This window comes from Parabacteroides faecis (genome assembly GCF_014647375.1).
GTDB lineage: Bacteria > Bacteroidota > Bacteroidia > Bacteroidales > Tannerellaceae > Parabacteroides > Parabacteroides faecis.
On record NZ_BMPB01000006.1, the window covers coordinates 1 to 57,671 of the forward strand.

Sequence of the window (57,671 nt, forward strand, 5' to 3'; positions counted from 1 at the left end):
AGGGCAGTAATGTCGAAGCCGAGTAGTACTAATAGCCCGAGACTTTCTTTTTCCGGGGAAAGGGTTGATATATCAGCAGGTGGTAGGTATAAATGCCTGTCATAAGCTCAAAGAAAATGAGTTACGTTAGAGTAACGTTGTCCAAAGTCAAACATCTTAAAAGGTATTAAGGTGGTTATAGCGTTGGGGATCCACCTCTTCCCATTCCGAACAGAGAAGTTAAGCCCAACCACGTCGATGGTACTGCGTAAAAGTGGGAGAGTAGATAGCCGCCGTTTTAGTAAGCGAGAGCTGAAAGGTAGAAAGGAGTTCATTCGAAAGAGTGGACTCCTTTTTGCATTTATTATGGTTTCACTTTTCTTTATTGGCATAATGGAACCGACTCCTTTTTTGTTTTATACAAATCCTTTATCTTTGTCCAAAAATCAATGCTTTATGATCAAGTCTTATATTTTATTTGTATTCCTTCTCGTATCCTCTGTTCTTTCTGCTCAGAAAGATATAAGTTATATCGTAGAAAAAGATGTTCCATATCGTACGACAGGCGATCCTTATGGCCTGGAACGTTGCAAAGTGGATATTTATTATCCGGAAAACCTGGAGGATTTCGGAACAGTCGTTTGGTTTCATGGCGGGGGACTGTCCGGTGGAAGTAAATTTATTCCGGATGAGTTGAAAAATTGCGGACTGGCAGTTGTTGCCGTCAATTATCGTTTATTACCCAAATGTTCTATTAAAGATTGTATCGATGATGCGGCCGCTGCGGTTGCATGGACTTTTAAGACAATCGAGAAATATGGAGGTAGCCGACAACGTATTTTTGTCTCAGGACATTCTGCAGGCGGCTATCTGACAAATATGATCGGATTGGATAAAAAATGGCTCCAGGTATATTCGATAGATGCCGATTCTATTGCTGCGTTAATACCTTTTAGCGGGCATGCTATCAGTCATTTTGCGTACCGGGAATCTTTAGGGATGAAAGAGACACAGCCCAGTATTGATGAATATGCCCCTCTTTATTATGTCCGTCCGGATGCTCCTCCTTTAATAATTGTGTCCGGAGACCGTGAAATGGAGATGCTGGGACGCTATGAGGAAAATGCATACTTCTGGCGTATGATGAAGGTGGCAGGACATAAAGAAACTTATTTGTATGAACTGGATGGCTATGATCACGGCTCGATGGCGGCTCCGGCTTTTCATATACTGAAGAATCATGTGAAAAAGATTTTGGAAACGCGTTGAAAGGGAGAAGAAAACCTGTTCCCGTGATTGACACGGGAACGGATTATATCATTCGTAGCGTACTGCTGTTCCGGCTGCTGTGACCATCAGCATACTTCCGCTCCCTCCTACAGTTTCATAGTCCAGGTCCACCGCAATGACAGCATTGGCGCCTAGGCGGGCAGCATGCTCGCTCATTTCCTGCAAAGCCGTATCTTTTGCTTCGCGTAACACACTTTCGTATGAGCCGGCCCGACCGCCTACGATATCGCGTATTCCAGCAAAAAAATCTTTGAATACATTTGCCCCGATGATTGTCTCGCCGGAAACTATTCCATAATATTGGGTGATCTTTTTCCCTTCGATGTTGTTTGTCGTTGTTAATAACATAGCTTTTTTATTTTATAGTCTGCAACAAATATATCCATTATATTGAATAGATGATTGGATTTGGAACAAATAAAAACGGGCAGAGGTTCATTTGTATGGAATCTCTGCCCGTCGTTTATCGGATGCCTATCCGTTTGTCATTGGATGCTTATCCGCTTGTGAACGGATAAGCATCGGATTTTTACGGATGTGTGTTCGTCATTTCAAATACAAGTTTACCACCTTTAACGATATCCTTATGCGAGATAAACGGAGTATCCAGTACTTTGCCGTTCAGTAAAACTCTTTCTATATATTTGTTCTCCGGACTGTTGTTTTCCACCCGGATCTCAAAAGCTCCCCCTTTCACGCGTATTAAAGCACGATCTATCATCGGACGTCCCAATGTGTAAACCGGAATACCCGGAGCAACCTGGTAGAAGCCTAATGCACTCATAACATACCATGCCGACATCTGTCCGCAATCTTCATTACCGATGATGCCATCCGGTTTATTCGTATAGAATTCACGCATAATATAGTCCAGGCGTTCTTGTCCTTTCCAGGGTGAATCCGTCCAGTTATATAAGTAAGCCATATGATGGCTCGGCTCGTTACCGTGAGCATACTGGCCGATCAGACCGGTGATATCGCCTGATGCATGTTCACCATCGACCTGTGAAGATGTTGTAAACAAAGTATCCAGACGTGTTTCCAATTCTTTCTTGCCACCGATCGTAGCAATGAAGTTATCCATATCATGCGGTGCGAAAAAACTCCACTGGAAAGCATTTCCTTCCGTATAATCACTTCTCATGTGTGCGGAGTAACGCGGATTGAACGGAGTGCGGAAAGTTCCGTCACCCATAATGGGACGCATCATCTTTGTTTCCGGGTCCAGATAACGTTTATAGTATTCCCCTTTGGCAGCATAAGCCTGTGCCAACGAATCCAATCCTGCTTTAGCAGCGATTTGTGAGATACACCAATCTTCATAAGCCATTTCCAATCCCCAGGATACGGATTCGGGAACGGAGTCAGCCGGAACGAAACCATATTTTTCTTTATAATAAGGATGGCGGGTGATCAGATCGAGTTCGCGTGTCCCCTTGAACTTTTCAGCCAGGTCTTCACGGTAAACAGAAGAACGTGCACCGGCTTCCGCCCATGTTTTCAGGTCACCGTCAGTCAGGTCTTTACAAACCAGGTCAGCCAGAACGGATACGGCAGGATAACCTACCATACAACCTGTGTAGCTGGAAGCTAACGGCCATTTCGGCAGGATACCGCCTTCTTTATATCCCTGTACCAATACTTTACCCCAGTCGGCAGCCAGATCCGGATTGATGATCGTCATCAACGGATGCAAGGCACGGAATGTATCCCACAAAGAGAATACGGAATAGTTCGTATAACCGGGTTCTGCCTTATGTACTTTTTTATCCATACCCAGATAGCGCCCATCTACGTCCTGATAAGCGAACGGAGCGATCATCGTATGGTATAGAGCTGTGTAGAAATTCACCATTACAGTAGGATCTGCCTGAATTTCGATTGCATTCAGCGCGTCGTTCCATATCTCAGCCGATTTGATGCGGGTGGCTTCGAAATCCCAGCCTGGAAGCTCTGCTTCGAGATTCTTTTCTGCTCCTTCCGTATCTACCATGGAAAGTGCCACCTTTACGTACAGAGGTTCTGCCTTTTCCGGGAATTTATAATGGAATTTCAGATCTTCGGCAGTATTGATACGCAGGAACAATGAATCCTGGCGTAATTTACCGTCGATATATTGGTATATTGTTTCGATAGGTTCAGAGAAGGTGATCCGGTAAGAAACCGAGTGGAAATGTGCCCACCCTTGTGTACGGACAGTACCTTCAACTGTCGAATCATTCACGAACAGGTAGCTGTTATCTACCAGTTTATGTCCCCAGTTCGGTTGGAGGATATGCCCCAGGTCGAGCATTACGCGGCGATCTTTAGGATTGTCGTAGGTGTATTTGTGGAAACCGACTTTATCAGTACTTGTCAATTCCACGTTTACGCCGAAGTTATCCAGGCGTACGGCGTAATAACCCGGAGTCGCTTTTTCGGTGTCCTTATTGAAAAGACCGACAGGTTTGATTGAGTCGGCACCGGAGAAAGGCAGTAATGCTACGTCCCCCAGGTCGCCGATACCGGTACCTGAAAGGTGTGTATGACTGAATCCGTAGATTTCCCGGTCGTCATAATGATAACCGCTACTGGCATCCCACCCCATGATATGAGTGTCGGGGCTAACCTGTACCATGGCGAACGGACGGGTGGCACCGGGAAAGGTATGTCCGTGGAATCCGGTTCCGATGAACGGATCGACATACTTGATTTCATCGCTTAATAAGCCGCTGCCGGGGGCTGACTGGCATCCTGCCAGCAGGCAAAGTACAGCAGCCTGGAGGAATAAGATCGTCTTTTTCACTTTTTATTTATTGATTTAGTTTGATATTATGCGTATCAATTATTTGTTAGAACTGCTACAAATATAATGAAAAAGAACTATATAGCGGTGTTTTTCTATCATCTGGTAAAAAAAAGTGACAGAAAACTGCAACCTTTTATCTGGGTTACTCGTCTAATATAACAGAGATGAGAACAGACGAATTCATAACAAGGATACTGCCGCTAAAAGACAACCTGTTACGGGTTGCTTTCAGGATCACCGGTAATGCAGATCGTTCGGAACAGATCGTTCAGGACGTTATGTTGAAGGTTTGGAATGAACGGGCCGCATGGATCGTAATAGAAGACCTTCCCTCTTATTGCCTGATGGTCACACGGAATATGGCGTTGGAAACAGTCAACTTAAAGAAGAAGCGAACAGAAAGTTTCGTAGTCAGATAATATTGTTTAAACAGCGAATATGGATTGTAACCGTATTACATTATTGTTGGACAAATACTGGGAGTGTGCTACCACTATTGAAGAAGAACGGGAATTGCGTCACTTTTTCTCGGCTGAAACATTGCCGCCGGAGTTACGCCCTTACCGTGCCTGGTTCATGTCTCCCGAAGCTGAGATCCTGCCACCGTTAGGGAAGGAGTTTGACTTGAAAGTTCTCCAGCGGATCAGCAGGGAGAAGAAACGGCGGCATCTTCGTCTTTTCTATTCATTTACCACCTTGGTAAGTGTCATTATTATCCTTTTGTTAGTCCTGTTGCTGACATCTTCTTTTATGATAGAGAAGAATTGCTGTGTTTGATATATTCTTACCTTTGCAGGAAATTTGAAAGATCATGTTCACGGTAATTGGAATCATGTTTGGTGGCATCGCTGCCGGATATCTTTTGCGGAAGGTGGAACTGCTGCAAAAGATCGGTAAGCCTATTTCTTATACAATCCTACTCTTGCTGTTTCTGCTGGGTATCTCGGTAGGGGCGAATGATGCGATTGTCAATAATCTGACAACATTGGGCGGACAGGCTTTTCTGATCGCTTTGGCCGGAACTGCCGGAAGTGTGCTGGCTGCCTGGGGCGTTTACCATTTCTTCTTTAAGGAAAGGAGGGGGGAATGAGGGGGAGTCTGATCGTTGTCGCTTTCTTTGCATTCGGCTGTATCCTGGGATGGAGCGGGTATCTGCCGGATGTAATCGTTGAAAATAATATGACTATGTATGTGCTTTACCTGCTGATGTTTCAGGTAGGGCTGAGTATCGGTAGCGATAAGAAGTTGAAAGAGATCTTGTGTAGTATCCGACCAAAACTATTGCTGGTCCCTTTGGCTACTATTATCGGGACACTGACAGCTTCGGCTCTGATCAGTCTGGTGATAACCAAATGGAGTGTGTTCGACTGTCTGGCGGTGGGTAGCGGATTTGCTTATTATTCATTGTCATCTATCTTAATAACGGAATTGAAGGAGGCCTCTTTGGGTGTCCAGATGGCTACGGAGTTGGGAACGATCGCATTGATAGCCAATATAATCCGTGAGATTATAGCTCTGCTGGGCGCTCCTTTATTTGTCAGGTATTTCGGCCGTTTGGCTCCTATCTGTGCCGGAGGAGCGACGACGATGGATACAACATTACCGATTATTACCCGTTATTCAGGAAAAGATCTGGTATTCGTTTCTATCTTCCACGGTATTCTGGTCGATTTTACGGTACCGTTCTTTGTCTCTTTTTTCTGTTCAATGTGAATAAGATAGTCAATAAAGATAGCATAATGACCTGTATGAGAAACTTACTGATTGCTATATTGCTGCTCATTTCGTTCTGCGCAGCCGGACAGCCGGGGCGAAGATTGGATAAATTGGGAGATAACGATGCGATCCCGGCCGGACAAGCCGCATTTTACGGTGATTTCATCCAACGCCTGAAAAAGTTTAAGAGCGGAGGTTATCCCCAGGATATCCGGATAATCAATATTGAGACGAACGAAGTATTTATCTTCAGGGTAAAGTCTACCTTTAAGACCTCCAAGGAAAATCCGTTCTGTTACCTGATCGAACCGGGAACGTATGCGATCCTGAATTATTGGTGGACGGAAAGTAAATGGTATGGCGGTAAATCCTATATGGAACCCATTTATAAAGGAGAAGACTCTATCCTGGAGACGGAACGGAAGATAAAGAACAAGGAACAACGCCCGGACGAACTGGTCCTGTTTAAATTTACCGTTGCCCCGAATACGCTGAACTATGCCGGCACCTGGCATTTCGAGCAATCCCCCGTTTATTTTACCGACGATAAGGAACAAGCCGACGATCGAATGAAAGATAAATATAAAAAGCTGGACTTTTCATCTTCCCGCATGGCGATACCCGATTAAAACAGTCTTTTTATCCGATATTAAATCACTACCTTTGTGGAAAGTATCCGTTAAAAAGGTTATTCCGTCATGATAAAGTATATAAAAGTTCCGACAGCCCTTGTTTCGGGTGATTGTACGCAAAGTTCGCTCCGGTTGGAAGGGGGAACTGTTATTGAGTCCTGCATTCATAGCATGGGATCTTCCGGTACGATGTTCCTTGAAGAACATATGCTGATGATGGTACTCGATGGTACGGTAACCCTCCATTACGGCAAACAAACCTATGTTGTCGGAAAGCATGAGATGATCTTGTTGCGAAAGGCGACGGTAGTCAGTTATGAAAAAGAGGGAAACCCCGATAATGCCGACATATTCGACAGCCAGATGTTTTGCCTGAAAGACGAGTTGCTGAAAGAGTTCCTTACGATGCAGCATGTCAATATTCCCCGTATGACGGAAGAGATCAGGAACACGGTCAATCCTATGAGCGACTGTCTGGTTGCCTTTGCCCATTCCCTGAAACCTTACTTCAATGCCCCGGCTTCCGTCAATCCTGGACTGTTGAAACTAAAGATCATGGAGATGCTGTATGACGTCTCGGAATGCAGCAAGAATATATTCCGCCAGATATTACAACTGCGTCAGCCTGTGCGGACAGATATCCGGCAGGTGGTGGAGCAACATTATGCCTCACCGATCACCCTCCCCGAACTGGCTTATCTTTCCGGTCGCAGCTTGTCGAGCTTCAAACGTGACTTCCAAAGTACTTATAATATGCCGCCTGCCCAATGGATACGTGAACATCGTCTGAGCCGGGCGAAAGAGATGCTGCAAAATACGGCGATGTCTGTTTCCGATGTCTGCTATTCGTTAGGCTTTGAGAATCCTACGCATTTCTCCCGTATCTTCAAAGATCACTACGGGATGCCCCCTTCCGAATTGCTGAATAAGAAAAGTATATTGAACTAAACAGTCATATTCTTTGAGCCGGATGGAAACTTCCGAAGACTTGTCTATCGTTAACTTTGTATGCAACTAATAGTAAAAGTAGCGATTATGAACAAGAAAATCATTATTCTGAACGGCAGTCCCCGTCTGAAAGGAAACACGGCAGGACTTATCGACGCATTTGTGCAGGGAGCGGAACAAACTGGGCATACGGTGAAAACCTTTAACCTGCAAAAGATGAATATCCATCCTTGCCTGGGATGTCTGGGAGGAGGTAAAAATCCGGACAGCCCTTGTACCCAGAAAGACGACATGGACCAGATCTATCCTGTTTATGAGGAAGCTGATATCGTAGTACTGGCATCACCGATGTATTACTGGAGCATTACCGCCCAGTTGAAAGCCGCTTTCGACCGTCTGTTTGCCGTAGCCGAAAAAGACGGAGATTACAGAAACCAGAAGAAAGAATGTATCATGTTGATGGCGGCTGAAGGAGATACCAGAGACAATTTTGAGCCGGTAGAACATTATTATCATGCTTTATTGAAACATCTGGAATGGAAGAATGCCGGTGAGGTATATGCCGGAGGTGTTATGAAGATCGGAGATATTAAAGGACATCCGGCTTTAGATGAGGCACGGCAGCTAGGTTTGTCAATCCAGTAATCCGATTATTTAACTGATATAAAAGAGCGGATCAAATCAGAACCATAAAACAGGCTACTGATTTAATCCGCTTTTTATATTTGCCAGGTATTTACTTTTTTACCGTCTGTAACATCACTTTCACCGCTTCTTCCAGTTGATGGTCTTCGCCTTTCAACTGTGATTCCGGGGTGTTGTAGATTTCAATATCCGGTTCCAGTTCATGGTTCTCCAGGTAGTTGCCTTGCATATCCTGGACACCAACCTGCGGAATACCGAATATAATAGATGGATCGATCTGAGCTTCCCACCAAACGGCTGTCATAGTTCCCGGTACGGGGGTACCGATCAGCTTACCGATACCCAATGTCTTGTATACCCAGGGGAAGCCGTGGGCGTTCGAATAGTTATCTTCGCAAACCAGTACACACGACGGTTTCAGCCATTTGTTGAACGGATCGCTACCGATATACTGTCCGCGTGGCATGAAACGCTGATATTCTTTACCGCTCAATAACGTAGCCAGGTCGTCATGCAACCAGCCGCCACCGTTGTGGCGGGTATCGACGATCACCGCTTCCTTGTTGCGGCAACGGCCCAGTAATTCGGAGTAGACTTCGCGGAAACTTTCGCTGTTCATGCCTTTGACATGTACATAGCCGATTTTTCCACCAGAAAGTTCGTCTACTCTCTTGCGGCAGTTTTCTACCCAACGTTTGTACAGCAGGTTCGACTGTTCACCGTAAGAGATCGGCTTAACCTGTTCCTCAAAACGTTCTTTCGTTGCCGGATTGTAAACGGACAATAGCACTTTTTTTCCGGTTTTTCCGCTTAACAACGGATAATAATCTTCCCCATTCTTAATCGGTTTCTCATTGATCTTTTCGATGATGCAACCCGGTTTGATCTTGGTATCTGCCAGGGTCAACGGGCCTTTTGCGATGATCTCGGCAATCTTCAAACCGTCGCCGTTGTAGCTGTTATCATAGAATGCCCCCAGGCAAGCCGTTGCCGGAGTAGAGGAGCTCCCATAGTAACGGGCACCTGTATGTGAACCGTTTAATTCGCCTAACAATTCCGATAACATTTCCTGGAAATCGTAATTGTTGTTGATGTGCGGCAAATAGCGGGCATATGCTTTCTTATAGCCTTCCCAATCGATGCCATGGATAGTCGGATCATAGAATTTGTCTTCCACCTGACGCCATACATGACTGAAAATATATTCACGTTCCTGTGGAGGACGGTAAGAAAATTCAGCTTTGAACGGGATGTTTTCAGTCTTGCTGTCCTTGACTGCTACCTTTTTCAATTGACCGCCCGATACAAGGAAGAGGTTTTCACCCTTTTTGTCGGTAAACATTGTTCCGCCCCCAACACCTTTTATCAATAGTTTGGTCGTATTTTCTTTAAAGTTGCGTTCCCACAGATCGTAACCGCTTTCAAAAGCGGCGCAGTAATAAAGTTTATCGCCTTTTGGTGTCAATACGGCATCTCCCATGTTGGAAGAATTGATTGTCAGTCGGATAACACGGTCTTTTCGATTCTCCAGGTCAAACTTCAACGGATCGACAGGTTTATCCTTGTCGTCTTTTTTATCTTTATCGTCTTTCTTTTTATCCGCTTTTTTCTCTTTGGAATCCTTTTTATCATCCTTTTTGTCCTTGTCCTTCTCTTTGTCTTTATCTTCATCTTCGATCAGGGCGAGTTCTTCTTTGCTCAGACGGAATTTATCGTAAGCTTCGGCGTCAAAGAACATGATATAGGTGTCGTCCTGTGAACCCCAGCTACCATGGCTACGGTAACCAGCCCGGTCGGACGACCAGATCATTGCTTTCCCATCGAGTACCCATTTGGGATTACTGTCCGAATAACCGCTTTCCGTCAGATTGGTAATATCTCCGCTGCCATCCGCTTTTACCAGTGCGATGTCTTTGTTATTCCATCCGCCGATAGCTATATATTGTACCAGGAACCATTTGCTGTCGGGTGACCATTGATAAGTCTGATCTCCGTCGCTGTAGGAGTAATTGTATTTACCGTCCAAGACTGTACGTACCTGTTTACTTTTCAGATTGATCACACGCAATGTCGTACGATCTTCCAAGAAAGCAACCTCTTTTCCGTCAGGTGAATAAGCCGGTTGGAAAGATGTTTTTTCCGTTACAACCAGCGGTTCCTCTTTTATTTCCTGGGCATAGGTAAAATACTTATCGTCTTTACGAACCAGGCTGCTCTGGTAGATACCCCATGTATCTCCTCGTTCTGCAGAATAAACCAGAGAACGACCGTCAGGGCTGAAATCAATATTACGCTCCTGTTGTGGTGTATCAGTGATCTGGCGGGTTGTCTCAAATTCAACGGAAGTAACATATACATCACCTCTTACGATAAAAGCCACCTCTTTCCCATTCGGAGATACGGCAATGCTGGTTGCTCCGTTCGACATCAGACGGTGGACCAGATCGTTCTCTGTCTGGTCAGAGATAATACTTACTTTAACTTTTGACGGTTGGCCGCCTTCTTTGACTGTATATATTTCACCGTCATATCCGTAGCAAAGCATTCCGTTATTGTCGGAAGTCAGGAAGCGGACGGGGTGTGTCGTATGATTGGTTATCTGTTTGCCATTTTTGCCGGTCAGGTCGTTTTTGAAAATGTTAAAACTACCTTTTTCTTCGCTCAGGTAATAAAAAGCTTTTCCGTCGGCTGTCCAGACCGGGTTACGGTCTTCACCGCGAAAAGTGGTGATCTTCTTGAAAGACCGCCCGTTATCCAATGAACATAGCCAGATATCACGTGTGATGGAAGACTGGTGATGTTTACGCCAGGGATCTTCATATCCTTTGAAGTCATTATACAACAGCTGGTTTCCGTCTTTGCTGAACGCTATATTTTCCATTGCCAGTGAAGAGTATAGCGTCGGTCGTCCTCCGGTCGTGCTGACCTGGTAGACCTGTGAAAACAGTGACGAAGGGAACTGGCTGTCTTTTACGTCCTGTTGGATAGAGGCTGTATAAAGAACATGGTCGTTGTCGCTGAATGTTTGAGGATATTCGCTGGCCGAATGGGTCGTCAGTTGAGTCGGTGCGCCTCCTTCTTTATTCATAATGAAGACGTCGAAATTTCCGTTACGGTCGGAAGCGAAAGCGATCCGTTTTCCGTCGGGCGACCAGACCGGACGTGTGTCATGAGCCTGATGGGTTGTCAACTGGGTGGCTTTACCACCGGTAGCCGGTACGGTATAGATATCACCTTTGTAGGTGAAAGCTATTGTTCCTCCGTCCGGAGAAATTGCCGGATAGCGCATCCATAACGGATCGTTGTCGGCAAAAACGGACCCTGTTAACAAAAGGGCCGATGTTAAGATTAGTAATTTTTTCATGCGTTTATGAATTTCTACAAAAGTACAGGATTATTTTCACACATGAAAAAAATTAGGAAGATCTCTCTATCTGATGTTCCTGGTATTCACTAGGACTTTCTCCAAAATGTCTTTTAAAACATTCACGAAAATATTTGGGTGAATTGAATCCGCACCGGTAAGCAATTTCACTGACAGTCAGATCACTGTCGGACAGGAGTTTTTTGGCCTGCTCCAATCGGATGTTCTTTAGAAAATCGTTGGGAGTCTGATTGGTCAGCTGCTTTATTTTTTTGTAGAAAGGAGTATGGCTCATACCCAGTTCTTTCCCCAGGTCGTCTATTTTCAAATCGGAATTGCTCAGGTTCTCCTTTATTATTCCGATCAGGTGAAGAAGGAATTGATTGTCTTTATCTTCAACAATAACTTTTTCGGGCTGAAGGGCCTGCAAGGTATTATTCCGTCGGGAGATAAGTATGCGGCTTTGCAGAATGTTTACAATTTTTGATTGCAGGATCGAGGGATTGAACGGCTTAGTGAGGTAATCGTCTGCACCGGCATCCAATCCCTCCACCTGATTCATGTCGGAAGCCAGGGCTGTCAACATGATGAAAGGAATGTGACAGGTATTGACATTCTGTTTTATATGTTTACAGAATTCTCTTCCGTCCATCTCCTGCATTAATATATCGGAAAGAATAACATCGGGTTGTTCCTTTTGAGCGATCTCCAATGCTTCCTTACCGTTTTCTGCAGTTAATATGTTGTAGGCATTTGACAAAAGGCTTGCGATATATATACGAAGCTCTTTGTTATCTTCCGCGATCAGAATAGTATGATGTTTAACCGCAGCTTCTTCATCCTGTTTTTTTTCGTTTATTTCGTTTGAAGGAACCGATAATGATTCCTTTTCCACTAAAGTCTTAATTTGCTGTTTGTCTGATTCTACGGACTCGATATAAGGAATTTCGACAATGAAAAGACTCCCTTTTCCTATCTCACTTTCTACTTTGATATTGCCTTGATGCAGACTCACTAATTTTTTTACAAGGGCTAATCCTATTCCGGTACCGGCCGTAATATCTTGTTTTATCTGGTAGAAACGTTCGAAGATAAACTCCTGCTGATCTTTCGGTATTCCTTTTCCTGAATCTTTGATGCAGATGTATATTTTTGAATTTGTTTCTTCCTTGTCTTTTCGTAAGGAAAGGATTATTTGTCCGTTTTCAGGTGTATGTTTAATCGCATTCGACAATAAATTGGAGATGATTTTCTGAATTATGACAGAATCTGCCTGACATATTAGAGCCTCCTCGTCATAATCGAACTGTAGGTTGATCCGTTTTTCTTTTGCTAAAGGGTAGAAGGGCTGGATCTCGTTTTTTAAAATGGCCGAGAGGTCGGAACAGACTGGCGAAAAGGAGAAAAATCCGGCTTCGGATTTCGAGAAATCAAGAAGTTCGTTTACTAATCCTAATAGTTTCAACCCATTATTTTGAATGATTTTCAGATATTCGTGTTGCATAGCCTTACCGACATTCTTGTTCAGTATACTGTTCACAGGACTGAGTATTAGTGTTAAAGGCGTTCGGAATTCATGGGTGATATTTGAAAAGAACTGTATTTTTAGTGAGTTTAATTTTTCCAGTTGCTTTCGTTCGAACTGCTCATTGGCCAATAAATTTCTCATTTTTATACGGTTGGTGTAAAAGCGGGTAATCAGGTAAAAGGTATAGATGATAATAATAATGTATATGGCATAGGCCCAAATGGTTCTCCACCAAGGAGGAAGGATAACGATTTTCAGCGTACTGCCATATTCATCCCATATTCCGTCGTTGTTGGAAGCGATAACCTGAAAGTGATAAGTTCCCGGATCCAGGTTGGTGAACATGACATTTCGTTGTTGACCAACGAATCTCCATTGGCTATCATAATTTTTTAACCGGTAGGCATATTGATTTTTTTCCGTGTTAGTATAGTTCAATGCTACGTAATGGAGGCTGAATACTGAATTTTCGGGAGAAATCCGAATCTCATTTTTTCCGGTGACCGGTAGATAATGTGTTTTTTCTATCTTTTCTTCCTGATCGTTATTATAGAACTGACAATCGGTAATAATCACTTTAGGCAGGTTGGGATTGACAGAAATTTGTTTGGGGTCGAAATGATAAATGCCATTGACGCAGCCAAAGAAAAATTTACCGTCCTGGTCATGTAAAAAGCTCATATTATTAAATTCCCGGTTCAGAATACCGTCCTCGGGACCGAAATTGGTAAATCTTTCATCATCTAAATTCAGACAACTTAAACCTTTGTCGGTAGAGATCCATAGGTGATTGTTATCCTGATCATACAATAAACCTTTTATCAGGTTGCCCGGCAGTCCGTCGTTAGTTGTATAATGTTGGATTTCTCCGGATTGGAGGGTATATTTTATAATACCGTTATACGTCCCCAGCCATAATATTTCGTTTATGAACCGGATGGGGGCGATTTTGTTTTTGTCTGCATACGGATTTTCTTGATCGGGTTGACAGATTAACTGAAATTCATTGCTAAATTCCTCATAGCAGAATAGTCCGCAGATGCTTCCTGCCCAAATCCTCCCTTCGCAATCTTCGTAAAGGGACAGGATATTGTTGGGGTTAAGTTGATTGTTGAATGTCCGGTAGAACTCTTCGAGTATTTGTTTTCCGGGGTTGTAACGGAATATTTTCCCTTGTGAGGTAGCAATCCAGATGTGATGCTTTTTATCTTCGATGATAAATTTGATAGTTGTGGAAGAGGACAGCTTTTGCCGGATAAGCCGCTCTATATGGCTTCTTTCCGGTTCCGGTCCAAGTATTTTCAATGATTTATCGTATGTTCCGATCCAGGTGAAACCTCTGGAGTCATATAGGGAACTATTGATAGGTGTGTCTTTTAATCCTGTAAACCTCTCATTTGCTTCGTGTGGAGCAATTTTATTGGTTGTTTTGTCATATATATAAAGACCTTTATTGTCTATGCCTACCAATAGCTTTTGTTCGCCTTGTTTACTAAGAGTCAAAACAGACTGGATACTGTTGTGCGAAAGGTCTTTTGACAAGATAGGGATATATTTGAATAGATTACGGTTGGGGTCGAATTTATTGATGCCTCCGTTGGTGGTACCGACCCATAAAATGTTGGTACGATCTTTATAAAGGCAAGTAACTGCGTCGGAGTTCAGGTTTTTATTATTGACAGTGCCAATGGTGGTACTATTTCCGGTTTGTGTATTATATTCGAGTAGACCGCTGTTTTCTGTCGCAATCATGATACGGGTATCGGAGATAGCACAGAGGCTCTGTATGTCTTTGATAGTTATAACCGGGGATGCCTCTCCGTATTTTAATAGTCCCTTTTCTTTACTTCCGATCCATAGTTCGCCGTTGGAAGCATTCAAAAAAGAAATAATGGAGACATGCGTATGGAGTGAGTCGAGTGATGTCTGATACATTTGTTTGCTTTTTGTATCTAAGTGCATAAGTCCGAGCTTTGAACAACCGATCAATAAAGAATCACGGTAAGAGGTAACCGTGCGGATAGGATCCTGGCGGATGGTAATATACGACTCCAGTTGTTTTTCTTTCGGTAAATAAGCGTATAGCATACCTCCGGCCGTACCGATCCAGAGTGTCTGATTTTGATCTTCGAACAGCGCCGTGACATGACGATTAGCAGGAGAATAGCCTGATAATTGTTCTAAATCGACATGTTCGAAATTATCTGTTTGAGGTTGGTAGTAACAGACTCCGTTGTTTGTTCCGATCCATAATCGCTCCGATGAATCATTATAAATAGTAGAGATATAATTTCCTTTTAATGAATGAATGTCATTAGGAATACTATAATATTCTCTCATTCGGTAACCGTCGTATTTATTTACTCCGTTGGTGGTGCCGATCCATATAAATCCCTGCGAATCCTGTTGGATACAGGTGATGTAGTTTTGTGATAGCCCATGTGTGGTTGTTATTTGCTCAAAATAATAGTCATATAAGGTTTGTGCATTTGTTACACCATGCAAGATCACGCAAAAAAATAACAAGTGTATTCTTTTTAGCGTTCGTATCCGGGGATTATCTAAAATTTGTAATGTATTCATTTCATTAAAACTGTGGTTGCTTAATAATAAATAGTACAAACGAACCTCTTACTTTGGTAAGCTCTGTTTGCTAATGGTAGAGGTATGATTTTCTTTGAAAAAATTAATGGTATTTTTGTTTTTACTCCTTTCTCTCTTTCCAGCTTCCAATTGTCATAAGCTAGCCGTTTTTCCTACAGTAAATCTCCTTTTATACGCTCTCCTATTTCTCAAATTTAGATTATCTGGTGAGATATATCCTCTTATTTTTAAAAAAAGTAGGATTTTTCTCCTTTTTGGTAGGATTTTTTCTTTTGACTGAGAATATACGACCTGTTTAAAACATATTTCAGAAACCTGTCTTGGGAGGGAAAATTACATTTGCCAATGTCTTTCGGATGAAATTCAAGCATGTAAATTTTCAATTATTAACTTTTAAAGAATGTTCCTGATGACACAAAAGGTATGGAAATATCTGGTACTCTTTCTGACTGGAAGTTTGTTTCTGTTTGTGGGTTGTTCGGAAAAGGAGAACAACAAAAAAGACGATAATGGCTCCATCGAAGAAATCTCTGCAGAACGGTTCCGCAGTAACCGTATATTCATTAAGCATGGGTTGCAGATACAATGTTGGTTGGCTACCGATAATTTCAAGTTAGCAGGTGAGGCAGGTCAACCGGCCTATGTGATGCAGCCGTCGGATTGGGCATTGACGGGATTTACCGGTCCGACTTTTTATGGTCCTCCTCTGGTCAACACCTCTTTTTTTAAACATTTCCCGGGAAATCAATGGGCTATTGCGAAAGCACCACATGGCGACCAGATAAAGGTTGGTCCCACCGATCATGAAAAGCAAAGCGGTTTCCTGTCAGACGATCAGAAAACTTATCTCGATAAACTGGTTACGATTTGTTTTGGCGATGAAGAGGTTTACTCCGATACGAATCTTTATTTCCTGAAAGATTGGTATTTGACGGCAAGAAAACATTATCCGGATGCCCTGTTACACAATAACCAATATCCGGGATTGTGGTCTACTTCCAATCTGCGCAAATATGTGAAGGTGGCCCTGCCGGATCTGATAACCTACGACAGGTACTATTTCCATACTTCTGACAACGACGATTATATCGGTGCGAGAGACATGTCCCAGCATCTGAAAACTTATCGTGATGTTGCTTTGGAAGGGTGGGATGGAAATAAAAAGGAGTATATCGCTTTCGGACAATACATTCAGGGATTTGTGAATCAAGGTACCTATAAACTGACCGAATCTCAGCTTCGCCTGTATTATTTTATGACTCTGACATTCGGCGGAAAATGGTTGAATTGGTTCCGTTATCTGCAAGGTGACGGCTATGGCGGAGCTACGGCACCGACTCCCTGGTCGCTCTTGTTTGAAAACGGTATACCGGGACGTCCTTCCATTTACATGACCTGGGCTAACCAGTGTAATAAGGAATGTTTGAATCTGGGTGATTACCTGGTTCGCCTGAAAACATCCGATGTACGTTATGTCGCCGGAACTTCCCGTTATTCGGAAGGGCAACCGGATAATGTCGATGTTTTCAATCCGGCAGGTAGTTGTATCAAGCAAATCTGCGGACGTTTTTTTATTGACGGACTTGAGGCGGATGACGGTGCCGACCTCTATCTGGGTTATTTCGATATTATACCGAAAGAAGAACAGGGCGATCCCTCTTTTTTCAGGAAACAGAATGCCGATTTCTTTATGGTGACTAACGGTATGGCATCGAAATTGGAACAAGAGGCAACAGCCCTTAGCCAGATGGTGACACTCACGCTCGATTTATCTGATTTTGACAATCAAAAACTCTATTGGGTCAACACGGAAACCGGTGAAAAAGAGGAGCTGGAAGCCGTGAACAGAACAGAAGAAGGTTCGACCTACAAATTCTTGTTGAAAGGTGGAACCGGAACTTTATTTATTGTGGAATAATCTTATTTTAAACGTGTTATTATGAGAAAAACAAAAACTAATTGTGCAAATGTGATCTTTCCGTTGCGGCATTATTCGCTGTTTTGGGGGATTACCGGTATTTCTTTGCTGGGGGCAGCAAATGCTTCTGCGGAAAATGTATCAGAACAATCGTCAGAGAAGGTCTCTTCCGTGTTACAATCCGTTCAGTCGAAGTTGAGAATCCGCGGGCAGGTATATGAAAAACTGGCCAATCCGATGCCGATGGTGGGCGTGAATATTACAGTGAAGGGCAAGCCGGTAGGTGTGACCACCGATATGGACGGTATTTTCGATATAGAGGTCGATAAGGGAGATGTACTGGTTTTCTCGTTTATTGGCTTTAAGACGGCGGAATACAGGGTGGAACGGCGTGAAGCTAATCTGGTTATTTCTTTGGAGGAAGATGTTAATACGTTGAACGAGGTAGTGGTAACGGGTATCTCGGAAGAACGTAAACTGAATTCTATTTCCGCCATATCGCAGGTTAAGATTGAAGCGAATGTGGTCAATAAACCGATTACTTCTTTATCGCAGGCATTACAAGGTGGGATTACAGGTATTTCCGTATCGCAGGGAAGCGGTCTTCCCGGTGGCGATGCTGCCACGATCAAAATCCGTGGTATATCGACGATTGGCAACAGCGACCCGCTGGTTCTGGTAGATGGTATTCCTATGGATATGAATCAGCTGGATCCGAACACCATCGAGAGTGTGACTGTACTGAAAGATGCTGCCGCCGCGGCTGTTTACGGTTCACGTGCAGCCAATGGTGTGATTGTCGTAAAAACCAGACGAGGGGATGTGGGGAAAGTAACCGTGAATTACAGCGGATACGGAGGTGTGCAGAAGGCTACCTATATGCCCGAATTTGTAAATGCTCCTACTTACATGCGAATGGTAAATGAAGCCTATGGTAATATCGGAGGAGATCCGGTGTATTCAAGCTCGGCTATTGCAACAACAGAGGCTGGGACCGATCCGTTACATTACCCGAACACGGATTGGATGGATTTACTTTGGAAAAACCAGGTGTTGCAAAATCATTCGCTCTCCATTTCCGGAGGTAATAATGTTGCCCGTTTCGCAATTACCGGTAATTATCTGAAACAGGATGGATTTATGGATAATTATGATTATAACCGGTTGAATTTGCGTGCCAATACAACAGTTAATCTGAGGGAGAACATCAGTGTCGATGTCGACCTGAATATGATACGTTCCAGCCAGCGTACACCCTCGGTGGCTGATTCGGGAGGTTTGGATATGTTGTACTTATTGTATGGTATCCCGCCGACAATTGTAAGTAAATATCCGGAACGTGAGAACGACCCGAATACGTATTATGGCAATTATGGTTCCAACATGCAAAACCCTTTGGCGCAGTTGGAGCAAGGGGGATACACACAGAACGTAACCGATAATATCAGTGTGAATTTACAGCCTCGCTGGACTATCATCCCTTCCCTCACCTGGCGTGGTCAATTCAGCTACCGCGTAAATAGCAGTACCAAAAAAGAAGAACGTCATGCATTTAATTTCTTCGACTACGACAACGGACAGCTTCTGGCAACCTGGGGAAACCGTTTTGCTGCCGGCCTGACCCGCTCCAGCTATTATTACCTGGGTACGACATTGGAATATACCCTTGAAAGAGATAAGCATCGTTTGTTTGCTATCGGAGGTACAAATGTTGAGTTGAATAATTCGGATGCTTGGAACGAGTATTCTATGCATTCTGCATTCATAAAGGCAAATTATACATTCAACGACCGCTATCTGCTGGAAGGAACCCTGCGTGTAGACGGATCTTCCCGCTTCGGTAAGAAACATAAATATGGATACTTCCCTTCTGTCGGTTTGGGATGGAATATATCGGAAGAGTCTTTTATGAAAGATATTAAGGAGATTAATAACTTAAAACTGAGAGCTTCTTACGGGCAGCTGGGCAACGAGAACATCGGTCTATATAAATACCAGACCTTGATCGATCCGGGTAACGGTAATGAAACGACATTCGGTAATCCGGACATCAGTTGGGAAAAAGTGAATATGTTCGATATCGGTGCCGATATCAGCCTGTTCAACGGAATGATTGACATCGTATTCGATTATTACGACAAACGAACCTCGGATATTTTGCTGACACCCCCTAACTCAATGGTCGGAGGTATGGGAACAACGACGATCAACGCAGGGCGTGTAAATAACAAAGGATGGGAGCTAAGTGTAAATGTTGCAAAGAAGTTCGGGGATTGGGATTTCTCTGTTTACGGTGGTGTCTCACAGAATAAGAACAAGATAACTGATCTGCTCGGTGGTCCTTATGATAATGGGAATTCGATCCATACCGAAGGGCATGCCTTGAATAGTTTCTATATGTATAAATCAAAAGGGTTGTTGCAGGAAGACGATTTCACAACCGGTGCCGACGGAACACTGGTTCCCAAAGAAGGTGTCGTCATTATCGATGGACAGAAACCTGGTGATATCCATTATGTAGACGTAAACGGTGATAAAGCCATTACTGCCGACGACCGTGTGATTATGGGTAACAGCGAGCCTAAGTTTAACTATTTTGCTAATATCACTGCCAGATGGAAAGGTATCGACCTGGAAATTTTATTTCAGGGGGTAAGAGGTGTCGAAGCCTATTATGGCGGTAATTTCGCAGTGCCTTTGCGTTTGGACGGAAACTCGACGACTCCGCAGGAATTCCATTTGGATTATTGGACTCCGGAAAATCCGGGTGCCTTTTTCCCGCGATTGACTCCGACACCGGGAAATAACTCTCTGTCTTCCGATTATTGGAAGTTTGATGCTAGTTATTGCCGTGTGAAATATATTCAATTGGGATATACCTTCAAGCAGGACTGGACGCGTAAATTCTTTGTAAATAACCTTCGTCTGTTTGTGAACTTTCAAAATCCGTTCACTTTGTCTGCCGAAAGTCGTGTAGATCCTGAAGGACGTGGAGGTCATACGACTTATCCGATGGTTAAGACTTATTCAGCCGGTTTAAATATTACATTTTAATAGATTACAAATATGAAAAAATATATTTATATATTGGGTTTGGCTCTGGCTATGAGCAGTTGTGAGGATTTTTTGACACGTGACGATCCTCAGGGTATTACGGATGAAGAATTCTGGAAAACCAGCGGACAGGTTGAATCCGTTTTAGGACAGTGTTATAATTTACCGCACGGATTTCACCACTATACAGCACCGTATGTCTCGATGGTTCATGCGGAAGGATTAACGGATAATTCTTATCATGGAGCCGATTACGAAGGATGGATTGTTTCGGTAGCGAACGGCACCGTCACAGCTGAAGAGGGTAAAATGAAAGATTTATGGTCTGAGCGTTATAAAATTATCCGGAAATGTTGCCGTCTGCTTGAGAATATGGACAGAGCTTACTTTGTCGATGAACCGGAACGTGAGAAGATACGGGGAGAAGCGATCATCCTGCGTGTCTATTACCATTGGGAGTTAATGCGTTGGTATGGTTTGGTAGAGGGCATTCCTATCGTTGATCATTCACTTACCCCAGTCGAGAATTTTATGCCCCGTTCTTCGGCCAGCGAGGTATACGACTGGATGCTGAATGAGCTTGACAGGGCAATCGCTGTTGCCGATTTGCCTTTCAAATATGACGATAGTCGTAAAACCAAAGTAGACCGTTCGGTAGCCTATGCATTGAAGTCGATCATAGCCTTGAATGCAAAACGATATGAAATTGCCAGGGATGCAGCCAAAAGGATCATCGATTCCGGAGAATATGAATTGTATTATACTTCTCAGGCTGACAATGATCCGGGTAAGAATTTCCGCGATTTATTCCGCTCGGTAGGTCAGAATAATAAAGAACGTATTCTCTATACATCTGCAGGATTGCGGGAAGCCTTTTTCCGTAGTGCAGGTCCCGGGTTAGGGCAACAATGTACAGTGCATCCATTGCAAGGGTTTGTCAATGCCTTTGAAACGAAGCAAGGAAAGACATTGGACGAGTTGGGAACCGATTCCTTAGATATCTATTCCCGTAACCCGTTATACCATAATAACAGAGATCCGCGTTTAGGTTTATCGGTTATTATGCCGGGCGACAGTACAACTTTTACAGGTTATACTTATAATCCTTTTAGTGACGGACCGGAAGCTATCGGACGGCCAAATGCAACACGTTCCGGTTTTATGCTGAAGAAATTCATAGACCCGCTGGACCGAAACAAGCCGTATAACGGATCGAATGCATTCTATATTATTCGTTATCCGGAAATTTTGCTGAATTATGTAGAGGCTCTGATCGAACTGGGCGATTGGCAGAATGCCGATGTCCTGAGATACATCAATGACATTCGCCGTCGTGCTGATATGATAGAAGCGACTGCCGGTGTTTACAATGCGCAAGACAAAGTTCGTCAGTTGATGCGCCGCGAACGGAGAGTTGAGTTAGCCTTTGAAGGAACGCGTTATCTGGATATCCGTCGGTGGGGAATAGTGAAAGAAGTAATGGAAGGTCCTATCTTCGGAGCTATTCATCCTGATACAGGTAAGCCGATCCAAATTGAAGAACGAATCTTTATTTCCGGCAAAAATGAAGTATATCCTATCCCGCAGTCGGAAATTCTGGCGAATAAAAATATGACTCAAAACAAGGGTTATTTTGGTAACGAATAAAAGTCTGTAAATCAATATTGGGAGAAAAAGAGTAAGGCTGTTCAACAAATCTTGAACAGCCTCTCTTACTTCCGGCTTGATATTTATAGAGAAAATGATGTATATTAATAGTTAAAGATATGATTATAAGATTTTTGACCTTTTGTTCCTTTTGTTGTGCACTTCTTCTGTCCGGATGTATACAGGAACAAAAAAGTTTTACCTTCGATAATGCTTGCATTGTGATCAGTTCTGATCCGACCAGTTCTGTCCGGTTGGCAGCAACAGAGTTACAGTATTTCATTCATAAAACAACAGGTTTTTGTCCGGAGATTATTTCCGAATTACCCTCTGAAAAGACCAGAGCCATTTTTGTTGGAAAAAGTGCGTACACAGAAAAAATGAAATATCCGGATAGACCCTTTGAAGAACAGGAATATTTGATCGACATCACTTCCGGACATATCGTTTTGATCGGTCAGGATGAAGACTATCAGTCGGATGCCGAACGTAATAAAGGACGGGACAATAACGGTCTTTCTCCGGAAAAAGACCGGCTTGTACTGAACTATGCAGCTGCAACCGGTGATTCTTCCGTAAAAGACGTTATGTTTGCTCTTCCTTCTATCTATGATGCACAAGGCACCTGCTATGCTGTTTACGACTTCATCGAACGTTTCCTGGGGGTACGTTTTTTCGGTCCCCATCCGGAGAATGTCTTTATTCCCGCCGCAAAGAAAATAAAAATCGATCGACAACAAATTCGCCGGACTCCGGCAATCAAACATCGCCATACAACATATACTTTCGATTGGCCGCTTATTAAAGACCAATATATAGGAGCCAGTGTAGAAATGCAGCAACTTTTTCTCCGCCGCTTGCGGATAGGAGGGCGTAAATGGGCCTCTAACCATGCTTTTACCGGCTATCAGGCCCGTTTTTTGCAAACACATCCCGAATACTTTGCCAAAGGTCGTGGCGGAGGAGCTTCTGAACGGCAATTCTGCTATACCAATACTGGATTTATCAGGCAAGTAGCCCAGGATGCCATTAATTATTTTAAAGGAGGAGGAACTATTGCCGAACAGGTTGCCCTGGGTGATTATTTTGCAGTTGTCCCATTGGATAATGCCAGCTGGTGTACCTGCAATGCCTGTCAACAGGAATTGGCTTTGGATAAAGAGAATATTGTTGGAGAGCATTTTAATTGCGGAACGGCCACACATTATATGTGGAACTTTATTAATAATGTAGCCCGGGAAGTCAAAAAGGAAGTGCCGGATAAAAAGATTGCAGCTTTGGCTTATCATGTTTATGCTTATCTGCCAAAAGATGTGGAGTTGGAAGATAATATATCGGTTGCTCCCTGCCTGCATCCACGAAACTATTGGGCTCCGGGGATGGAAAGAAATGAGATGAGTTTTTATAAAGCCTGGATAGAGGAAAGTAAGAAGTCAGGGCGGGATATTTACCTGTGGAATTATTTATGTTTTCCAACGGAACGTGGGTTGGTCACGGACTTTCACGTATTCCCGGGTTTCAATATCCATAAAACAAGTGAACAACTTCGTATGTATGCTTCCGATCAGGTAAAAGGTATTTTCTTATGTGGTACCGGCGAGCAACTGGATTTTTATATTACAATGAAATTGATGGATGATCCCAGTCTCGATACCGATGTCTTGCTGGATGATTTTTTTACCAACTATTTTGGTTCTGCCGCATCCGCCATGAAACAGTTTTATCTGAAGATAGAGTCGGTGTATAGCGATCCGAAGAATTATCCTGAAGAAATTCAAACCAAAGATGCCCAGTACCACCAGACTGAAGAGCTTGCCTGGAAATATCTGGGGACAAAGGAGGTGATGGACGAATTGGGTGAATACATAGCTGATGCCCGAAAGACCGCTTCGAATGAGATTGAAAAATCTCGTGTGGAAAGCTGGGTAAAAGGTATTTGGGAGTATATGATGGAAGGCTATCATGCTTACAATCAAAAATAGAGACATTTATTTTTTACCTGATAGCACTCAATGTCTCCGATAAATGCGGGTTGAAGTTGTTCTGTAATATTCGAAAATAGAAACTAAAAAACCAAAACAAAGTAATATAAGTATATGTTTAATAAATATGAAGTATAGTCAATAAGGCGAGATAGTTAACAATTTATTCCTATACAAATACTATTTAAAAACAAATTTTGATCACTAATGAAAAAGTATGTTGCAGAGATGATCGGGACAATGGTGCTTGTCCTGATGGGCTGCGGTAGCGCAGTGTTCGCAGGGACGGTTCAGCCGTTTGCATCGGTGGGTACGTTAGGTGTTGCTTTTGCTTTCGGGCTGGCTGTTCTGACGATGGTTTACACGATTGGAAAAATTTCCGGTTGTCATATTAATCCGGCTATTACGCTGGGTATGTTGCTCTCTAAAAGGATTTCGGGAAAAGATGCGGGAATGTATATGGTATTCCAGGTGATCGGTGCGATCATCGGCTCGTCCATCCTGTTTATCTTAGCGAAAGATTCAGGTTCGACTACGACATTAACGGGGGCGAACGGTTATCACGATCTCGTCCAGGCTTTTGTCGCCGAAACGGTATTTACATTCATCTTCCTGCTGGTGGTTCTGGGTTCTACATCCAAAGGAGCCAATAACAAGTTTGCCGGTATTGCTATCGGTTTGGCTCTGGTATTGATCCATATTGTTTGTATTCCTATCACCGGGACATCCGTGAATCCGGCACGTAGTATCGGTCCGGCTTTGTTCCAGGGTGGTGAAGCTCTCTCTCAATTATGGTTGTTTATCGTAGCTCCGTTCCTGGGTGCAGCTATTGCTGCCTTTGTATGGAAAGGCATTGATACGGAAGAGGTATAATCCTTTGTTACTACATTTATATTCCAATCCCCGGAGGACAGTTGTTTTCCGGGGATTTTTTGTTTGACAAATTGATACTACTATGCCATGTAAATTGGGTTACTATACCGGATAAATGAAAATACCTCCGCGACTAATATTTTTTAACGTATCAATAAGTTTGTGGAAGTATGGATATTGATGCAAATTGTCAGTCTCTTTTTCTACCTTTGCCCGTAGACTAAACTAATATAACATGAACAAGAAACTTATTCTTTCCTTGCTAGCCTTAGCTGGTGTTCCCGCTTTCCTGATGGCGGCGGATGATGCGCGCTTATTGCGTTTTCCGGCTACCAATGGTAATGAGATCGTTTTCTCGTATGCCGGCGACCTGTACAAAGTTCCGGTTACAGGTGGAGAAGCACAACGGCTGACTTCACATGTAGGGTATGAAATGTTCCCCCGTTTCTCTCCGGATGGCAAGACAATAGCCTTTACCGGGCAGTATGACGGCAACACGGAAGTGTACACGATCCCTTCTACGGGAGGAGAACCTTTGCGTGTTACCTATACGGCAACCAACCAGCGTGATGACCTGGGCGACCGCATGGGACCTAACAATATCGTAATGAACTGGACTCCTGACGGAAGCCGTATCGTTTACCGTAACCGTATCAGTAGTGGGTTCGACGGGAAATTATATACGGTGGATAAGGAAGGCGGCCTTTCTGAAGTGATTCCTTTGCCGGAAGGTGGTTTCTGTAGCTATTCTCCGGACGGAAAACAGTTGGCTTATAACCGCGTGATGCGTGAATTCCGTACCTGGAAATATTATAAGGGCGGTATGGCCGATGATATCTGGATATATAATCCGGAAAAGAAATCGGTAGAAAACATTACGGACAATGTCGCACAGGATATTATCCCGATGTGGATCGGAGATGAGATATTCTTCCTCTCGGATCGTGATCGTACGATGAATCTCTTTGTTTACAACACAAAGACCCAACAAACTTCTAAAGTGACTAATTTCACGGAATACGATGTGAAGTTCCCGAGCGCAAACGGCAATACGATCGTTTTTGAGAATGGAGGTTATCTTTATAAAATGGATGCGACTGCCAAGAAGCCGGAAAAGGTAGAGATCAAGTTGACGTCTGATAATATTTATGCGCGTAGTGAGATAAAAGACGGTTCTCAGTATCTGACTGAAGCCAGTATCTCTCCTGACGGCAAACGGGTTGTGGTGACTGCCCGTGGCGAAGTGTTCAACTTGCCGGTAGAGAAAGGCGTAACGAAGAATATCACTCGTTCTCCGGGCCAACATGACCGGGAAGCACAATGGTCTCCCGATGGTAAAATGATCGTTTATATTTCTGACGGTACCGGTGAAACTGAACTTTATATGCAGGACGCAACAGGCGGTGAACCTGTTCAGTTGACAAAGGACAACGATACTTATATCCGTTCGTTTGTATGGAGTCCGGATTCAAAAACGATCGTCTATACAGATCGTAAGAATCGTGTTAACCTGCTGGATATAACGACCAGGCAGGTAACGACTTTGTTGCAGGATCCGATGGCTGAGATCCGGGATGTAACCTATTCTCCCGACAGTAAATGGCTGACTTATTCCCGCCCGGGAACGAATGAGCACAATATTGTTTATGTCTACAATATCGCGGAGAAGAAAGAATATCCTGTAACGGATAAGTGGTATAATTCGGATTCACCTGTTTTCAGTCGTGACGGAAAATATCTGGTGTTCTCTTCTGCCCGTGATTTTAATCCGACTTACGGCTCCTTGGAATGGAATCATGTATATAATAATATGGAAGGTGTTTATCTGGTATTGTTATCGAAAGATACACCTTCTCCTTTCCTGGAAAAAGATGCGGAAGTGGCTGTAGCGAAGGATGATAAGGCGAAGAAAGAAGAACCGAAAATAGATGGAAAGAAGGAAACGGCTCCTGAAAGTCCGGTTGTGAAGATAGATATGGATGGCATTTCCGACCGTATCATCCAGCTTCCGCTGGCTGGTTCCCGTTATGGAAATTTCTATGCAGACGGTAATAAAGTTTATTATTGGGGCCGTGGTGGTGTGAAAGTATACGATCTGGAAAAACAAAAAGAAGAAAGTGTTGCCGACGGTGCTTCCATGTCTGTAGCTCCCGGTAGCAAAAAAGCGTTGTTCTATAAAGGCGGACAGATATATGTGACCGATATTCCTTCGGGTAAGGTCGATTTGAGTGAGGCCGTGAATCTTTCCAACATGAAGATCACAACCGATTATCCGAAAGAATGGGCGCAGATCTTCGATGAGGCATGGCGTGCTTATCGTGACGGTTTCTATGTGGAGAATATGCATGGAGTGGACTGGAAAGCTATCAAGAAAAAATATGAAGTCCTTCTGCCTTATGTAAAAACTCGTTTGGACCTGAATTACGTAATCGGCGAAATGATCGGTGAGCTGAACTGCGGTCACGCTTATGTGAACCCGGGTGAACTGGATCGTCCGGACCGTGTGCAGACTGGTTTATTGGGGGCGGAGATCTCACGCGATAAGAGTGGTTTCTTCCGTTTGGAAAAGATCTTACCGGGTGCTTCCTGGAGCAAGGACCTGCGTTCTCCGTTGACGGAACCGGGTATCGAGGTCAAAGCCGGTGAGTTCATCGTGGCTATAGACGGTGTTCCTACTAACAGCGTGAAGGATATGTTCTCTTTGTTGGTCGGTAAAGCCGGTGTGCCTACCGAACTTTCATTGAACAGCAAGCCCCAGTTGGCAGGTGCACGTAAGATCGTAATAAGCCCGCTTGCCGAAGAATATTCTTTGTATCACTATAATTGGGTGCAGGACAATATTAAGAAGGTAGATAAGGCTACGAATGGTCGCGTCGGATATATCTATATCCCGGATATGGGTGTGGAAGGCCTGAATGAATTTTCTCGTTATTTCTATCCGCAACTGGATAAGGAAGGTTTGATCATCGACGACCGTGCGAACGGTGGTGGTAATGTCTCCCCGATGATCCTGGAACGTCTTTCCCGTGAACCGTATCGCCTGACGATGCGCCGGGGCTCGAATCATGTCGGAACAGTGCCTGATGCCGTACAGGTTGGTCCGAAAGTTTGTTTGATCAATAAGTATTCGGCTTCCGACGGTGATTTATTTCCGTGGGGATTCCGCGCACTTGGTCTGGGCAAGCTGATCGGTATGCGTACCTGGGGTGGTATCGTCGGTATCAGTGGCTCATTGCCTTATATGGATGGTACCGATATCCGCGTTCCGTTCTTCACCAGCTACGATCCGAAGACTGGCCAGTGGATCATCGAAAACCATGGCGTTGACCCGGATATCCTGATTGATAACGATCCGATTAAAGAATGGAACGGTGAAGACCAGCAGCTGAATAAAGCGATCGAAGAGGTAATGAAAGAACTTCAGAACCGTAAACCGTTAGCTCCGATACCGGCTCCGAGAGATTTCAGTAAATAAGAAATCAGTCCGAAAGTATATATGCTTTTCGGCAAAAGGTTACATGCTTTTAATCAAAAGCATGTAACCTTTTTTCTTTTATCATGTAATAATTCTTTTACCTTTGCAAAGGCAACTATGTACATTATGAACGAAGAATCACTGTATATTCATCAGCTTAGAAGTGGAGATTCCCGGTCTTTTGAATACCTGTACAATATTTGGAGCGGTAAGCTCTATAATTTTGTTATGCGTATTTCAAAGGGGGATAGCTACCTGGCGGAAGATATCGTGCAGTCGACCTTTGTCAAAGTCTGGGAAAACCGCCAGTTGCTCGATCCCGACAAATCTTTCGGGTCCTATCTGTGTACCGTCGCTAAAAATCAATTAGTGAATATTTATCAGCATAGGATGCTGGAGTATCTTTATCAGGAAAAAGTTAAAACTTCTGAGCCGACTGAAAATACCACCGAAAAGGAAGTTGATTACCATCTGCTGGAAGAATACATCGACTCATTGATAGACCAGTTACCACCTGCCCGTAGAGAAATATTCGTATTAAGTCGCCGCAATATGTTAACCAACAAAGAAATAGCGGAGAAGCTCAATCTTTCGGAAAACACGGTAGAATCTCAGTTGACCAAAGCTATCTCTTTCATGCGTAGTAAGATAAATAAGCATTACAGTTTATCTGTGTCTTTACTCCTTTATTTATTAATAGATTAATAAAAGTTAAATAAGAAAAGTCGGGTAACGGATTTTTTCCGGTTGCCTGTATACCTAATAGAACAAAATAATGGAAAAGCAAGATTACATACAATTATTCGATAAGTTTCTGCTGAAGCAAGCTTCGCCAGAAGAGGTGCAGATATTGATCCAATGGCTGAAAAGCGAAGGTTCGTTTCAGGATTGGATGGATGAGGAATGGGATGTTGCTTCTTCCGGAATGGATACTGATTTACAACAAAAATTACTGGGGCAGATAAAGCAGAAAATCAGCTTGGAAATGCAACAGGCACCGCTGAAAAGGAATAAATATCGTACAATTTATCTATGGACTGCCCGCATAGCTTCTGTTATAATACTTTTATTATTGACCGGAATCTCAGTCTATCGTTATGCTATGGAACAGCAGAAGATGCAAGATATGATTGTCTCGGTCGAAAAAGGGCAAAAAGCAAATGTTGTACTTCCTGACGGTTCTAAAGTATGGGTTAATTCCGATTCAAGATTGATTTATGGAAGCCGTTTTACATCTAAAGAGAGAATCCTGGAACTGGAAGGTGAAGCCTATTTTGAAGTGGCTCCCGATAAGGATCGCCCTTTTATTGTGGAGACGAATGATTTGGCAGTCCGGGCATTGGGCACTAGCTTCAATGTGAAATCTTATGAAGAAGAAAAGGATATATCCACTGTTTTAATGACTGGAAAAGTTGAAGTATCAAGCAGTTATGATCGCCTGATATTAAATCCGAATGAAAGAATAGTCTTTGATAAGCAGACCGGGCATATGGAAAAGAGTAGTGTGGAAAACGCTAAAGAGTATATTAATTGGAAATTCAATGAACTGACATTTAAAGGGGAAACTTTTGAAAATATCGTTCACACTCTGGAACGCTATTACAATACCCGCATTGTTTTTGAATCGGAATCATTAAAAAAATATCGTTTTACAGGAACACCCGGAAATACCAGTTTGGAAAGTATTTTACAGATACTGTCCCTGACTTCTCCTTTGTCGTATGAAGTGAAGGATAGCTTGATTATCTTATGGGAGAATGTGAAGCAGAAAGCATATTATGAAAAAGCATTGAAATAGATATATTGTTGTTTAACTTTTAAATTATAGGATATGAAAAACACAGAATGAGAGGAGTAATAAAGGGACAGTGCCTGGCACCATCCCCTATCGTGATTTATAACCGCACTTAGGTATCTCGCAAATAGTAAGTGCAATTAGTAAATACCTTTAATCTCTACAAATTTATGAATTATTTAATTAGCAGGACTATTTACGTCCTTAAAAAACGGCAATTTAGCTGGGTTAAATTAGTATTATTTATATTGTTGATATCGCCTTCCCTCTTAGGTCAGATATCGGTAAGTATTCAAAAGCAGACTTTACGACAAGCCTTGAAGGCAATAGAACGTTCGGGGAATTATCAGTTTTTTTATAATGAAGATTTATCCAGCCTGGATAAGATCGTATCTCTGACGGTAAAAGATGCTCCGGTGGAAGAAGTGCTGGATAAGTTATTGTACGGTACGGATATCACTTACAAGAAAGAGAAAGAAAACTTGATCGTGCTGACGTTGAAAGCGACATCAGTTGCTCCGCAACAGGAGAATCGAACGGTGAAAGGTACGGTTGTCGATGCAACGGGTGAACCGGTTATCGGGGCGAATGTAGTGGAAAAAGGAACTACGAACGGTACGGTTACTGATATGGATGGTAAGTTTGCATTGGAAGTATCTGCCGGTGCTACATTGAGTATTTCTTATATCGGTTATACAGAGCAATTGGTTCCGGTTAAAAATCAATCTACTTTCGATATTAAGTTGATGGAGGATACACAGAAACTGGAAGAGATCGTTGTGGTAGGATACGGAGCTCAGAAGAAAGTGAATCTGACAGGGTCTGTCGCTTCTATTTCCAGCCAGGAATTGGTACAACGTCCTATTACTTCTGTAGCTTCCGGTATTCAGGGGATTGTGCCGGGTTTGACGATTACTGCAGGCCAGGGACGTCCTGGTTCCAGCGACAATACCAGTATACGTGTGCGTGGTACGGGAACCCTCAATAATTCAGATCCTTATATTTTGATCGACGGAATAGAATCAGGATCTATGAATCAGATCGATCCGAATGATATTGAGTCTATTTCCGTTCTGAAAGATGCTGCATCAGCTGCTATTTATGGTTCGAAGGCAGCCAATGGTGTCATCTTGATTACTACTAAACGCGGTAGTTCCGGTCGTCCTGTCGTTGCTTATAATGCCACTTTCGGTTGGCAGACTGCTACTGGTTTTGTAGAAAGAATGAACTCTGCTGATGCTGCGACTTACTATAACAAAGCGTTGGAATCGAGTGGTAAAGCTCCCCGCTTTACAGAAGATGACATCCGCTTGTTCCGTGACGGAACTGATCCTTACGGCCATCCGGATACAGACTGGAATGATTTGGGCTTTGCCGGAAATGGATTTATGCACCAACATAATATAAATTTATCCGGTGGGTCTGAGAACATAAAATACATGGCTTCGGTAGGCTACTTGAACCAGAATGGTATTATGAAGCATAGCAACCGTGAACAGTTCAACATGCGAACGAATCTGGATGCCAAATTATCGGATCATGTCAATGTCCGTGCAAATATGTCGTTCATTCATAATGATTATGCAGATCCGACGAACTCTTACGTAGGAGGAGGATCCGATCAGATTATCCGTCAGTTGAACCGTATCGCTCCCTGGATACCGTATAAAAATGAAGACGGAACCTATGGAACTATCGGTGATGGTAACCCTGTTGCCTGGTTGGATCTGGATCAGACATTGAATCGTAACAATCAGAACTTTTCAGGTATTCTGGCCGTTGATTATAATGTGATGAAAGGTCTGAAATTTACTGCACAGGGGGCATATGTATCCGATGTTCAGGACAGGAAAGAATTTGTTAAGGATATTCAATATAATTCGATTAAATATCATGGTCCTAATTCTCTGGATGAACGGACTTATTTATGGAACCGTACATCTTTGGATTTGTTGATGAATTATGACAAGAGTTTTGGTAACCATAATCTGAAAGCAATGGTCGGTTATCGTATTGAAAAGTATAATTATAAATATACTAAGGCTTATCGTAAGGGTTTCCCGAATAATGATATGACGGATATTAATGCCGGTACACAGTCGACACAAACCAATGAGGGATATTCCCGCGAACTGGCTATGATGTCTTATTTTGGACGTGTGAATTATGATTATGCCGGAAAATACTTGTTTGAAGCGAACTTTAGAGCGGATGCTTCTTCCCGTTTCAGCCCCGATAACCGTTGGGGATATTTCCCTTCTCTTTCTGCCGGATGGCGTATGTCTGAAGAAGGTTTTATGGAAGGAGCACGTGATTGGATGCAATCTCTGAAACTGCGTGCATCCTGGGGACAGCTGGGAAACCAGGAGGCTTTAGACGATTATTATCCCTGGTTGATCACTTATGCGATCGGTTCAAGCAGTGGCGGTAATTATCCTTTTGACGGAAATGTAAATACAGGTATAATGCAGAAAGCACAGAAATTGTCTTCTATCTCCTGGGAAAAATCATCGAATTGGGGTATTGGTTTTGATTTAAGTGTACTTTCCTGTCTGGACTTGACTTTGGATTATTACAATCGTAAAACAACCGGTATCATTATGGATGTTCCTGTTCCCGGTAGTTTCGGACTCGATCCATATAAGGATAATGTAGGTGCCATGCGTAACTCGGGTTTTGAAGTAACAGCTTCTTTCCATAAACGGTGGAATGATTGGACATTTGGAGCGACCGGAAATATGGCAGTGAATAAGAATGAGATACTGAATCTGGGCGGTGTAAATGAAATGGTAGATAAAGACAATGCCTATTTTATCAATCGGGTAGGTGCAGCCTATAAGTCTTTTTACGGATATGTCGCTGACGGACTGTTCAGAAGCCAGGAAGAAGCCGATGCTTATACGGAAAAATACGGAAATCCTTTCGGTAATGCATTTAAAGCAGGCGATATTAAATATAAAGATGTGAATGGGGATGGAAAGCTGACTTCGGCCGACCGTGATGTTGCCGGATCCGAACAGCCGAATGTGACTTTTGGTTTGAACCTGTCTGCTTCCTGGAAAAATTTCGATCTGTCTGTCTTTATGCAGGGAGCCTGTGGTGTATCGCGTTATTTCAATAATGAGGTATTCGGTGAATTTACCGGAGATAGTTCTCACCCTTCCACTGCCTGGTTTGATGCCTGGTCTCCGGAAAATCCGGATGGGACATTTCCTCGTGTTGCAGAGTCTGACCGTACTAACAGTACTCCTTCGAATTATTCGACCTTCTGGATATTCAAAACGAACTATCTGCGGATCAAAAATATCCAGTTCGGATATAATTTACCTGACAGTTGGTTGAAGGGAATAGGCATTTCACGTGCCAAGATTTATTATTCAGGAGAAAACCTGTTCAAGTTTGATAACCTGCCGGTTAATATCGATCCGGAAGCACCCTCGGGTCGTGGTTCTCATTATCCGCAGGTATGTACAAATTCAATCGGAGTTAATATAACCTTCTAATATTCACGAATTATGAAATCATTAAAATATTTATCTCTCTCTTTAGTTGTGTGCGGAGCGGCATTAAGCTCCTGTGATGACTTTTTCGATACGAAACCATACGATCAGTTATCTCCGTCTACTTTCTGGCAGACAGAGGAAGATGTACAGAGTGCCGTTACTGCCTGCTATGATAAATGGAATGAGGCAAAAAATGGTTCGACAGATATTCTTTATGCCGACTGCCTTTCGGATATTGGTTTTAATTATAGTAATACAAGTTCATTAAAAGTAACCGGTAACGGTTCGATGACACAGGCGGCAACGGTGAATTATTATAGTTATGTAACCATCCGCCGTTGTAACACATTCCTGGAAAATGCAGAAAGTGTAACTTTTGCAGATGAGGCTGAAAAGAAAGATTTATTTGCTCAGGTGCGTACTATCAGAGCATATCGTTATTTTCATATGAATTTCTGGTATGGTGGTGTTCCTCTGATAACCGATCAACCGGAAACGTCTGCAGAAGCACAGGTTGAACGGGCTTCGGAAGAGACGGTGAAAAAGTTTGTTTATGACGAACTGGATGCCGCTATTCCTGACCTGAATGATAAACCGTCACAACGTGGTCGCATTGCCAAGGGTACGGCTTTGGCTATTAAGATGCGTGCTGCTCTGTATTGGGGGGATCTCGACCTGGCGATGAGTGCTGCCCGTGCTATTCAGAATCTGAACCAGTATGAATTGGATCCGAATTTTCAGGAGATGTTCAGCATAAAAGGACAAGGATCGAAAGAGATCATATACGCTATGCAGCATGTAAGCAATACGTATGAATTTTCTAATATGATTCGTATGTTCAATAATCAGGATGGAGGCTGGGCTTCCATGGTACCAACGCAGAATCTGGTGGATATGTATGAAATGAAGTCCGGATTACGTCCGGAAGAGGAGGGATCAGGCTATGACCCAGTACATCCTTTTGCAAACAGAGATCCTCGGTTGGCTCTGACAATCCTCTATCCGGGAATGGATTGGGTTGGTTCTGATGGAAAACAGCGTGTGATAAATACATTGGATAAATCGATCGACGGTAGCTCGAATGCCGATTATATGGATGCTGCCGATAATTCTTCCCGGACCGGTATGATCTGGGCTAAATACACGGTTCCTTTATCCCAGTATTCAGCCTCGCTGGATAATGAAAATACCTGTCCGATTTTGTTCCGTTATGCAGAAGTATTACTGACGATTGCTGAAATCGATATTGAAAAGAATGAAAATCTGGAGGAGGTGTATAGTATATTGGACCAGCTCAGGGCACGTTGCGGTCATGTCGCTGTAGACAGGGCAAAGTATAACACACAGGAAAAACTTCGTGAACTGGTTCGCCGCGAACGTTGTATCGAAATGGCTGGGGAAGGTTTACGCCGCGCAGACTTGTTACGTTGGAAAGATCAAAATGGAAAAATGCTGGCAGAAACCCGGTTGAACGGAACATTATATCGCATGATAGGAACTGTCAATGTGAATGAGCCGGATCGTGATTTACGAGCAACCGTTGATACTCCAACGGCATCCAATGAATCATTGCGGAAGATTGAAGACCGTGCATTCCGTACGCATAACCGATATTTACCGTTCCCGCAGGCCGAACTCGATAAAAATCCAAATTTAAAACAGAATGAAGGATATGAATAATAGCAGAAATATGAAAAGATTGTTGTTAAGTTTACTTTGTATATGTTTTTCCGTATTGGGTTTTGCTCAGGATCGCATTTCGATCAAACATGGTCCTTATCTTCAGAACCTCAAAGAAACGGAAGTTACGATCGTCTGGATGGCTAGTAAGCCATCCGTCGGGTGGGTGGAATTGGCTCCTGACGACGGTAGCGATTATTACCAGGAAGCCCGTCCGAAGTATTTCGACTCAACCAACGGGGTAAAAAATACATCTTTGCTTCATGCGGTGAAAATAACCGGACTGACCCCGGGTACAAACTATCGTTATCGTGTCTATGCAGAGGAAGTTCTCGATCACCAGGGTGTTGAAATTATGTACGGGAAGGTGGCTGCAACAGATGTATACGGAGCCGATCCTCTGGTTTTTAAAACGAATGACCGGAATAAACCGGAGACATCATTCATTATGATCAATGATATTCATGGTCGTACGAGTGATATTCCCCAACTGTTGAAAGTTGCAGACTATAAGAATACCGATATGGTTATTTTTAATGGCGATATGTTGAGCCAGCTAAAGAATGAAGAAGAGCTTTTCACTGGCTTTATGGATGTTTCCATTGATATGTTTGCCAAAGAAACTCCGATGTATTATGCCCGTGGAAATCATGAGACTCGTGGTATATTTGCTGCTTCGTTTCAGCATTATTTCTCACCGAAGGAACCTCATCTGTATTTTCTTCTTCGTCAGGGACCGATCTGTTATATCTTCCTGGATACGGGAGAGGATAAGCCGGATTCAGATATTGAATATAGTGGCATAACTGATTATGACAACTATCGGACAGAACAGGCGAAATGGTTGGCTGAGGCTGTGAAATCAAAGGATTTTACGGAGGCAAAATACAGAGTGATCATTGCCCACATGCCTCCGTTGCCGGATAAAAGATTATGGCATGGACAAAAAGAAGTGTTGGAAAAATTTGTCCCGATTTTAAATGAGGCGAATGTCGATGTTATGTTATCCGGGCATTTACATCGTTATTTCAATAACAAACCTACTTCTTCGGTTAAATTTCCTGTCATAGATAATGCCCATAAAACGGTTGTAAAAGGTGTCACTAAGGACAATAAACTGGAATTAAAAGTAATGGATCTGGAAGGGAAAACGGTAGATCAGATCGTGTTGAATGCTAAATAAGGCGATCCTTTAAAAGAAAACTACCTGTTTATTATAAAAGTGGTAGAATGAAATCCCGGGCAATAGTAAGTTTATTATATATCCTACTATGCCCGGGTATTTTTTATTTCATATATTTGTGATTCAAAAAGGAAACGGGAAGCATGTTGGAGGAAAGAAAATTATTGAAAGAGTTAACCGAAGGATCAGAGTCTAGTTTTAACGCTCTGTACAATCTTTGGGGCGCCAGGCTTTACCGTTTTGCATTCTCTTATCTGAAATCGGACAGTGCAGCAAAGGATGTGGTGCAAGAAACGTTTGTGAAGATCTGGACGAACCGGGCCGGTATAAATCCGGATACATCCTTCAAGGCCTATTTGTTTACAATTTCCTATCATTTTTTATTGAAAGAGCTTCGCCGTCAATTGAATCATCCGCAAATGGAGAATTATCTGGAGATCAAAAAAGAAGTCGTTTCAGCGGAAGATGTAGAAGCTAAATATGATTTTGATCTTTTCCTGAAAGAATTAGAAACTGCCAAACAGAAGCTGACACCCCGCCAAAAAGAAATATTCACTCTGAATAAAGAATATAATCTTTCTATTACAGAGATAGCTTCCCGCTTATCTATAACGGAACAGGTTGTGCGTAACCAACTTTCAGCAGCATTGAAAGTATTGCGTAGAGAATTATCCAATTATTCCTACTTGTTCATATTATTCACGATATACTTCTGAGAAATATGTTTTATAGCATGCGAAAATGCATGTTATAAATGTAGCCTTTCGGGATATAACTCATAAACAAACGAAATCTCCGGTTTATGAGTACATCAGTATATAGAAATTTGAAAGATTGGTTAACGAAATATCAGGCTGAAAAAATAAGCCGGGAAGAATTTCGTGAACTCAGGCAGGAAATCAATAATCATTCGGATGAAGAACTTTTTCCTGTATTGCTCGATAGTTGGAATAGTTGGGATAATAACGAATGTTTATCGTCGGAAGATGCCCAAAGCCTATTGCTTCGTATCCGGCAAGAAATGAATGTAAAGCCTGTTCCCGGAATAAGAAAGTTGGCCTGGCGACAAATCGCAGCAGCTGTGGCCTTTTTACTAATGGGAAGCTTATCGGTCTATTTCTATGTTGATAACCGTGAAATTACTCAGTTAGCAGACCGGGTTATGGAAGTCAAAGTCGGAAAAGGAGAGCGGGTTTCAATCACTTTACCGGATGGAACGGCTGTTAAACTTAATTCTGAATCTGTGCTTTCGTATAAACAGGATTTTGGGAAAAAAGATCGCCGTGTGTCTCTTTCTGGCGAAGGATATTTCGATGTGCAGAAAGACGTGCAAAAAAAATTCGTAGTGAATACTGAATTTATGGATATTGAAGTAACTGGTACTTCGTTCAATGTATATGCTTATTCCGATAAGGATATACTGGAAATGGCATTGGTGCATGGTAGTGTGACTGTTTCTTCTGTCTGCCCGCCTTTTGAGAAAATACATGTCATACCGAATGAGAAAGTTATTTATGATAAGAGAACAGGGCTAATGAAGAAAATAATAACTTCAAATATATTAGAAACAGCTTGGGTAAGTAAAGAATTGGTGTTCAGGTCTGAATCAATAGATAATGTATTGAAGAGAGTCGGACGGAAATATGGTGTATCTTTTGAAATCGAGGATTCATCACTTGTCAAGGAAACTTATACCGGTGTGTTTGATAAGGAAGAGATTGAAGAGGTAATGAGGATACTGAAAATTCATTATGGATTTGATTATAAGATAAAAGGAGAAGTCATTCAACTTTTTGTGACAAATAAATAAAGTATTAACCTTAAAAAAGAGAAGTATGAAAACATAGGAAGAAGAAAAAAATATCCGGAAAGCGGGCCGGCTCTCCGGATAAATCGTCGAATTCAGTTCGAGAAGCTATGTGATAGCATAGCTATAAAAAAACTAAAAGTCAACTTTAAATTTCTTATTATGAATGTTATACAAAACGTAGTTAAGATAAAGTGTAAAAGTACGAAATTTTGTGGAACAAACTTGTTACTTGTACTTAGTTTTATCTTTTTAACAACAATATCAGCGAATGCTCAAACAGGCACTGTTAACTTGAAATTAGAGAATGTGACATTACCGCGTCTTTTTCAGGAAATAGAAAAACAGTCAACTTATCGTTTTTCTTATAGGGATGCAGATCTTACAGGAAAAGAACCCGTTACAGTCTCAGTGAAGGAACAATCATTAAAAAGTTTATTAACAGGAATTTTATCGAAACGAAATCTTCAGTATCAAGTCTCGGGAAATAAGATACTGATTACAGTATCATCCACGCAATCTCCGAAATTGACGGGGAAAAAGGAGGTGAGTGGAGTTGTTGTCGATGATAAAGGCGAACCGATCATCGGAGCCAATATCATAGAGAAAGGGACGACCAATGGGATCATGACTGATGCCAATGGCATATTCTCTTTGACGGTAACTGCAGGTGCACAAATTCAGGTTTCATATATCGGATATTTATCACAAGAGATCAATGTGGGTAATAAAAGTGATTTTCAGATCATTTTAAAAGAAGATCTTCATACATTGGAAGAAGTGGTTGTGGTAGGATACGGTACGCGGCAGAAAAGTACATTAACAGGATCTGTATCTTCTGTAAAAGGTACTGAAATAATGAAATCTCCTACAGCAAATATATCATCTGCTTTTGCAGGGCGTCTACCTGGAGTCGTTGTAAATAGCCGTAGTGGAGAACCCGGAGGTGATGATGCCAGTATCCTGGTCCGTGGGCGGGGTACTACCGGTGATAGTAGTCCGCTGATACTTATCGACGGAGTGGAACGTCCCGGTCTAGGTCAGCTTAATCCCAATGATATTGAAAGTGTGAACGTTCTGAAAGATTCTGAAGCCGCTATTTATGGTTCACGTGCCTCTAATGGAGTGATCGTTGTTACAACAAAGAGAGGTGTAAAAGGGAAACCGACAATTAATTTTTCATATAATCAGACATTTGCCCAGCCTACCAGGAATCCTAAAATGGCGGATGCTTATACCTTTGCATCTGTAGCAAATGAAATCCGTGTCAGGGAGCATGCCGACCCGAATACACAACCTGTTATGGCTTATACACCAGAAGAAATGGAAAAATTTAGAGTTGGAACGGAGCCCGGATATACTTCAACCAATTTCTTTGATGAAATGATTCGCAATTGGACTCCGCAACACCGTACGAATTTATCGATTTCAGGTGGTGGTGACCGGGTAAATTACTTCCTGTCTTTAGGTGAATTGAAACAGAATGGACAATTCGAAGGGAGCACTATTAAATACAACCAATATAATATTCGTTCTAATATAGATGTTAAAGTAGCACATGGTCTGACTGCAAGTCTGGATGTCGCAGGTCAATATGATTCTCGTCATTCTCCTTATTATAGTGCTTATGAATTAATCAGTCATATATTCCTTTATGCACCACAATGGCAATTGTATTGGCCTGGAACTGACCATCTTCAACCCTTGCGCGGAGATCAAAACATCGTTAATATGGTTAATGATAATGCGGGATGGCATGAGATTAAAAATAATAAATTTGAAGGAAATCTCTCTTTGAAATGGGAGGTTCCATGGGTTAAAGGACTGGCTCTTACGGCACGTGGTTCGTATGATGCACGTTTTCAATATTGGAAAACATTTCAAACCCCGTCTTATGTGTATAATAAGGATGAGGCAACAGGTGAATATATTAAGCGTTTGGACGGTATGGGGCCTGCAAAAGCATCTTTGCAAGACAGGAGCGATATGCCTTCTTCCATTTATCTTTTGTTAAAAGCCGATTATTCTCATTCTTTTGGAGATCATAATCTGGATGTCATGTTAGGTTATGAGCAGACGCAGACAAAGGGATATTATCTGAGTGCCAGTAAACCGGAATTTGAATCGACATCTCTTCCTATATTGAATGTAGGGGGAACGGATAAAACGAAGTGGGGTATCGAAGGTTATGGTAGCGAGTTTGCCAGACAGAATTATTTTGGAAGATTGAATTATGACTATAAGGGAAAATATATCCTGCAGGGAACTTTGAGAGTCGACGGCTCATCGAACTTCCCCAAAAATAACCGTTTCGGTTATTTCCCCAGTTTCTCTGCTGCATGGAGATTGTCAGAAGAAGCATTTATGAAGAATATGGATTGGTTGAACAATCTGAAAGTAAGAGCGAGTTGGGGTATGATGGGAAACGATAAAATAGATAATTTTCAGTACCTGATGACTTATTCCTACGGCAATAATTATGTAGTTAACAATATGGATGTCCAGGGTATTTATGAAACGCGTGTACCTAATCCGAATGTTACCTGGGAGACATCCAAGACTTGGGATGTGGGTTTGGATGCAAATTTATGGAATGGAAAATTAGGAGTGGAATTTGATTATTTCCGTTCTATGCGAGATGATATTCTGGGTAAACGTAATGCGACAGTTCCTGGTTATACCGGTATAACTTTGCCGGACGAGAATATTGCAAGTGTTCTTAATCGCGGATTTGAATTGGTACTGACTCATTATAATACCGCGGGGGATTTTACCTATTCTATTTCCGGAAATCTAGCGTTCGCCCGTAACGAAGTAAAATTTATAGATGAGGCTCCGGCTGCCGAACCCTATCAGGTCAAAACAGGAAATCCTTACGGTTCTGAATTATATTATGACGCAATCGGTATATTCAAAGATGAGGAACACCTGGCTAGCTATCCGCATCTATCGAATGCAGGCCCTGGCGACCTGATTTTCAGAGATACGAATGGAGATGGTGTGATTAATGAAAAAGACCAGATATTGATCACTAAAACAGATATTCCTGAAATGACATTTGGGTTGACGGGAACTGTCCAGTACAAAGGCTTTGATTTGTCAGTACTTCTACAGGGACAGGAAAGATGTAATGTTCCTATGGTCAAAGGTAAAGGCAATATCTATTCTAACTTCTTCAGTACGATGAGTGATACCTGGGGTGGTTTTTTACAATGGCGTGCCGATGGCAGATGGATTCCGGGAGCAGACAACTCAAATGCGACGATGCCGCGTGCTAATTCAGCAAATGCAAATGTCAACTCCGGTTATAATACGCATTGGATCAGAAACGGAGGATTTCTTAGATTAAAGAATCTTGAAATCGGATATACCTTGCCGAAACCGATTGTTAATAAAATGGGTTTAAGCGATATTCGTATTTCTGCCAGCGGAAATAATCTTTTCCTGATATATGACAGTATGAGAGATCTTGGATATGACCCTGAAACCAATGATTATTGGTATTATTCAATTCAGAGGACAATTAATTTTGGCATTAATGTAACCTTTTAAAAAGTAGTGTTATGAAAAAGATTAAATATATACTATATTCTATACTCTCCGTTTTATTCTTGAATTCATGCAATATTTTGGATCTTAAACCTTTGGATAAATTATCGGATGAGGATGTATGGAATGATCCTTCTTTAATGCAATTATACGTAAATAGCTGTTATATTGCTTTACCTCATGGTTTTGACCAATATATGCAAGGTAGTTATACTGATGAACTTTGGTCTCGCTCAAACGATTATGCCTCACAGGAGCTGCTTGCCGGGGCATTGGATCCGGATAATGTGAATAGTTTACCTACGCATCTCAATTATTGGGGGACTGCTTATTCTAATATAAGAAAGATAAACACTTTCTTCGATAAGTCTCAAGGCTCACCTCTTTCTGAAGAACAACGTAATGGAATGCTTGGTGAATTGAAATTTCTGCGTGCATATATCTATGCACATCTGTTATGGTGTTATGGCGGAGTTCCTATTATAACAAAAGTGTATGAGCTTAACGAAGACTACAGTATACCCAGAAATAGTTATGAAGAATGTGTGAATTTTATTGTAACGGAACTGGAAGAAGCAAAATCTATGTTACCGGATAGACAGCCTGCAAATCAAACCGGGCGTGCTTCAGGTGATGCTTGTCAGGCTTTGATGGCAAGAGTCCTTTTATATTGGGCAAGCCCGCTCCATAATCCCGACAATGATATGGCGCGTTGGGAAAGAGCAGCGAAGGCTATAGAAAAGTTAATAGATACTCGTTATAGTCTTCAGGATGATTATGAATCGATTTTTCTAAAGGATAATGATGAAATCATATTTGCACGACAATTTACTCAAAGTAATTCAACGGTTTTTAGTATGGTACAAGGACGTAGCGGAGATGGCGGACATGGAACAATGGACCCGTTACAAAACCTGGTTAATTCATATGAGATGAAAGCTACGGGAAAATTACCTTGCATAGAACAATCGGATGGAACATATCGTCCTGATCCGACTTCAGGATATGATCCTCAAAATCCGTATAAAGGACGTGATCCCCGGTTCTATGCGTCGATCTTATATGACGGCTCCGTATGGCAGGGGCGTGAAACGGAAACATTTAAAGGAGGAAGAGATAATAAAGATTATACAGGGGGAGGATCGACCTGGCTTGCGAGTGAAACCAGTTACTATTTGCGTAAATTCCTGGATGAATCTATACCTCCGACAGGCTCTTCTCAAAATCCTACAAGCCCATGGATATTCTTTCGCTATGCAGAGATTCTGTTGAATTACGCAGAAGCAAAATTCGAATTGGGCGATGAAGATACCGCAAGAAAATATCTGAATATGGTACGTCGTCGGTCCAGTGTTCAGATGCCTGATGTAACAGATAGCGGAGAAGCATTGAGAAAACGTATTCGAAATGAAAGACGTGTAGAACTCGCACTTGAGTATCATCGTTTCTTTGACGTGCGGCGTTGGAAAATCGCAGAAGAAACAGAAAAGAAACCTCTGATTTCGATGGAAATTATAAAAGAAAACGACCAGACGAAGAAATATACGGAGGTGATAAAATTTCAACGCAACTTTTATCCTAAGAATTATTACTTACCAATCCCCAGGACAGAAGTAGAGAAAAGTCTGGGGGCTATCGAACAAAATCCAGGATATTAATTGTGTTTTTAATTAATGTCTTAATATCACATATGTAAAGAATAAAGTAAATATGAAACGATCTGTTAGTTTTATAATATCAATACTCTTATTTCTGACGGGAGTAGTCAGTGCTTCGTCTGATTTGGAGCAGCATTTTGTTAAACCTCCTGCTGATTGTCGTCCGCATGTCCTTTGGCAATGGCTTGGAGGAATGGTGAGCAGGGAAGGAATTACGAAAGACCTGGAAGCTATGGCAGCCCAGGGGATCGGAGGAACCATGATCATGGTTATGTCCGACCAGCAACCTTGGCCGTATGTTTTCTCATATCGAGATTATCCGGGGAAAGTGAAAGTCCTAAGTGATGAATGGTTTGATTTGATGAATTTTGCCATAGGGGAATCCGATCGTTTAGGATTAGAGGTAAGATTATTCATTTGTACCGGTTGGAGTCATACCGGCGGACCGTGGGTCCCTGCAGAGAAGAGTCTTAAACGACTTTCATATTCAAAGAAAACGGTAGAAGGTCCTATCTCTTTTGATGCGGTTTTGGAAAAGGCTTATGTCCCTACTCCTTCATTTTCTATACCTGAATGGAATAAGGATAGACAGAAAATACCTGATCCGGGAACCTTTAATAAAGATATGCTGGTACTGGCTGTTCCGGAAACTAAACCCGGGGAAATAATAGATCCGGATAAAATTATCGTATTAACCGATAAAATGGATGCAAATGGAAGACTCGTGTGGAATGTTCCTGAAGGTAAGTGGAATATATGGAGAATGGCACTTGTTACAGCGAACAGTTTCAATCATCCTGCTGATATAGAAACGGTAGGGCATGAAGTAGACCGGATGGATCCGGATGCAATTCGTCTTGTGTATGATAATATAGTAGGACGGATCAATAAGGAAGCGAAACAGAAGGGGTATACTTCTTTCAGAGGATTTGAAAATGACAGTTACGAAGCCGGTTATCAGGATTTTGGAAATGACTTTATTGAAGAATTTCAGAAAAGACGAGGATATGACTGTTCTCTTTGGTTGCCGGCGTGGAAAGATAATAATATGGTCATTAAAGATCAGGAACTGACAAATCGTTTTCGTTGGGATATGCAAAGAACGATTTCCGAATTATATGCGGAAAGGTTCCATGGAAAGTTACAGCAATTGGCAGATGAAAATAATCTGGAATGGTTGTTGGAACCTTATTTTGGTATTCCTCTCGATTGGCAGTCTATTGCCGGGATATCTAAAAAGCCGGGTGTGGAATTCTGGGTAAGATCACATTTGGACCAACACGGGAAAAGGCAAGGACCTCCGTCGGATATTATCGGTACATCAATGGAAGCATCTTCTTTATATGGGCGGAATGTAATATGGGCTGAAGCTTTTACCGCAGAACCTTATCAAAGTGCCTGGAGAAATGATCCGTGGATATTGAAAGACGAAGCGGACTATGCATTGACTAAAGGCGTAAATCAGTTTTATATACACGGATTTTACCATAATGCATTCTCTGATAAATATCAACCGGGATTCACCATGGGCTATTTTGGTACACAATATTGTCGGTATCTTACATGGTGGCCCTTTGCCGGAGCATGGCATAACTATCTTGCCCGATGTAATTATATGATGCAGGCAGGACTGCCTGTTGCCGATGCATTGGTATACCCAACTAAAATATCTTCCATGCCGACGCTTATCGAAGGACGTTATCGTCAGGTATGTCTTACGGATGATGTTTTATTGGAAAAGTTGAGTGTTCGTGATGGCAAGCTTGTTTTGCCTCATGGCACTGAATTTAACGCGTTGATATTGAAAGAAGGAGAACGTTTACGTCCGGAAGCATTGGCAAAAATACGGGATTTGGTTGCCCAGGGTGCCACTTTAATCGGAAATCCTCCTCCTGTTCAATCATTGAGCATGGAGAATTATCCGGAATGCGATGAGAGAATGCAACGGTTGATCTCTGAATTGTGGTTTGGTTTATCAGCAACCTCTGCATCTGATATTCAGTTTGGAAAAGGACGTGTTCTTTCCGGAATGCCGGTAGATGCAGCAATGGAAAAAGTAATGGGACTTCCGGAGTTGTTTTTCCAATCTACAGGAGACCCTTGGGAAGTAAAAGATATGCTTTACGGGCAACGCAAACTTTCTCAGGGAGATCTTTATTTCATCAGCCATCGGGGTGGAGAAAAGGTGAAAGCGAAGGTGAACATTAAATGGAACGGACTTCAGCCTGAATGGTGGAATGCTGTTAACGGGGAGCGACGTGAGCTTACTGAGTATGATGTTTTTGACGGACGTATCATTATTCCGGTTGAAATGCTTCCTCGTGAAAGCGGATTCTTGGTTTTTACCAAACCTATTTCAGAGAAGACGGTGCGGACTCCGAATTTTCGGAAAAAAGAGGAAGTACAACAAATTGAAGGTAAATGGAATGTTAGTTTTGATCCTCGTTGGGGAGGTCCTAAACAAGTTGTCTTCGATAAATTGCATGATTGGGCTGAAAATCCGGATAAAGGAATCAAATATTACTCTGGTATAGCGAAATACAAGATTTCATTTAATGCGGCAGATGTTTCAGCATCAATACTAGATTTGGGTATTGTGAAAAATATGGCCCGGGTTATTTTGAATGGAAAGGAGCTAGGCATTGTCTGGTGTACGCCGTGGCAGGTGCAGGTACCACAAGGTTTACTCAAAAGTCAGGGGAATATTCTGGAAATAGAAGTTGCCAATACCTGGGCAAACAGGATGATTGGTGATGAACAATATCCTGATGATGCCGAATATATCAATCCTGGTACTCCAGGAGATCGCCCCGGCGGTTACGATAAGTATACGCAGGGTTATGGTCTGAAAGAATTGCCGGATTGGTTTATCAAGAATAAGCGGCGTCCGGTGAAAGATAGATATACATTTACTTCATGGAAATTCTATAATAAAGATTCGCCATTGCAGCAATCGGGACTTATCGGACCTGTTACTTTGCAGAAATAACTGAATGATTAAAAAATGGGGAGTGGTTCAAAATCAATGGAGCTTACTCCCCGTTTCTTTGCTGTGGAAATCTGCAAATGTTATCGAGCTCCTGGTGTTTATTGATTATCTTTGCAAAAATGATTGAAACGCTTTATGGAACGCTTTGCCGCAATAGATTTTGAGACCGCCAATGGGAAACGCAGTAGTGTATGTAGTGTCGGGGTTGTCATTGTAGAAGACAATCAGGTTATCGACCAGGCATATAGTTTGATCCGTCCGTATCCCAATTATTATACCCAGTGGACCACTGCTGTTCATGGCCTGACACCGGAAGATACAAACGAGGCTCCTGACTTTGAAGAAGTCTGGGCGAAGATAGCACCGAAGATTGCGGATCTGCCTCTGGTCGCTCATAACAGTCCTTTCGATGAAGGATGCCTGAAAGCCGCCCATATGGCCTATGAACTGGCTTATCCCAAATATCAGTTCTATTGTACCTGCCGGCTATCCCGAAAGATGTACCCTTTTCTGGTCAACCACCAGCTGCATACCGTAGCAGCCTATTGCGGTTATGACCTGACGAATCATCATCATGCGATGGCAGATGCTTATGCCTGTGCACATATCGCTGTAGCAATGATGCGTGAGAAAGGTGCCAATACTTTGCAGGAACTATTATTGTCCTGTTCTAAAAGAAGTTGACAAAGGAATATTTGCTGTTTAGAAGGAAAAAGCTTACATTCATCAAATAAATTTTATTCTATCTCAATTTGAAGGTAGTTTTGAGAGCTTTTGATATTCTAACGTAAATAAAATATGATGTATCGTTTACAGAAATGGATTTCACCTGTAATATTAGCTGTTATATGCCAACAAGCAATACGGTTGGTAACCGATATTTCTATAGATAATACTTTTTGGGTTACACCTTCACAACATCTGAGAGAACTAATAATTAGTCCTCCTTTTTTTTATTTAATTGACAGGGGATTGTATCTGCTCTTTGTAAAAAGAAGTACAAATAAAAAAGGGTGGAAAGATATTGTAAAAGAATATGGGTTGGCTGCTATTTACTTTTCTATATGCATTATTATTACTGTTTTTATTATACATATTTTATTGAGTCTGCCGGATTACTTTAGAGATTATGTAATTGCAGTAATGGTCTGTGTACCGATTTTGTTGTTTTATTTTACATTGATACGGAATGAGTATAATAGAAGAAAGGTTGATGAGCAGAACTTTGAATTGGAAAGGGTAAAAGCTGCTCAGCTTGAAACAGAGATGAAGTTCCTGAAAGCCCAGTATCATCCGCATTTTTTGTTTAACGCATTGAATACAATTTATTTTCTGGTAGATGAAACTAATATGGCTGCTAAAGAAGGTATCGAGCTTCTTTCGGGTTTGTTGAGATATCGGCTTTATGATGCGGAAGAACAGGTTCCGTTAGAGGATGAACTTCAATTTCTTAATACATATATCGCTTTTCAGAAACTTCGGATTGAAGAAGGAGTGAAAGTGGATTTCTCAACAGAGATAGCCGATAACCAAAGGAAAATCCATCCGTTACTCTTTCATCCGTTACTCGAAAACGCCTTCAAATATGTAAATGGGAATTTTTATATCGGCATTCGGGTAAGTCAACAAGGTAATATGGTTATTTTCAAAATAACCAATACAATCATAAGGTATCCTGAATCCGAACAAAAGGCAGGGATAGGACTTGTTAATCTTAAACAGAGATTATCAATACTTTATCCGGGGAGACATGATTTGTCAATCAACAAAGAACAGGATTTGTTCACAGCAACATTAACAATAGAGATGGAATAAGATGAAGATAAAATGTGTAATAACAGACGATGAACCTTTGGCTCGTAAAGGGTTGCGGGAATATATCGAGAAAGTAGATATTCTGGAATTAGCAGGAGAATGTAAGAATGCGATCGAATTGAATAATCTATTACAAACGACGAAGGTCGATTTATTGTTTCTTGATATTGAGATGCCGTATTTATCGGGTCTCGATTTTTTAGCTAATATGGAAAATCCGCCTCTCACTGTAATTACCTCTGCTTATGAAAAGTACGCTTTGAAAAGCTATGAATTCCACGTGTCTGACTATTTGTTAAAACCGATTTCATTTGCGCGGTTCATGAAAGCCATAAATAACATACAAGTTACTATGGAAAAGGCAGGAAAAGAAATCGACTCGCGTTCGTACGTTTTTGTCCGGAGCAATAAGCAACTAAAGAAAATCATATTCGAGCAGATATTGTTTATAGAGAGCATGGAAAACTATGTCATTATCAATACGCCGTCATCGAAAGATATAGTCAGTATCCCTTTAAAACAATTTGGGGTCATATTACCGCAAAGTTCATTCATGCAGGTACATCGTTCCTATATCGTTAATATCAATAAAATAGACGCTGTAACAGGTAATCAACTAAAAATAGGAGATAAGATACTTCCCATCGGGCGTAGCCAGCGTGAAGATGTGATGCGCATATTAGGCAGTTATATCATTTCCCCCAAAAAGGAGTAAAAGGAGAAAAAGTGTAGTATATCCATCGATATATGTCGTTCGTCAATATTTTTTGTTTTAGGCGGTTTACCGGAATAATTTTGACCGTAAGTAACTTAAAACAAGATATATTATGGTCAACAGATTCTTCTTTTCCGTTCTTCTGTTCATTTGTTTTTTCTCCCTGAACACTTACGCACAAAGTATCAGGATTTCGGGACGCATTATCGATGATAGTGGTCTGGCTATACCCAATTGTACCGTGATGCTTTACCATGAACAGGATAGTACTTTGGTCAGTGGAGTGATTTCTGATACAAATGGATTGTTTACGGTTCATGCGAATTCAAAAAGCTCTTATCTGATCGAAATTTACATGCTGGGGTTTGAAAAAAATATCTCTTTTCTGGAAGTCAAAACCGAAAATATAGATATGGGAGATATTCGGTTAAAAGAATCTGCAGTTAGTCTGTCGGAGATAACAGTTACAGCCGCTAAAAACGAAATTGTGTTTTCTCCCGGGAAAACAATTATCAACCTGTCTTCTCCTCTTACCCAGGCAGGAAGCAATGTGTTGGATGTATTAAAAACAATGCCGGGTGTCTTCGTTAGTGAAGACGGGACCGTATCACTGAACGGACAGAGCGGTTCGCAGATAATTGTCAATAACAAATCCACCTATTTGTCCGGAGATAATCTTATGAACTTGTTACGTTCCATGCCGGCAACCTCCGTAAGTAAAATAGAACTGATCACCCATCCTTCGGCGCAGTATGATGCAGCGGGGAATGCGGGTATTATTAATCTGCAAATGGACAGGCATTTTTTCAGAGGAACCAGCCTTGCCGTCAATTCTCGTTACACGCAAGGTAAATATGCCAGCGGTGATGTCGGTTTTAATTACGCATACCGTGATGGAAAATTGTGCCTGTTTGCTGACTATTCTTATTACACGGGTAAAGGCTACAATGATTTAAATGTTATACGGGAAGACCTGCATTTGGTCACTCAGGAACCGTTGGGTAAATTTATGCACCAGCATACATACAGAAAATGGAAATATGACTCTCATTATTATCGTGTAGGATTTGATTATGATGTCTCATCGAAAATCTATCTGGGAGTCTATTCCAACGGTTTTATTATGGACCGGAGGCAGGACGGGGATATCAGCTCCCGGATTGTCGAATCAGGTCATCCATTGCGGTCGGAACTGTTCACGAGTAACAGGAACAATAAATATCCCCGTTCGTATGCAGGAGGCATAAATATGTCGTACAAACCGGAGAAAGAAGTGGAATGGAATAACTATTTCGATTTTGTCTATCACAATCAGCCTGAAAATCAGTTTCAGTATGATGTTTTCAACGACTTTGTTTCAGGGCAACAAAAACAAGATACCTTGAAAGGTGATATGGGGGGGAAGATACGTATTTATGCGGGAGAAAGTAATATTAGTTTCCCGTTAGGTAAGAGCAAAGTACGTGCCGGAGTAAAAACATCCTTTGTTTCTGTCGATAATTTTACCCTTTATCACAATCGGTCTGATAATGAATGGAAAGAAGATGTTCAGCTGAGCCGACAGTTTTCTTATAATGAGAATATAAATGCTGTTTATTTACAGCTTGAAACCCGTTTTTCAGATAGGCTATCCACACAATTAGGATTCAGGGTTGAAAATACAAATGTAAAAGGAATCTCCCAGCATTACACGCATTTGTTTCCCTCGGTAACATTAGAATATAAGCATCCAGACGGGAATGCCTTGTCTGCCCTCTATTCCAGACGTATAAACCGTCCTAACTACAATGATATGAATCCTTTTGTCTATATATTCGACAATTATATGCACGAACAAGGAAATCCGGATTTGAAACCTTCGTTGTCCGATAATATAGAACTGTCTTTTGTCTGGAAAGACAAGATGAAAGCAAGTCTTTTCCTTTTACATGTGAAAGACCCTATCAGCAAAAGTTTCCATCTGGAAGAAAACGACCGGATATTGGTTTATCCCGATAATTTATCATCCAGCTACTCATACGGATTGCGTTTAAATTCCACAGTCTTCAGTCCGGTTACCTGGTGGAAAGTGAGTGCAAATCTCTCATTGAATTATAAAAGATATAAATGGTTCTTTTTTGATAAAGAAGAAAAAGCATCCCTGTTTTCTCCTTATGCAGGTTTAAACAACCTGTTTGAATTCTCCAAAAACTGGACAGCGGAAATAAATTTATCCTATCGGGGGAAAAACGCTGACGGACAATATTCTTTTAAGCCCATGTTTATAGCTAATGCCGGAATACGCCGGCAAATATTTAAGGGTAATGGAACCATCTCTTTAACTGTCGATGACATCTTCGAATCCAACCTGCTGAAAGGAGAAGTGAGAATGCCCGGACGGTTTTATAATAGTCGTGAAAGGGAATTGGGAAGGCTTTTTCGTCTTTCTTTCTCGTATCGACTCAGGCAGGGAAAAGAAGCCAAAGCCGCCAACCGGAAAAGATATGTAGATGAAAGTAATCGTATTTGAATGTTTCATCAAAATCTATTCGGTGATCTCGGGAGACGGCTGCTGCTTTCCTGCAATTTTATCTACCACAATGGCAATCGCCCCGTCACCAGTGACATTGCACGCCGTACCGAAGCTATCCATCGCAATATAAAGTGCGATCATCAAAGCCTGTAAGGTCTCGTTGAAGCCAAGCATACTCTGTAATAATCCCAGGGCTGCCATGATCGCCCCTCCCGGAACACCCGGAGCAGCTACCATCGTTATGCCCAGCATCATGATAAAGCCTGCCATTCCGGCAAAAGTGACCGGTTCTCCGGCCATGTACATGATTGCCATAGCGCAAGCCGTGATCTTCATCGTGCTACCGGATAGATGGATTGTGGCACAGAGAGGCACAACAAAAATTGCAATGGTTTCCCGGACCCCGTTTTTTATCGTTTGTGCCAGTGTTACCGGTATGGTTGCCGCCGAGGACTGGGTACCCAGAGCGGTTGCGTAAGCCGGCAACATATTCTTCAGGAGCCGGAAAGGATTTCTGCCGCTGATACCTCCCGCAACAGAAAACTGGATGATTAAAAGCACTACGTGGAGAACGAATATGACGATGATCACTTTCAAGAACATCGCTATGATACTCATTACCTGTCCGCTAACCGTCATATTCAGGAAAATACCGAAGATATGCAAAGGTAGAAGCGGTATGATCACAGCCTCGATCAGTATCGTTATGATCTTTTGAAAGTCGTTGAATGCATCCCGTAGGGTATTGCCGTTGATATAAGAAAGCCCGAGGCCGATCGTAAACGACAGGAGCAAAGCCGTCATTACATCCATCAGGGGAGGCATCGCCACAGTGAAATAAGGTGTCAGCATGAAATCTTCCGGATTATCCATTGCCGTCAGTTCTGCATTGGCAGGCAGGATATGGGGAAAGATGGCAGAGCTGCTGAAAAAAGTAAAGAATCCGGAAAAGATAGTAGAGCCGTAAGCGATCAGGGCCGTAATAGCCAGCAGTTTTCCGGCCCCTTTACCCAGGTCTCCGATAGCAGGTGTTACCAGTCCCAGGATGATAAGGGGGATGGAGAACGAAAGGAAGTTCCCGAACAACGAGTTGAAGGTTACAAAGATACGTGCGATGCCATTCGGTAAAAACTGGCCGAATAAAACACCGGCAGCGATGGCAATAATGACTCTAGTCAGTAGCGATACTTTCAGCTTTTTCATTTATCCTTTTTATTTTGTACCCGATGGCGGCAACCGTTATGCTCATCAACGGGCTGATTAGATTAAAGAAACAATAAGGTAAATAGGTAAGAGTGGCTACACCCAGGATGGTTGCCTGTGTCATACCACAAGTATTCCACGGAATAAGAGGTGAAGTGACGGTTACGGCATCTTCGGTCGTACGACTCAACAGACGGCTTTCATATCCTTTTTTCTGGTAAATATCTTTGAACATATTACCTGTCAGGATGATGGAAATATATTGGTCGGCAGTACAGATATTCAGGAATAAACCGGATGCAACCGTTGAAGCGACCAGTCCTACCGTCCGTTTCATAAAACGGATAAATACGGAAGTGATGCTTCCCAGCATTCCACTGGCAGTCATAGCCCCACCGAAACACATGGCGCAAATGATCAGCCAGATCGTGTTCATCATACCGCTCATGCCCCGGGTGGAAACCAATTCGTTCAAATCCGGATTCCCCGTCTGGATCTGTGTGCTACCGTAGAAGGTCATGATTAGTCCCTTGAACTGTGATTGCATATTTTCTATCGGCAAACCGGATATTTCCTGTAGCAGATGGGGCTGGAAGATCAGAGCGAATATACCGGCCAGAGCTGTGGAAATAAAAAGAGTGATGATAGACGGTATGCGTTTGGCTATAAGGATACCTGTTATGATCGGGACGATTAACAGCCATAAAGAAATATCGAATGTCTCTTTTAAAGAGGCAGAATACATGGCAATCTGGTCGGAAGCGGTTGCTTCGTGTGTCAGTCCGGCTACGGTGAAGATCACTAATGTGATCACTATGGACGGGACTGTGGTGATCATCATGTATTTGATGTGCTTGAACAGTGGCGTGTCCGTTACGGATGAGGCAAGGATGGTCGTATCTGAAAGCGGGGATATTTTATCTCCGAAATAAGCGCCGGAAACAATAGCCCCGGCAATCCAGCCATCGTCAAATCCTTGTGCTTGCCCGATGCCCAGGAGGGCGATACCGATGGTTGCTATGGTGGTCCAGGAGCTTCCGGTCATAACGGAAACGATGGCACAGATAACACAGGTGGATGTCAGAAAGAAACTGGGATGAATGATCTGCATCCCGTAATAGATCAGTGTCGGGACGACTCCGCTTATCATCCAGCTACCGGATAAAGCCCCGATGATCAATAAAATGATCAAAGCCGTAGCCACTCCGGATATATTATTGATCATTGCCAGTTCGATCGCTTTCCAGCGCACTTTGCTGTATCCCATAGCGATCAGACAACAAACAGCCGTGGCCGTAAGCAGTACTACCTGACTTCCTCCGCTCAGGGCATCGCTGCCGAATATCCGGATTGTGACAAACAAAAGGGCTACCAATACAAGTATGGGAACCAGTGAAAGTAAAGGTGAGGGTATCTTTATGGGATTATGATCCATTATTATATATATGCTTTGAATTATTTGCCTGCAAAAATACGCAAAAATAATCTATATATCGACATACAGGATTTCAATATCCCGATGATAAGTAGTTCAAATAAATAAAATTGACAAAATGTTATTTTATCTTGTTGGAGATTTTGTTGTATGTATTCCGGTATATCTCCGTGCGGATTTATGCGACTGTGGAATAGTTGTGTGTTGTCATGTTGGACTTGTCGGAGTGAAAAATGAAGCAAACTGGTGCGCTAGACGGTAATATCGAACGGTTTGTTTGAAATAGAAGGGATTTGCTATTTATATGCTAATCTGTTCGTGATTTGTTTTTGAATCTTTTAGCGAAATAAAAATGTTTTATAGCATGTGTTTTTAACGCAAAAGTCCGCTATCCTGTTTGAATGGCAACTGAATTTAACATATATTTCATTTAAAACGAACCCTCTTCTTGTTTAAAATGAGAAAAAACTCGTTTTAAACGAACTTCAAAAAATACAATGTAAATCTGTGAAAAGCCTTAAAGCGGGTAAATTGTTAAATAATGTAGTTTTATTCCGGCCGGATGATGAACGTTTGTAAATAGTGGTGTCGCTTGTAAAAGGTATATTGTATCATAATGGCCTCTTGTTGCCTGAATAGTAATCTTTTTGATTTTTTACTCAAGGCTACACTGTGTCAGGACTTCTGAATTAAATAATCATTTTATTATGAAAATATGAAAGTCCATATACCCTCCTTCTCTTTTTCTGCGCCTTTAATTATGATGAGGGATATTTCCTACTCATAAATTAAAATAAATGGTGCAAATAGATAATTACATACAATCATTTTTGAATGGATCTCTGGATGCTGAGAGCCATGCTGTTTTACGGCAGTGGATCAAAGAAAAACCGGAGAACAGGGAATATTTCCAAAATACGGTAGCTATATGGAAAGCGACCGGAGTAATGTCGAATGCCGATGGTTTCGATGTTACAAGTGCCATCGGTAAGTTTAAGGAAGAAACCCAACCGGCAAACCGGATGGAATTCTATCGCCGTGCATTGAAATTATCGGCTACCGCTATCATTCTTTTATTGTGTGGAGTTTCTTCATTATTCTTTTTGTGGCAATCGGAGCGATCGGCATCGGAGATGGTTGAAGAATACAAAGAATATGTGGTTGAGGTTCCGGACGGAGCAAAATCAAAGATTACATTTCCGGACGGTTCTGTTGTCTGGCTGAATGCCGGGAGCAAGGTGACGTATGATTCGAACTTTGCCAGGGAATCGAGAAATGTCGGATTGACGGGGGAAGGCTATTTCGAAGTAAGCAAAAATAAAGAATTACCCTTTGTGGTGAATACCGGGAAATTAACAGTGAAGGTTCTCGGTACTAAATTCAATCTAAAATCCTATGAAGAAGACTCAGAGGTGAAAGTAACCCTCAAGGAGGGAGCGGTGAAGGTCGGAGATTTTCTGACCGATGCCGCCCCGGTCGTACTGAAACCAAACCAGCGGTTCACCTTCAAGAAAATGACTCAGACCATACAGGTCGATTCGGTGGATGCCAGCCATATAGAGAATTGGCGTAACGGAGCGATGACCTTTGATAAGGTTCCGCTTGAAGAAATAGCAAAAGAATTGAGACGCCTATACAATATACCGATCCGGATAGAGAGCGATAAACTAAAACATATCGTCTATTATTCAGATTTTCAGGAGAATGTGTCGATAGAAAAAGTACTGGAAATATTGTCTTCCGGCAATAAATTCAGGTATGAGGTGAAACCGGAATTTGTTAGAATTTTCAATTAACATAAGTCAAACCCAAAAGTAAATGTGAATGAGGAAAAAGTAGTAGTAACCGTGGGGTAAAAAATCAGGAACCCTTTTTTCAAGTAATTAAAAAGTTAAATCTTAAACAAGTGAAGTATGAAAAAAACATTTAGAAAATCTGTTCAGGACTTATTGGCTACAAGAGCAGGACGTCTGGCAAATCTGGCTGGTGTATTTCTTGTTGCCGGAACGCTTACTCTTAGTGCGAGTACGTATGCCACTGAGCATATGCTTTCCTTAAATCTTAAAAATGCCACGATCCGTGAGGCTATTGAATCCATCAAGAGCCAAAGTGAATTTTCATTCAGTCTGGATGTTAAAGATCTCAATCTGGATGAAAAAGTATCTGTCTCCCTGGACAACAAGTCTATTAATGAAGTATTGGCCGTGCTGTTTAACGGACGGAATGTACACTATGAAATCAATGATCGTCATGTTGTTATTACTCGTGCCGGAGAAATTGGGCCTGGAGCAGTGATGCAACAGACAAAGCAGATCACAGGCCGTGTTCTGGATGCGAATAATGAACCCGTTATCGGAGCAAATGTTGTAGTAGAAGGAACGACAATCGGTACGGTAACTAATGTGGATGGTAGCTTTACATTGGATGTGCCTGACAAAGCAACATTGAAAATCTCTTATATAGGTTATATCGAACAGAGTATTCCTGTTGGAAATAAATCTGTAGTTTCTGTTATTCTGAAAGAAGATTCACAGGCGTTGGACGAAGTGGTTGTGGTTGGGTTCGGTACGCAGAAGAAATTGAATTTGACCGGTGCTGTAACGGCTGTTACCGGCGAAGAGATGACCAAACGTCCGGTTACTAATGCAGCAACCATGTTGCAGGGACAGGTTCCGGGTTTGCGTGTCAACCAGGGTTTAGGAGCCCCGGGTGCTGAGGCTACTACTTTTCGTGTTCGCGGTCAGGGAACTTTCTCTGATGCAGGTTCTGATCCGCTGGTTTTGGTAAATGGAGTTCCGGGTAGTATCTCTAACCTGGATCCGAGCATGATTGAAAGTGTTTCTGTATTGAAAGATGCTGCGTCTGCTGCTATTTATGGTGCTCGTGCCGCCAATGGGGTTATTCTTGTGACGACGAAGCAAGGGGCGGCTGGTGATGGTAAGGCACACATTGCTTATCATGGAAATGTAGGCATCTACAACCCGACTCGTATGTACGATATGGTAACGAACTCTGCAGAATATATGGAATTGTTTAACCTGGCCAAAGCAAATTCCGGAGCTGGAGAACGCTATACCCAGGAGCAGATCGATGCTTATCGGAATGGTGGTGGTAGCGAACAATATCCTAATTTCGACTGGTTGGGTTATATGTTCAATACAGCCGTGGTTCAGAATCATAATCTGTCGATTGCCGGTAATGCCGGAAAGACAACATATAATGTTGCTTTGAACTTTGTAAATCAGCCTGGTACGTTGAAAGGCTTCGATTATCAGAAATACAATGCGACAATCGACTTGACTTCTCAGATTACTGATTTTATCAAGATCGGTACTTATTCCAATTTGATGTATGGTGATCGGGAAGAACCTCGTCAGGGACAGA

Annotated in this window: 36 protein-coding genes and 1 rRNA gene (1 of these 37 running past the window's edge); 31 read left to right on the plus strand and 6 right to left on the minus strand. The window is 42.2% G+C overall.

Annotated elements, in window-relative coordinates:
• Window positions 1-167: 167 nt before the first annotated feature.
• Together rrf and IEY67_RS09255 are read left to right on the plus strand one after the other, a co-directional pair.
• Window positions 168-278, plus strand: a 5S ribosomal RNA gene (rrf, locus tag IEY67_RS09250).
• Window positions 279-435: 157 nt separating this feature from the next.
• Window positions 436-1,248, plus strand: coding sequence for an alpha/beta hydrolase (locus IEY67_RS09255; protein ID WP_122357219.1), 813 nt, complete (start codon window positions 436-438; stop codon window positions 1,246-1,248).
• A 48-nt stretch (window positions 1,249-1,296) separates the two neighbouring features.
• Here the strand turns inward: IEY67_RS09255 and IEY67_RS09260 are convergent, their stop codons facing one another.
• Window positions 1,297-1,617 carry a YbjQ family protein gene (locus IEY67_RS09260; RefSeq protein ID WP_122357216.1) on the minus strand — a complete coding sequence of 107 codons (321 nt, stop codon included), beginning with the start codon at window positions 1,615-1,617 and terminating at the stop codon, window positions 1,297-1,299.
• A 181-nt stretch (window positions 1,618-1,798) separates the two neighbouring features.
• Window positions 1,799-4,054 carry a GH92 family glycosyl hydrolase gene (locus tag IEY67_RS09265; protein WP_183668116.1) on the minus strand — a complete coding sequence of 752 codons (2,256 nt, stop codon included), beginning with the start codon at window positions 4,052-4,054 and terminating at the stop codon, window positions 1,799-1,801.
• A 167-nt stretch (window positions 4,055-4,221) separates the two neighbouring features.
• On the opposite strand from IEY67_RS09265, the gene IEY67_RS09270 reads away from it, so the two are divergent.
• From IEY67_RS09270 to IEY67_RS09300, 7 genes are all read left to right on the plus strand, one after another.
• Complete coding sequence (locus tag IEY67_RS09270) at window positions 4,222-4,476, plus strand: sigma factor (protein ID WP_122373907.1); 255 nt, start codon at window positions 4,222-4,224, stop codon at window positions 4,474-4,476.
• Between the two features lie 19 nt (window positions 4,477-4,495).
• Complete coding sequence (locus IEY67_RS09275; protein ID WP_122357213.1) at window positions 4,496-4,834, plus strand: PG0215 family putative anti-sigma factor; 339 nt, start codon at window positions 4,496-4,498, stop codon at window positions 4,832-4,834.
• 34 nt (window positions 4,835-4,868) lie between these two features.
• Window positions 4,869-5,147: a LysO family transporter gene (locus IEY67_RS09280; protein ID WP_122357212.1), complete on the plus strand. Its 279-nt coding sequence runs from the start codon at window positions 4,869-4,871 to the stop codon at window positions 5,145-5,147.
• Entirely contained in the window at window positions 5,144-5,770 is a 627-nt protein-coding gene (locus tag IEY67_RS09285) for a LysO family transporter (protein WP_122357211.1), read from the plus strand. Before IEY67_RS09280 ends, IEY67_RS09285 begins: the two co-directional genes overlap by 4 nt.
• Before the next feature lie 35 nt (window positions 5,771-5,805).
• Window positions 5,806-6,402, plus strand: coding sequence for a hypothetical protein (locus IEY67_RS09290; RefSeq protein WP_122357218.1), 597 nt, complete (start codon window positions 5,806-5,808; stop codon window positions 6,400-6,402).
• 69 nt (window positions 6,403-6,471) lie between these two features.
• Window positions 6,472-7,353, plus strand: a complete 882-nt coding sequence (locus IEY67_RS09295; protein WP_183668118.1) for an AraC family transcriptional regulator — start codon at window positions 6,472-6,474, stop codon at window positions 7,351-7,353.
• A gap of 87 nt (window positions 7,354-7,440) precedes the next feature.
• Window positions 7,441-7,998, plus strand: coding sequence for a flavodoxin family protein (locus IEY67_RS09300; protein ID WP_183668120.1), 558 nt, complete (start codon window positions 7,441-7,443; stop codon window positions 7,996-7,998).
• A gap of 91 nt (window positions 7,999-8,089) precedes the next feature.
• On the opposite strand, the gene IEY67_RS09305 is transcribed toward IEY67_RS09300, so the two are convergent.
• Window positions 8,090-11,362 (minus strand): S41 family peptidase, encoded by a 3,273-nt coding sequence (locus IEY67_RS09305; protein ID WP_183668122.1) that lies wholly within the window; start codon window positions 11,360-11,362, stop codon window positions 8,090-8,092.
• Between the two features lie 52 nt (window positions 11,363-11,414).
• Window positions 11,415-15,473 carry a hybrid sensor histidine kinase/response regulator transcription factor gene (locus IEY67_RS09310; protein ID WP_183668124.1) on the minus strand — a complete coding sequence of 1,353 codons (4,059 nt, stop codon included), beginning with the start codon at window positions 15,471-15,473 and terminating at the stop codon, window positions 11,415-11,417.
• Between the two features lie 430 nt (window positions 15,474-15,903).
• On the opposite strand from IEY67_RS09310, the gene IEY67_RS09315 reads away from it, so the two are divergent.
• The 20 genes from IEY67_RS09315 (at window position 15,904) to IEY67_RS09410 (ending at window position 51,646) form a co-directional block, all read left to right on the plus strand.
• Complete coding sequence (locus IEY67_RS09315) at window positions 15,904-17,412, plus strand: hypothetical protein (protein ID WP_183668125.1); 1,509 nt, start codon at window positions 15,904-15,906, stop codon at window positions 17,410-17,412.
• A 21-nt stretch (window positions 17,413-17,433) separates the two neighbouring features.
• Window positions 17,434-20,466: a SusC/RagA family TonB-linked outer membrane protein gene (locus tag IEY67_RS09320; RefSeq protein ID WP_183668127.1), complete on the plus strand. Its 3,033-nt coding sequence runs from the start codon at window positions 17,434-17,436 to the stop codon at window positions 20,464-20,466.
• Window positions 20,467-20,478: 12 nt separating this feature from the next.
• Window positions 20,479-22,113 carry a RagB/SusD family nutrient uptake outer membrane protein gene (locus IEY67_RS09325; RefSeq protein ID WP_183668129.1) on the plus strand — a complete coding sequence of 545 codons (1,635 nt, stop codon included), beginning with the start codon at window positions 20,479-20,481 and terminating at the stop codon, window positions 22,111-22,113.
• Between the two features lie 119 nt (window positions 22,114-22,232).
• Window positions 22,233-24,095 (plus strand): DUF4838 domain-containing protein, encoded by a 1,863-nt coding sequence (locus IEY67_RS09330; protein ID WP_183668131.1) that lies wholly within the window; start codon window positions 22,233-22,235, stop codon window positions 24,093-24,095.
• Between the two features lie 207 nt (window positions 24,096-24,302).
• A complete protein-coding gene (locus IEY67_RS09335; protein WP_122373897.1) occupies window positions 24,303-24,968 on the plus strand; it encodes an MIP family channel protein in 666 nt (221 codons plus the stop codon).
• Between the two features lie 235 nt (window positions 24,969-25,203).
• A complete protein-coding gene (locus IEY67_RS09340) occupies window positions 25,204-28,443 on the plus strand; it encodes a S41 family peptidase (RefSeq protein ID WP_183668133.1) in 3,240 nt (1,079 codons plus the stop codon).
• Window positions 28,444-28,569: 126 nt separating this feature from the next.
• A complete protein-coding gene (locus tag IEY67_RS09345; protein WP_183668135.1) occupies window positions 28,570-29,148 on the plus strand; it encodes an RNA polymerase sigma-70 factor in 579 nt (192 codons plus the stop codon).
• Window positions 29,149-29,218: 70 nt separating this feature from the next.
• Entirely contained in the window at window positions 29,219-30,241 is a 1,023-nt protein-coding gene (locus tag IEY67_RS09350; RefSeq protein WP_183668137.1) for a FecR family protein, read from the plus strand.
• A gap of 167 nt (window positions 30,242-30,408) precedes the next feature.
• Window positions 30,409-33,741 (plus strand): SusC/RagA family TonB-linked outer membrane protein, encoded by a 3,333-nt coding sequence (locus tag IEY67_RS09355; RefSeq protein WP_183668145.1) that lies wholly within the window; start codon window positions 30,409-30,411, stop codon window positions 33,739-33,741.
• Window positions 33,742-33,753: 12 nt separating this feature from the next.
• Window positions 33,754-35,421 (plus strand): RagB/SusD family nutrient uptake outer membrane protein, encoded by a 1,668-nt coding sequence (locus tag IEY67_RS09360; RefSeq protein WP_183668147.1) that lies wholly within the window; start codon window positions 33,754-33,756, stop codon window positions 35,419-35,421.
• A 10-nt stretch (window positions 35,422-35,431) separates the two neighbouring features.
• On the plus strand, window positions 35,432-36,604 hold the full coding sequence (locus tag IEY67_RS09365; protein ID WP_122373944.1) for a purple acid phosphatase family protein: 1,173 nt from the start codon (window positions 35,432-35,434) through the stop codon (window positions 36,602-36,604).
• Between the two features lie 143 nt (window positions 36,605-36,747).
• Window positions 36,748-37,320 (plus strand): RNA polymerase sigma factor, encoded by a 573-nt coding sequence (locus tag IEY67_RS09370; protein WP_122355726.1) that lies wholly within the window; start codon window positions 36,748-36,750, stop codon window positions 37,318-37,320.
• 86 nt (window positions 37,321-37,406) lie between these two features.
• Window positions 37,407-38,414, plus strand: a complete 1,008-nt coding sequence (locus IEY67_RS09375) for a FecR family protein (RefSeq protein ID WP_183668149.1) — start codon at window positions 37,407-37,409, stop codon at window positions 38,412-38,414.
• A gap of 291 nt (window positions 38,415-38,705) precedes the next feature.
• Entirely contained in the window at window positions 38,706-41,963 is a 3,258-nt protein-coding gene (locus IEY67_RS09380; protein ID WP_183668151.1) for a TonB-dependent receptor, read from the plus strand.
• A gap of 11 nt (window positions 41,964-41,974) precedes the next feature.
• The gene (locus IEY67_RS09385) at window positions 41,975-43,618 is read left to right on the plus strand and encodes a RagB/SusD family nutrient uptake outer membrane protein (protein ID WP_183668153.1); all 1,644 of its coding nucleotides are present in this window, start codon (window positions 41,975-41,977) and stop codon (window positions 43,616-43,618) included.
• 52 nt (window positions 43,619-43,670) lie between these two features.
• Window positions 43,671-46,607 carry a glycosyl hydrolase gene (locus tag IEY67_RS09390; RefSeq protein WP_183668155.1) on the plus strand — a complete coding sequence of 979 codons (2,937 nt, stop codon included), beginning with the start codon at window positions 43,671-43,673 and terminating at the stop codon, window positions 46,605-46,607.
• Window positions 46,608-46,742: 135 nt separating this feature from the next.
• Window positions 46,743-47,291 (plus strand): 3'-5' exonuclease, encoded by a 549-nt coding sequence (locus tag IEY67_RS09395; RefSeq protein WP_122373888.1) that lies wholly within the window; start codon window positions 46,743-46,745, stop codon window positions 47,289-47,291.
• Window positions 47,292-47,405: 114 nt separating this feature from the next.
• Window positions 47,406-48,422, plus strand: coding sequence for a sensor histidine kinase (locus tag IEY67_RS09400; RefSeq protein WP_183668157.1), 1,017 nt, complete (start codon window positions 47,406-47,408; stop codon window positions 48,420-48,422).
• Window position 48,423: 1 nt separating this feature from the next.
• Complete coding sequence (locus tag IEY67_RS09405) at window positions 48,424-49,137, plus strand: LytR/AlgR family response regulator transcription factor (protein WP_183668159.1); 714 nt, start codon at window positions 48,424-48,426, stop codon at window positions 49,135-49,137.
• Window positions 49,138-49,249: 112 nt separating this feature from the next.
• Window positions 49,250-51,646 (plus strand): TonB-dependent receptor domain-containing protein, encoded by a 2,397-nt coding sequence (locus IEY67_RS09410; protein ID WP_183668161.1) that lies wholly within the window; start codon window positions 49,250-49,252, stop codon window positions 51,644-51,646.
• Window positions 51,647-51,661: 15 nt separating this feature from the next.
• Here IEY67_RS09410 and IEY67_RS09415 read toward each other — a convergent pair whose 3' ends face one another.
• Both IEY67_RS09415 and nhaC read right to left on the minus strand, forming a co-directional pair.
• Window positions 51,662-52,852, minus strand: coding sequence for a dicarboxylate/amino acid:cation symporter (locus tag IEY67_RS09415; RefSeq protein WP_183668163.1), 1,191 nt, complete (start codon window positions 52,850-52,852; stop codon window positions 51,662-51,664).
• A complete protein-coding gene (gene nhaC / locus IEY67_RS09420; RefSeq protein WP_183668165.1) occupies window positions 52,821-54,287 on the minus strand; it encodes a Na+/H+ antiporter NhaC in 1,467 nt (488 codons plus the stop codon). Before nhaC ends, IEY67_RS09415 begins: the two co-directional genes overlap by 32 nt.
• A gap of 830 nt (window positions 54,288-55,117) precedes the next feature.
• On the opposite strand from nhaC, the gene IEY67_RS09425 reads away from it, so the two are divergent.
• Together IEY67_RS09425 and IEY67_RS09430 are read left to right on the plus strand one after the other, a co-directional pair.
• A complete protein-coding gene (locus tag IEY67_RS09425) occupies window positions 55,118-56,083 on the plus strand; it encodes a FecR family protein (RefSeq protein ID WP_229801015.1) in 966 nt (321 codons plus the stop codon).
• A gap of 117 nt (window positions 56,084-56,200) precedes the next feature.
• Window positions 56,201-57,671: the start of a TonB-dependent receptor gene (locus IEY67_RS09430; protein WP_122373881.1), read on the plus strand. It continues 1,925 nt past the right edge of the window; 1,471 of the gene's 3,396 nt are visible here — the first part of the coding sequence; it begins with the start codon at window positions 56,201-56,203; the stop codon falls past the right edge of the window.

Bases quoted from the DNA above. Each gene is read 5' to 3' on its own strand.
- IEY67_RS09255 (WP_122357219.1), top strand. From the start codon at position 436: ATGATCAAGTCTTATATTTTATTTGTATTCCTTCTCGTATCCTCTGTT.
- IEY67_RS09260 (WP_122357216.1), bottom strand. From the start codon at position 1,617: ATGTTATTAACAACGACAAACAACATCGAAGGGAAAAAGATCACCCAA.
- IEY67_RS09270 (WP_122373907.1), top strand. From the start codon at position 4,222: ATGAGAACAGACGAATTCATAACAAGGATACTGCCGCTAAAAGACAAC.
- IEY67_RS09275 (WP_122357213.1), top strand. From the start codon at position 4,496: ATGGATTGTAACCGTATTACATTATTGTTGGACAAATACTGGGAGTGT.
- IEY67_RS09280 (WP_122357212.1), top strand. From the start codon at position 4,869: ATGTTCACGGTAATTGGAATCATGTTTGGTGGCATCGCTGCCGGATAT.
- IEY67_RS09285 (WP_122357211.1), top strand. From the start codon at position 5,144: ATGAGGGGGAGTCTGATCGTTGTCGCTTTCTTTGCATTCGGCTGTATC.
- IEY67_RS09290 (WP_122357218.1), top strand. From the start codon at position 5,806: ATGAGAAACTTACTGATTGCTATATTGCTGCTCATTTCGTTCTGCGCA.
- IEY67_RS09295 (WP_183668118.1), top strand. From the start codon at position 6,472: ATGATAAAGTATATAAAAGTTCCGACAGCCCTTGTTTCGGGTGATTGT.
- IEY67_RS09300 (WP_183668120.1), top strand. From the start codon at position 7,441: ATGAACAAGAAAATCATTATTCTGAACGGCAGTCCCCGTCTGAAAGGA.
- IEY67_RS09305 (WP_183668122.1), bottom strand. From the start codon at position 11,362: ATGAAAAAATTACTAATCTTAACATCGGCCCTTTTGTTAACAGGGTCC.
- IEY67_RS09310 (WP_183668124.1), bottom strand. From the start codon at position 15,473: ATGAATACATTACAAATTTTAGATAATCCCCGGATACGAACGCTAAAA.
- IEY67_RS09315 (WP_183668125.1), top strand. From the start codon at position 15,904: ATGACACAAAAGGTATGGAAATATCTGGTACTCTTTCTGACTGGAAGT.
- IEY67_RS09320 (WP_183668127.1), top strand. From the start codon at position 17,434: ATGAGAAAAACAAAAACTAATTGTGCAAATGTGATCTTTCCGTTGCGG.
- IEY67_RS09325 (WP_183668129.1), top strand. From the start codon at position 20,479: ATGAAAAAATATATTTATATATTGGGTTTGGCTCTGGCTATGAGCAGT.
- IEY67_RS09330 (WP_183668131.1), top strand. From the start codon at position 22,233: ATGATTATAAGATTTTTGACCTTTTGTTCCTTTTGTTGTGCACTTCTT.
- IEY67_RS09335 (WP_122373897.1), top strand. From the start codon at position 24,303: ATGAAAAAGTATGTTGCAGAGATGATCGGGACAATGGTGCTTGTCCTG.
- IEY67_RS09340 (WP_183668133.1), top strand. From the start codon at position 25,204: ATGAACAAGAAACTTATTCTTTCCTTGCTAGCCTTAGCTGGTGTTCCC.
- IEY67_RS09345 (WP_183668135.1), top strand. From the start codon at position 28,570: ATGAACGAAGAATCACTGTATATTCATCAGCTTAGAAGTGGAGATTCC.
- IEY67_RS09350 (WP_183668137.1), top strand. From the start codon at position 29,219: ATGGAAAAGCAAGATTACATACAATTATTCGATAAGTTTCTGCTGAAG.
- IEY67_RS09355 (WP_183668145.1), top strand. From the start codon at position 30,409: ATGAATTATTTAATTAGCAGGACTATTTACGTCCTTAAAAAACGGCAA.
- IEY67_RS09360 (WP_183668147.1), top strand. From the start codon at position 33,754: ATGAAATCATTAAAATATTTATCTCTCTCTTTAGTTGTGTGCGGAGCG.
- IEY67_RS09365 (WP_122373944.1), top strand. From the start codon at position 35,432: ATGAAAAGATTGTTGTTAAGTTTACTTTGTATATGTTTTTCCGTATTG.
- IEY67_RS09370 (WP_122355726.1), top strand. From the start codon at position 36,748: ATGTTGGAGGAAAGAAAATTATTGAAAGAGTTAACCGAAGGATCAGAG.
- IEY67_RS09375 (WP_183668149.1), top strand. From the start codon at position 37,407: ATGAGTACATCAGTATATAGAAATTTGAAAGATTGGTTAACGAAATAT.
- IEY67_RS09385 (WP_183668153.1), top strand. From the start codon at position 41,975: ATGAAAAAGATTAAATATATACTATATTCTATACTCTCCGTTTTATTC.
- IEY67_RS09390 (WP_183668155.1), top strand. From the start codon at position 43,671: ATGAAACGATCTGTTAGTTTTATAATATCAATACTCTTATTTCTGACG.
- IEY67_RS09395 (WP_122373888.1), top strand. From the start codon at position 46,743: ATGGAACGCTTTGCCGCAATAGATTTTGAGACCGCCAATGGGAAACGC.
- IEY67_RS09400 (WP_183668157.1), top strand. From the start codon at position 47,406: ATGATGTATCGTTTACAGAAATGGATTTCACCTGTAATATTAGCTGTT.
- IEY67_RS09405 (WP_183668159.1), top strand. From the start codon at position 48,424: ATGAAGATAAAATGTGTAATAACAGACGATGAACCTTTGGCTCGTAAA.
- IEY67_RS09410 (WP_183668161.1), top strand. From the start codon at position 49,250: ATGGTCAACAGATTCTTCTTTTCCGTTCTTCTGTTCATTTGTTTTTTC.
- IEY67_RS09415 (WP_183668163.1), bottom strand. From the start codon at position 52,852: ATGAAAAAGCTGAAAGTATCGCTACTGACTAGAGTCATTATTGCCATC.
- nhaC (WP_183668165.1), bottom strand. From the start codon at position 54,287: ATGGATCATAATCCCATAAAGATACCCTCACCTTTACTTTCACTGGTT.